At 63.4% G+C, this 57,448-nt stretch carries 50 protein-coding genes and 2 rRNA genes (1 of these 52 cut by a window edge); 27 read left to right on the top strand and 25 right to left on the bottom strand.

Translation table 11 applies throughout. The annotated features are described in order from the left end of the window. Positions 1–320: ribosomal RNA gene (locus tag RM463_RS04225) — 23S ribosomal RNA — on the top strand; the annotation flags it as partial. 83 nt (positions 321–403) lie between these two features. Continuing rightward, positions 404–519 (top strand): 5S ribosomal RNA (gene rrf, locus RM463_RS04230). Between the two features lie 667 nt (positions 520–1,186). Here the strand turns inward: rrf and gdhA are convergent. Continuing rightward, on the bottom strand, positions 1,187–2,539 hold the full coding sequence (gdhA, locus tag RM463_RS04235; protein WP_311429123.1) for an NADP-specific glutamate dehydrogenase: 1,353 nt from the start codon (positions 2,537–2,539) through the stop codon (positions 1,187–1,189). A 346-nt stretch (positions 2,540–2,885) separates the two neighbouring features. Between gdhA and rlmM the strand changes: the two genes are divergently transcribed. Continuing rightward, positions 2,886–3,965: a 23S rRNA (cytidine(2498)-2'-O)-methyltransferase RlmM gene (rlmM, locus tag RM463_RS04240; RefSeq protein WP_311429124.1), complete on the top strand. Its 1,080-nt coding sequence runs from the start codon at positions 2,886–2,888 to the stop codon at positions 3,963–3,965. A 3-nt stretch (positions 3,966–3,968) separates the two neighbouring features. On the opposite strand, the gene RM463_RS04245 is transcribed toward rlmM, so the two are convergent. After that, entirely contained in the window at positions 3,969–4,259 is a 291-nt protein-coding gene (locus RM463_RS04245) for an antibiotic biosynthesis monooxygenase (protein ID WP_132045157.1), read from the bottom strand. Positions 4,260–4,334: 75 nt separating this feature from the next. Between RM463_RS04245 and tusA the strand changes: the two genes are divergently transcribed. Then, complete coding sequence (tusA, locus tag RM463_RS04250) at positions 4,335–4,574, top strand: sulfurtransferase TusA (protein ID WP_132045155.1); 240 nt, start codon at positions 4,335–4,337, stop codon at positions 4,572–4,574. On the opposite strand, the gene RM463_RS04255 is transcribed toward tusA, so the two are convergent. From RM463_RS04255 to RM463_RS04265, 3 genes are all read right to left on the bottom strand, one after another. Next, a complete protein-coding gene (locus tag RM463_RS04255) occupies positions 4,571–5,302 on the bottom strand; it encodes a hypothetical protein (RefSeq protein WP_311429125.1) in 732 nt (243 codons plus the stop codon). The two genes, tusA and RM463_RS04255, sit on opposite strands and share 4 nt — an antisense overlap. Positions 5,303–5,450: 148 nt before the next feature. After that, positions 5,451–6,512, bottom strand: coding sequence for a DUF3080 family protein (locus RM463_RS04260; protein ID WP_311429126.1), 1,062 nt, complete (start codon positions 6,510–6,512; stop codon positions 5,451–5,453). After that, positions 6,484–7,920 carry an MATE family efflux transporter gene (locus RM463_RS04265; RefSeq protein ID WP_311429127.1) on the bottom strand — a complete coding sequence of 479 codons (1,437 nt, stop codon included), beginning with the start codon at positions 7,918–7,920 and terminating at the stop codon, positions 6,484–6,486. Before RM463_RS04265 ends, RM463_RS04260 begins: the two co-directional genes overlap by 29 nt. Positions 7,921–8,043: 123 nt before the next feature. Here RM463_RS04265 and RM463_RS04270 point away from each other — a divergent pair, with 123 nt between their 5' ends. Next, positions 8,044–8,607, top strand: a complete 564-nt coding sequence (locus RM463_RS04270) for an elongation factor P hydroxylase (protein ID WP_311429128.1) — start codon at positions 8,044–8,046, stop codon at positions 8,605–8,607. Between the two features lie 135 nt (positions 8,608–8,742). Continuing rightward, the gene (locus RM463_RS04275; RefSeq protein WP_311429129.1) at positions 8,743–10,908 is read left to right on the top strand and encodes a thiamine pyrophosphate-dependent enzyme; all 2,166 of its coding nucleotides are present in this window, start codon (positions 8,743–8,745) and stop codon (positions 10,906–10,908) included. Positions 10,909–10,917: 9 nt separating this feature from the next. Here the strand turns inward: RM463_RS04275 and RM463_RS04280 are convergent, their stop codons facing one another. Further along, positions 10,918–11,436: a hypothetical protein gene (locus tag RM463_RS04280; RefSeq protein WP_311429130.1), complete on the bottom strand. Its 519-nt coding sequence runs from the start codon at positions 11,434–11,436 to the stop codon at positions 10,918–10,920. After that, positions 11,423–12,325: a TatD family hydrolase gene (locus tag RM463_RS04285; protein ID WP_311429131.1), complete on the bottom strand. Its 903-nt coding sequence runs from the start codon at positions 12,323–12,325 to the stop codon at positions 11,423–11,425. Before RM463_RS04285 ends, RM463_RS04280 begins: the two co-directional genes overlap by 14 nt. Positions 12,326–12,448: 123 nt before the next feature. Here RM463_RS04285 and RM463_RS04290 point away from each other — a divergent pair, with 123 nt between their 5' ends. Further along, positions 12,449–14,395 (top strand): ATP-binding cassette domain-containing protein, encoded by a 1,947-nt coding sequence (locus RM463_RS04290; protein ID WP_311429132.1) that lies wholly within the window; start codon positions 12,449–12,451, stop codon positions 14,393–14,395. A gap of 80 nt (positions 14,396–14,475) precedes the next feature. Here RM463_RS04290 and RM463_RS04295 read toward each other — a convergent pair whose 3' ends face one another. Then, a complete protein-coding gene (locus RM463_RS04295) occupies positions 14,476–14,931 on the bottom strand; it encodes a universal stress protein (protein WP_132045141.1) in 456 nt (151 codons plus the stop codon). Positions 14,932–15,051: 120 nt separating this feature from the next. Between RM463_RS04295 and RM463_RS04300 the strand changes: the two genes are divergently transcribed. Next, positions 15,052–15,573 (top strand): preprotein translocase subunit YajC, encoded by a 522-nt coding sequence (locus RM463_RS04300; RefSeq protein WP_311429133.1) that lies wholly within the window; start codon positions 15,052–15,054, stop codon positions 15,571–15,573. On the opposite strand, the gene slyA is transcribed toward RM463_RS04300, so the two are convergent. After that, positions 15,570–16,022, bottom strand: coding sequence for a transcriptional regulator SlyA (slyA, locus tag RM463_RS04305; RefSeq protein ID WP_195689750.1), 453 nt, complete (start codon positions 16,020–16,022; stop codon positions 15,570–15,572). The genes RM463_RS04300 and slyA overlap by 4 nt on opposite strands. 73 nt (positions 16,023–16,095) lie before the next feature. Next, a complete protein-coding gene (locus RM463_RS04310; RefSeq protein ID WP_311429134.1) occupies positions 16,096–17,364 on the bottom strand; it encodes a DUF5924 family protein in 1,269 nt (422 codons plus the stop codon). A 442-nt stretch (positions 17,365–17,806) separates the two neighbouring features. On the opposite strand from RM463_RS04310, the gene fadB reads away from it, so the two are divergent. The 7 genes from fadB to RM463_RS04345 all read left to right on the top strand — a co-directional run bounded on the left by fadB (position 17,807) and on the right by RM463_RS04345 (position 27,735). Beyond that, a complete protein-coding gene (gene fadB / locus RM463_RS04315; RefSeq protein ID WP_311429135.1) occupies positions 17,807–19,996 on the top strand; it encodes a fatty acid oxidation complex subunit alpha FadB in 2,190 nt (729 codons plus the stop codon). Between the two features lie 29 nt (positions 19,997–20,025). Then, a complete protein-coding gene (fadA, locus tag RM463_RS04320) occupies positions 20,026–21,204 on the top strand; it encodes an acetyl-CoA C-acyltransferase FadA (RefSeq protein ID WP_311429136.1) in 1,179 nt (392 codons plus the stop codon). A 290-nt stretch (positions 21,205–21,494) separates the two neighbouring features. Further along, the gene (peaA, locus tag RM463_RS04325) at positions 21,495–23,060 is read left to right on the top strand and encodes a quinohemoprotein amine dehydrogenase subunit alpha (protein ID WP_311429583.1); all 1,566 of its coding nucleotides are present in this window, start codon (positions 21,495–21,497) and stop codon (positions 23,058–23,060) included. 10 nt (positions 23,061–23,070) lie between these two features. Continuing rightward, entirely contained in the window at positions 23,071–24,492 is a 1,422-nt protein-coding gene (gene peaB / locus RM463_RS04330) for a quinohemoprotein amine dehydrogenase maturation protein (RefSeq protein WP_311429137.1), read from the top strand. Then, entirely contained in the window at positions 24,489–24,842 is a 354-nt protein-coding gene (gene qhpC / locus RM463_RS04335) for a quinohemoprotein amine dehydrogenase subunit gamma (protein WP_195689755.1), read from the top strand. Before peaB ends, qhpC begins: the two co-directional genes overlap by 4 nt. Positions 24,843–24,856: 14 nt before the next feature. Beyond that, positions 24,857–25,942 (top strand): quinohemoprotein amine dehydrogenase subunit beta, encoded by a 1,086-nt coding sequence (gene peaD / locus RM463_RS04340; protein ID WP_229333206.1) that lies wholly within the window; start codon positions 24,857–24,859, stop codon positions 25,940–25,942. Positions 25,943–26,031: 89 nt separating this feature from the next. Next, a complete protein-coding gene (locus RM463_RS04345) occupies positions 26,032–27,735 on the top strand; it encodes an ABC transporter ATP-binding protein (RefSeq protein ID WP_195689757.1) in 1,704 nt (567 codons plus the stop codon). A 592-nt stretch (positions 27,736–28,327) separates the two neighbouring features. Here RM463_RS04345 and RM463_RS04350 read toward each other — a convergent pair. The 3 genes from RM463_RS04350 to RM463_RS04360 all read right to left on the bottom strand — a co-directional run bounded on the left by RM463_RS04350 (position 28,328) and on the right by RM463_RS04360 (position 31,518). Beyond that, complete coding sequence (locus tag RM463_RS04350) at positions 28,328–29,695, bottom strand: FAD-dependent monooxygenase (RefSeq protein ID WP_311429138.1); 1,368 nt, start codon at positions 29,693–29,695, stop codon at positions 28,328–28,330. Further along, entirely contained in the window at positions 29,695–29,832 is a 138-nt protein-coding gene (locus tag RM463_RS04355; protein WP_161422418.1) for a hypothetical protein, read from the bottom strand. Before RM463_RS04355 ends, RM463_RS04350 begins: the two co-directional genes overlap by 1 nt. 201 nt (positions 29,833–30,033) lie before the next feature. After that, positions 30,034–31,518 carry an aldehyde dehydrogenase family protein gene (locus RM463_RS04360; protein ID WP_311429139.1) on the bottom strand — a complete coding sequence of 495 codons (1,485 nt, stop codon included), beginning with the start codon at positions 31,516–31,518 and terminating at the stop codon, positions 30,034–30,036. A 223-nt stretch (positions 31,519–31,741) separates the two neighbouring features. On the opposite strand from RM463_RS04360, the gene RM463_RS04365 reads away from it, so the two are divergent. Further along, a complete protein-coding gene (locus RM463_RS04365) occupies positions 31,742–33,691 on the top strand; it encodes a sigma-54-dependent Fis family transcriptional regulator (RefSeq protein WP_195689761.1) in 1,950 nt (649 codons plus the stop codon). Between the two features lie 308 nt (positions 33,692–33,999). Here RM463_RS04365 and RM463_RS04370 read toward each other — a convergent pair whose 3' ends face one another. Both RM463_RS04370 and RM463_RS04375 read right to left on the bottom strand, forming a co-directional pair. Beyond that, the gene (locus RM463_RS04370; protein WP_311429140.1) at positions 34,000–35,016 is read right to left on the bottom strand and encodes a TAXI family TRAP transporter solute-binding subunit; all 1,017 of its coding nucleotides are present in this window, start codon (positions 35,014–35,016) and stop codon (positions 34,000–34,002) included. Positions 35,017–35,325: 309 nt separating this feature from the next. Next, positions 35,326–35,790: a flavodoxin family protein gene (locus RM463_RS04375; RefSeq protein WP_311429141.1), complete on the bottom strand. Its 465-nt coding sequence runs from the start codon at positions 35,788–35,790 to the stop codon at positions 35,326–35,328. Positions 35,791–35,859: 69 nt separating this feature from the next. Between RM463_RS04375 and RM463_RS04380 the strand changes: the two genes are divergently transcribed. After that, a complete protein-coding gene (locus RM463_RS04380) occupies positions 35,860–36,339 on the top strand; it encodes a YbhB/YbcL family Raf kinase inhibitor-like protein (protein WP_311429142.1) in 480 nt (159 codons plus the stop codon). A 150-nt stretch (positions 36,340–36,489) separates the two neighbouring features. Here RM463_RS04380 and RM463_RS04385 read toward each other — a convergent pair whose 3' ends face one another. Continuing rightward, positions 36,490–37,176, bottom strand: coding sequence for a type 1 glutamine amidotransferase domain-containing protein (locus tag RM463_RS04385; RefSeq protein ID WP_311429143.1), 687 nt, complete (start codon positions 37,174–37,176; stop codon positions 36,490–36,492). 675 nt (positions 37,177–37,851) lie between these two features. Between RM463_RS04385 and RM463_RS04390 the strand changes: the two genes are divergently transcribed. From RM463_RS04390 to RM463_RS04410, 5 genes are all read left to right on the top strand, one after another. Continuing rightward, positions 37,852–38,829, top strand: coding sequence for an AbiJ-NTD4 domain-containing protein (locus RM463_RS04390; protein ID WP_311429144.1), 978 nt, complete (start codon positions 37,852–37,854; stop codon positions 38,827–38,829). Between the two features lie 136 nt (positions 38,830–38,965). After that, positions 38,966–40,039, top strand: coding sequence for an ABC-three component system protein (locus RM463_RS04395; RefSeq protein WP_311429145.1), 1,074 nt, complete (start codon positions 38,966–38,968; stop codon positions 40,037–40,039). After that, a complete protein-coding gene (locus RM463_RS04400) occupies positions 40,039–40,539 on the top strand; it encodes an ABC-three component system middle component 2 (protein WP_311429146.1) in 501 nt (166 codons plus the stop codon). Before RM463_RS04395 ends, RM463_RS04400 begins: the two co-directional genes overlap by 1 nt. Then, a complete protein-coding gene (locus tag RM463_RS04405; RefSeq protein WP_311429147.1) occupies positions 40,536–42,392 on the top strand; it encodes a hypothetical protein in 1,857 nt (618 codons plus the stop codon). The genes RM463_RS04400 and RM463_RS04405 overlap by 4 nt, the downstream gene beginning before the upstream one ends. 100 nt (positions 42,393–42,492) lie before the next feature. Further along, a complete protein-coding gene (locus RM463_RS04410; RefSeq protein ID WP_311429148.1) occupies positions 42,493–43,281 on the top strand; it encodes a DUF2971 domain-containing protein in 789 nt (262 codons plus the stop codon). 715 nt (positions 43,282–43,996) lie between these two features. Here RM463_RS04410 and RM463_RS04415 read toward each other — a convergent pair. Continuing rightward, positions 43,997–46,408 carry a 5'-nucleotidase C-terminal domain-containing protein gene (locus tag RM463_RS04415; protein WP_311429149.1) on the bottom strand — a complete coding sequence of 804 codons (2,412 nt, stop codon included), beginning with the start codon at positions 46,406–46,408 and terminating at the stop codon, positions 43,997–43,999. A gap of 1,509 nt (positions 46,409–47,917) precedes the next feature. Here RM463_RS04415 and RM463_RS04420 point away from each other — a divergent pair. Both RM463_RS04420 and RM463_RS04425 read left to right on the top strand, forming a co-directional pair. Continuing rightward, positions 47,918–48,337, top strand: coding sequence for a GNAT family N-acetyltransferase (locus RM463_RS04420; RefSeq protein WP_409228408.1), 420 nt, complete (start codon positions 47,918–47,920; stop codon positions 48,335–48,337). 102 nt (positions 48,338–48,439) lie between these two features. After that, positions 48,440–48,811 (top strand): DUF393 domain-containing protein, encoded by a 372-nt coding sequence (locus RM463_RS04425; protein ID WP_311429150.1) that lies wholly within the window; start codon positions 48,440–48,442, stop codon positions 48,809–48,811. Between the two features lie 11 nt (positions 48,812–48,822). On the opposite strand, the gene RM463_RS04430 is transcribed toward RM463_RS04425, so the two are convergent. The 6 genes from RM463_RS04430 to RM463_RS04455 form a co-directional block, all read right to left on the bottom strand. Continuing rightward, positions 48,823–49,245, bottom strand: coding sequence for a secondary thiamine-phosphate synthase enzyme YjbQ (locus tag RM463_RS04430; protein WP_311429151.1), 423 nt, complete (start codon positions 49,243–49,245; stop codon positions 48,823–48,825). A 29-nt stretch (positions 49,246–49,274) separates the two neighbouring features. Beyond that, on the bottom strand, positions 49,275–50,117 hold the full coding sequence (locus RM463_RS04435) for a nitrilase-related carbon-nitrogen hydrolase (protein ID WP_311429152.1): 843 nt from the start codon (positions 50,115–50,117) through the stop codon (positions 49,275–49,277). Between the two features lie 114 nt (positions 50,118–50,231). After that, positions 50,232–51,113: a glycine betaine ABC transporter substrate-binding protein gene (locus tag RM463_RS04440; RefSeq protein WP_311429153.1), complete on the bottom strand. Its 882-nt coding sequence runs from the start codon at positions 51,111–51,113 to the stop codon at positions 50,232–50,234. Positions 51,114–51,162: 49 nt separating this feature from the next. Next, on the bottom strand, positions 51,163–51,894 hold the full coding sequence (locus tag RM463_RS04445) for an ABC transporter permease (RefSeq protein ID WP_311429154.1): 732 nt from the start codon (positions 51,892–51,894) through the stop codon (positions 51,163–51,165). Between the two features lie 4 nt (positions 51,895–51,898). Beyond that, positions 51,899–53,062 carry an ABC transporter ATP-binding protein gene (locus RM463_RS04450; protein WP_311429155.1) on the bottom strand — a complete coding sequence of 388 codons (1,164 nt, stop codon included), beginning with the start codon at positions 53,060–53,062 and terminating at the stop codon, positions 51,899–51,901. A gap of 40 nt (positions 53,063–53,102) precedes the next feature. Then, positions 53,103–53,768 carry an ABC transporter permease gene (locus RM463_RS04455; RefSeq protein WP_195689778.1) on the bottom strand — a complete coding sequence of 222 codons (666 nt, stop codon included), beginning with the start codon at positions 53,766–53,768 and terminating at the stop codon, positions 53,103–53,105. 271 nt (positions 53,769–54,039) lie between these two features. Between RM463_RS04455 and RM463_RS04460 the strand changes: the two genes are divergently transcribed. Beyond that, entirely contained in the window at positions 54,040–54,162 is a 123-nt protein-coding gene (locus RM463_RS04460) for a hypothetical protein (protein ID WP_267491323.1), read from the top strand. 4 nt (positions 54,163–54,166) lie between these two features. Then, positions 54,167–55,081, top strand: coding sequence for a ribose-phosphate diphosphokinase (locus tag RM463_RS04465; protein WP_311429156.1), 915 nt, complete (start codon positions 54,167–54,169; stop codon positions 55,079–55,081). 88 nt (positions 55,082–55,169) lie between these two features. On the opposite strand, the gene RM463_RS04470 is transcribed toward RM463_RS04465, so the two are convergent. Together RM463_RS04470 and RM463_RS04475 are read right to left on the bottom strand one after the other, a co-directional pair. Next, positions 55,170–55,418 carry a hypothetical protein gene (locus RM463_RS04470; protein ID WP_195689780.1) on the bottom strand — a complete coding sequence of 83 codons (249 nt, stop codon included), beginning with the start codon at positions 55,416–55,418 and terminating at the stop codon, positions 55,170–55,172. 191 nt (positions 55,419–55,609) lie between these two features. Next, positions 55,610–56,866, bottom strand: coding sequence for a M20/M25/M40 family metallo-hydrolase (locus tag RM463_RS04475; protein ID WP_311429157.1), 1,257 nt, complete (start codon positions 56,864–56,866; stop codon positions 55,610–55,612). A gap of 209 nt (positions 56,867–57,075) precedes the next feature. On the opposite strand from RM463_RS04475, the gene RM463_RS04480 reads away from it, so the two are divergent. Continuing rightward, positions 57,076–57,448, top strand: partial view of a VIT1/CCC1 transporter family protein gene (locus tag RM463_RS04480; protein WP_311429158.1) — the beginning only. The gene runs 386 nt beyond the window's last position; the window shows 373 of its 759 coding nt (coding positions 1–373); it begins with the start codon at positions 57,076–57,078; its stop codon lies off the right edge, out of view.

Raw genomic sequence — 57,448 nt, forward strand, 5'->3', positions numbered from 1 at the left:
TTAGAACGTCGTGAGACAGTTCGGTCCCTATCTGCCGTGGGCGTTGGAGATTTGAGAAGAGCTGCTCCTAGTACGAGAGGACCGGAGTGGACGCACCTCTGGTGTTCCGGTTGTCACGCCAGTGGCATTGCCGGGTAGCTATGTGCGGACAGGATAACCGCTGAAAGCATCTAAGCGGGAAGCCCCCTTCAAGATGAGATCTCCCCGAGGCCTCGAGCCTCCTGAAGGGCCCAGCGAGACCAGCTGGTTGATAGGCCGGATGTGGAAGCGCTGCAAGGCGTTGAGCTAACCGGTACTAATGGCCCGTGAGGCTTGACCATATAACACCCAAGGGGTCTGTGATGACCCACGACGCCGGGTACCTCTTGAAACCTCTCGGCTCAGCATGAATCACCCCTTTTCGCCTGACGACCATAGCGAGCGTGAACCACCTGATCCCATGCCGAACTCAGCAGTGAAACCGCTCCGCGCCGATGGTAGTGTGGGGCCTCCCCATGCGAGAGTAGGTCATCGTCAGGCACTTATTCAGAAACCCCGGCCCATGGTCGGGGTTTCGTCGTTTTAGGGGCCTCCCCATGGAGAGTCCCGGAGTGCCGGCCAAGTCATCGTCAGGCACCTATACCGAGAAAACCCCGGGCATTCAGTTGCTCGGGTTTTTTTCATGGCAGGCCTGCCCCTGCAGCGTCCCGGAATGCCGGCCATTGAGGCGCCGTTCATCGGAGCTCGGCGCCCGGATCAACGGCCGGAATAACTCCAGGAAAAAGCCTCGAGCTCATCATGAGTTCGGGGCTTTTTGCGTTTGCTGCCTGCTTTTTCAGGGAGCTGGGGGTAGGGGAGGGAAGTGATTAGACTTTAGTCGTTAGACAAAGGTATAATCATCTCAAAGGTCACCAACCGTGAGGTTCATGATATGAGCAAGTCGGCAGTAGCTTTCCCTACCATCTGGGACCGTAGCGGCACTTCACGTAGCGTCGTGAAGCCTGCTCTGCGTGGGCTCTGGCATGGAATGATCAAGCTGGCTGAAGCCCAGTTCGCGGCACAGGCTCGCCGTGGGTATCTTCCCTACGTTTAAGGCATCAACGGACGCCGACAAACTCGGCGCTCGGCAAGACACGCAAAAGCCCGGACCAGCAGGTCCGGGCTTTTGCGTGGTGCACTTGCAGGAAGGTACGTGATCAATGCTTGGTCAGACAACGCCCTGGTCGATCATGGCGTCGGCGACCTTGCGGAAGCCGGCGATATTGGCACCCAGCACCAGGTTGGTAGGCTCGCCGAACTCCTCGGCGGTATCGGCGCATTGCCGATGAATATTGGCCATGATCTCCTTGAGCTTCACGTCGACCTTTTCCAGCGGCCACTGTTCCATGCTGTTGTTCTGGGCCATCTCCAGCTGGCTGGTCGCGACGCCGCCCGCATTGGCGGCCTTGCCGGGTCCATAGGCGATCTTCGCCTCGAGAAAGCGATCCACGGCATCGGCGGCGGAGGGCATGTTGGCACCTTCACTGATGCAGTTTACACCGTTGCTGACCAGGACCTCTGCATCGGCGGCGGTAAGCTCGTTCTGTGTTGCGCAGGGGAAGGCGGCGTCGGCCTTGATGCGCCAGACCGCGTGGCCGTCCTCGGGGTACTCACCGACGGGGATATAGGTTGCCTCGGGGTGCTGCTCCAGATAGGTCTCCAGCGAAGCGCGGGTGACCTCCTTGAGCTGCTTGAGCAGGTCGAGGTCGATGCCGCGGGCATCATGCAGCGTGCCGCGTGAGTCGGTGCAGGTCACCGGCTTGGCGCCCAGCTCGTATAGCTTCTCGATGGTGTAGATCGCCACGTTGCCGGCTCCCGAGACCAGGCAGGTCTTGCCTTCCAGGGTCTGACCGCGGGCTTCCAGCATGTTCTGAGCGAAGTAGACCGCGCCGTAGCCGGTGGCTTCCTTGCGGCCGATGGAGCCGCCCCAGTCAAGCCCCTTGCCGGTCAGCACGCCTTCATAACGGCCGGTGAGGCGCTTGTACTGGCCGTAGAGATAGCCGATCTCACGAGCACCGACCCCGATATCACCGGCGGGAACGTCGGTATGGGGCCCGATATGGCGATACAGCTCGGACATGAAGGCCTGGCAGAAACGCATTATCTCGCCATCGGACTTGCCCTTGGGGTCGAAGTCCGAGCCACCCTTGCCACCGCCGATGGGCAGGCCGGTCAGGGCATTCTTGAAGATCTGCTCGAAGCCGAGGAACTTGATGATGCCGGACGTGACGCTGGGGTGGAAGCGCAGCCCGCCCTTGTAGGGCCCCAGGGCCGAATTGAACTGGATGCGATACCCCTTGTTGACCTGGACGCGGCCCTCGTCATCGGTCCAGCAGATGCGGAACATGATTTGACGTTCCGGCTCGACGATACGCTCGATGATGCTGTGGTCATGATAGTGGGGGCTGCGCTTGAAGAGTGGGCGCAGGCACTCCAGTACCTCCTCCGCGGCCTGGTAGAACTCGGTCTGGGCGGGACTGCTCTTGCGGAGATTTTCCAGTGTCTCATGAACGTAGGGCATCGTCGTATCCTGATGGAAGGTGAATGGGCCGGCCGCGGCGGGCCAATCTGAAAGTGTTTTTCACGGTAACGACTATATAGCAATGCACCATTATGCAGCAAATGTATGGGTCATGCGCACTCTGTGTGCGGTGGTGGTGCAGGCTGCTCCCTGGCTGTCGTCATCACCGGTGCTCGGTGCTGGATAGGACTCCAGCGCCCACTGCGCCGCGAGTTGTTCAGGACGAGGGACTGCGGCGGTCGTGCCGGCTTTCCCTGTGCGTGGTGCGGTGCTAAGGTGCCCTGCCGCCGGTGCCCCGGCAGCAGGTTGGGTTCACGAGGCGCTGTAACGGTAAGGAAGAGACGGCATGGAGAAGACGACAACATATCCGGTGGAGCTTCTCTGCTACTGCCGCCCGGGCTTCGAGCACGACCTGGCTGCCGAGCTTTCCGACAAGGCCGCTTCGCTTGGCAGGGCAGGGCAGGCCGACTTTACACGGGACGCGGGCTTCGTGAGGTTCCTGCTCCCCGAGGGAGAGGTCGCCAATGACCTGCATCGTGACCTGCCGCTGGGCGGACTGGTCTTCGCCCGGCAGAGCCTGGTGGCGTTGCCGCCGCTGACGCTGTCGCGGGACGATCGGCTGACACCGATCGTCGATCAGGTGGCGGCCAGCGGCTGGAGTTTCGAGAGCCTCTGGCAGGAGACTCCGGATACCAACGATGGCAAGGCTCTGGCAGGGCTTGCCAAGGCGCTGGAGCGGCCGTTGACCTCGCTTCTGAAAAAGCGCAAGACGCTGCGTCGCAAGGCGGGCGGCAGGCGCCTGCATCTGCTGTGGAGTGCCGGTGACCGGGTCCAGCTGGGGATGAGCTTTCCGGGGAATCGCAGCGAGCTGCCGGGAGGCATCCGTCGTCTGCGTTTTCCCAAGTCGGCGCCCAGTCGCTCCACTCTCAAGCTGGAGGAGGCGTGGCATGAATTTGTGCCGCGGGGAGAGTGGGACGAACGACTCGGCGAGGGCATGCAGGCGGCTGACCTCGGAGCGGCACCGGGCGGCTGGACCTGGCAGCTGGTGCAGCGGGGCATGCATGTCTATGCGATCGACAATGGCCCGATGGACAAGGCGCTGATGGCCACCGGGCAGGTTGAGCACCTGCATGCGGACGGCTTTACCTGGGAGCCTCCGTACCGTCTCGACTGGCTGGTCTGCGATATCGTCGACAAGCCCTCACGGGTGGAGGCGATGGTGGAGCGCTGGCTGGTTCGACGCTGGTGCCGGGAGGCGGTCTTCAACCTCAAGCTGCCGATGAAGCAGCGCTGGCGGGAAGTGGATGCCTGTTTGCGCCGGCTTGCCGAGGCGCTGGAAGCGGCCAGGGTCGAGGCCGAGATTGCCTGCCGTCACCTCTATCACGATCGTGAAGAGGTGACGGTGCATGTTCGACTGAAAGGGTAAGTGTCAGTGCGTGGTGGGTTCGTAGATGCGGATCCGCTCTTCCTCGGTGAGCAGTGGCAGCAGGCGCTGCATCACCTGAGTGCGGGTCTCGCTGGTGTACCACTCCTTCCAGGCACGCAGGTCACGCCACTTGGTGATCATCAGACGCCGGTCGCTGTGCCCCTGCTCCACGAGGCTCTCACCACCCACGAAGCCCTTGGCACCCAGCGACACTCGCATGGCCTCGCGGGCGGCCGCCTCGTACTCTTCCTCGAGGCCGGGCATGATACGGCGTTCGATAATGATCTTGATCATCTTGCAGGCTCCGACTGATTTCTTTAGCACCTAATGCCTTTACAGCGATCTTCAATTGTCACCAGGAGGTTCTCGATGGCGGAGAAACACGACTTTCAGGCCGAGCTCGATACCACCGGGCTCTACTGTCCCGAGCCGATCATGCTGATGCACAACAAGGTCCGCGACATGCAGACCGGCGAGGTGCTCAAGGTGGTCGCCAGCGACCCGGCGACCACCCGCGATGTGCCCAAGTTCTGCCAGTTTCTGGGGCATGAGCTGGTCCATCAGCAGCAGCAGGGAGACAGCTATCTCTACTTTATCCGTTTAGGCTAATCCTGTCCCCTCTGCGCCGCCGGCGTGGCTGGGATGCCCTCCGGCACCACCATCAGGGCCAGCGCCTCCAGGGTCGCCGGGTCCTCCTGGCGAATCCGGTTGGCGATCTGGCGCTGAAAGAAGTAGACCCGGCGATGGCGGCTATGCACGGGATAGAGACAGGCATCGCCGAGCACGATCGGAGTCTGCTCCACATGACACTCATCGGCGAGCAGCGCCTCGACCGTGCCGTCGCTGTAGAGTCGCCAGCCGAATACCTGCTTGAGCTGCCAGGGGGCCTCGCCGTCGTCCATGCACAGGGCGTGGGTGCCCTGCAGTTCGGGTAGCTGTTGGATCAGGGTGACCTGCTCGGTCTCCTCGTAGTCGAAGTAGCTGGCGGCGTGCTCCAGCTCCATCACCTTGTGCTCCGGAGCGCTATCGAACAGCTCCTCGGTCTCGGGGTCCCGGTAGCCTATGAAGCGGCCATGCTCGTCATCGTCCAGGCGTTGGCAGGGTGTCAGTGACTCCATCCACGCCACCAGGCCCACCACTTCACCATCCTCGCGTAGTCCCCAGGCCAGCAGTGGCATGCCATACAGGGTGTCGGGGCTGGCGTCGAGGCGATACACCATCTCGAGTCCATCAAGCTCCGGCGCCAGTCGGACCAGGCGGCGTCTGGCCTGCTGACGCTGGCGCCTGGCATCCAGGTCGATGACCCGGGCAGTGCGGGGTGACATCTGGGTTCCCATGGTGTCCCTCCAGGTGCTGCTTGATCACGGATCCAGGCCGGGCGGCGATCGCCCCGGGCCGGTGCGGAAGCGCTCTGCGTCACTCAGGCACCACCAATAGCATAGACCCGATCATAGGTTAAGCCCTGCATCACGGGGCCGCTAACGGTCATGCCCCGGGGCAGCGTGAGGCGAGAGCCTCGCGCCGCTCAAGGTGGCCCTGCAGGGCCTGATGGAAGCTCGGCAATGGCGCCCTGGAATTTTGCCGTGATAGCCACGCCTGGCGATAGGCCTGCACCGCTTCCGGCGGCGCCTCAAGGCTATCGAAGAGCGGCAGGAGGCGGGTGAGCCACGCCTCGGCGGCACCATCCAGCGTCGTCAGCCAGTCGGCGAGTCGTCGTGCCTCGGGTGTCTGCCGCGGGTCGGCAGAGAAGCCTTCCGGCGGGCAGTGTCCGGGGGTGGCGAGCGCCCGGTCGAGCAGGGTATTGGCTTCCGCGAGGCGCTGTTCGGCGAGCAGCAGGGTGCGCAGCAGCTGTGCCGTGTAGGGGCGGTCGTTGAGCGCCTGCAGGTGTCTCTCGAGTGCCTCGGGGTCGGCCGGTTGCGGAGAGGTTTCCAGCGGCGCGCGACTCAAGGCGTGAAGGTACTCGAGGGCGGTTAGCTGCTCACTCGGAGGCGTCAGGTCATCCGGGGGCAGTGGGGAGCTGACGCGAGAGAAGCTCTGCGCCCACTCCTCGGAACCGAAGAGCCCATTCCAGCTCGCTTGTGGCAGCTGTCGGCGCTTGGTGGCGGTAAGCTGCTCGAGTCTGGCGAGGTCATCCGCGGCCAGCCCTTCGACCACCTCGCTCGACAGGCATGCCGTGAGGCGTTGCCACAGTTCGAGTTCGTACTGCCAGCGCTGGCTGGCGGGGGCCACGAGTCCCAGGGTGCTGTTGCGCTGGGCGACCAGGGTGGTGATATGGCATTCACGCAGGGCAAAGATGTCGAGCAGGCCCTCGCGAGTGTCGGGAACGGGGACACGGCGTTCGCGCAGCCTGGGGAAGGCACCGATATTGCGTGGCTCGGCGTTCTCGGGAGGTGTGAGGTCGAGGCGTTCGGCAAGGGTTCGCTGATAGTCGTGGAGCAGCCGATCGCTGGCATCGTTGGTGTCGCAGCCTGCCAGCACCAGGGTAAGCACGATGGCCACGATGCCACGGCACACAGGGTCAGGGATGAAGCGGGTCGCGTTCGCCATGGGCCACCGCCTTGCTGATTCGTCTCAGTCGCTCACCGAGCAGGATGGCCGCGACGGTGAGCCCTCCGATCAGGCCGATCCAGTAGCCATGGACGCCGAGCGGCGCCACGAGACCGGGAATGCCGCGGGTGCCCAGCCAGTGGCCACCGGCCATGCCCACCAGCCAGTAGGAGGTCAGCGTGATCACCATGATGATACGTGTATCCTTGTAGCCGCGCAGTGCGCCGCCGAGATTGACCTGTAGCGAGTCGGAGAGCTGGTAGACCATGGCCAGCAGGACCAGCGACAGGGCCAGAGAGGCCACTTCCTGATCCTGTGTGTAGAGCCCGATCACCGGTTCGGCGGTGAACCGCAACAGCAGGCCGTTGATCAGGGCCACGGCCAGGCAGAGGATGATGCCATGCCAGGCGACCCGGCGTGCGTAGCCATGGCGCTGCTGCCCCAGCACATTACCGACCCGCACCGTCAGGGCCATGCTCAGCGAGAGCGGCAGCATGAACAGGATGGAGGTGTAGTTGAGAGCCACCTGATGAGCCGCCACGGTGATCTCGCCGAGGCTGGCGATGAACAGGGCGATCAGCGTGAACAGCGTGACCTCGACGAAGATCGCCACACCGATGGGCAGCCCCACGTACAGCAGTTCGCCGATCAGTCGCCAACGCGGAAGGCTGGCCGAGTGCCACAGCGAGACCTTGCCGTAGGCACGCGAGTGGCGCGTATAGAGCCCCATGCAGAGGCACATGGTCCATAGCGAAAGCGCCGTGGCGATTCCGCAGCCCAGGGCGCCAAGCGCCGGCAGCGCCTGAAGCCAGTGCGGCAGCCAGGGCCCCATCAGGGTGGTCAGCCCCTCGCCGCCGTAGATCAGCACGAAGTTGCTTGGCACATTGACGGCCAGCCCCGCCAGGCTGATCCATAGTGAGGGACGGGTATGGTTCATGCCGTCGGAGAAGGCGCGCAGGGCCTGGAAGAGCGCGGCTCCGGGCATTCCGAAGGCCACCGCAAGAAGATAGCTGCGCGAGCGTTCGGCGACTGCCTCGGGCACTTCCATCAGGGTGAAGATCGGGCCCACCGCAAACCACAGCAGCCCGGCGGACAGGGCACCAAGCACCAGCGCCACCCATAGCCCCTGATGCACGTTGGGCGTTATCTCGGCGATACGTTCTCCCCCCAGCAGCTGGGCGACGATGGGGGTGAGCCCCATCAGGGTGCCGGTCATGAACAGCATCAGTGGCAGCCACAGGCTGGAGCCCACCGACACCGCCGCCAGATCGGTGGCGCTCAGTCGGCCGGTCATCATCACATCGGCCACGCTCATGCCGGCCTGAGCCAGCTGGGCGCCACAGATCGGCAGGGCCAGCGCCAGCAGTGGGCGAGTCTCACGGCGAGCGGTTTCGAAAAAGGTGGCCATCGGGCGGCTCAAGACATGCGCTCCATGCAGTCGGGTAGGAGCAGCAATGCTAGCAAGGCCGGGCATTCTTTGCCCGTCTGGCGGGCGGTATACTAGGGCCTCAACCACGATCATGGAGGCCGCGTGACACACCGCCTAGAGGATATCATCGCCCTGTTCGATGGCCTGTTTCAGGAGACCTACCGGACGCGTCTGGTGCGGGGTGGCGATGACCCCCTCTATCTGCCTGCCGACGCCGACTCGCCCTGGCACCGGGTGATCTTCGCCCGCGGCTTCTTTACCAGCGCATTGCACGAGATCAGCCACTGGTGCATCGCCGGGGCGAAGCGCCGCCAGCTCGAGGACTACGGCTACTGGTATCTGCCCGATGGGCGTGATGACGCCCAGCAGCGTGACTTCGAGGCCGTGGAGGTCGGGCCCCAGGCGCTGGAGCTGCTCTTCTCGCGGGCCTGTGGCCTGCGCTTCCATGTCAGCGTCGACAACCTCGATGGCGATGCCGAAGTGGACCGTGAGGCCTTCCACGCCAAGGTCGAGGCGCGTGCGCGACGCTACGAGCGTGAAGGGCTGCCATCGCGGGCAGACGCGTGGCGCCGCACCCTGGCCTCCTTCTATGATCAGGGCCTGCCGCTGTCCGAGGCGGTGGCGGCCGGTCGCGCCAGGCTTGCCGCCTCGCCTCAGCCGGCCTGAATGGCGCACCACTCTCGGCAGGGGCGATGTGAACCCACGGGCAGCATCCTTGTCGGACCCGGGCGGTCGCTCCAACCACCTCGTCTGGAGAGCAGGCTAGGCTAGGGGGAGTCATCAACGCCGCGAGGTGCCGCCGTGTTTCCCGACCCGCTACCCCAGGAGCAGCGCTTTCTCGATGCGCTGGCCCAGGACGACTGGCCCGCCGCCGATCAGTCCCTGACGCCAGGCGCGGTGGGGCTCGCCCCTGACGCGCTGATCGAGCTGTTCGAGTCGCAGCTGATGAGCCGTCATCTGGATCTCCAGGCACGGCGTCTGCAAGCTCGCGGTGAGGCCTTCTACACGATCGGCAGCGCCGGCCACGAGGGTAATGCTGCCGTCGCCCTGGCGCTTCGCCCCACCGATCCCGCCTTTCTCCACTATCGCGATGCGGCCTTCTTTCTTCAGCGGGCCCGCAGGGTGCCGGGGCAGACGCCACTGTGGGACATGCTGCTGAGCTTTTCGGCCTCCGCCGAGGACCCGATCTCCGGTGGCCGCCACAAGGTACTTGGCTCCAGGGCGCTGTGCGTCCCTCCCCAGACCAGCACCATCGCCTCACACCTGCCCAAGGCCATGGGGGCGGCCTACTCTCTGGGGCTGTGGCGACGGCTGGGCGGTGGCGGCGAGTGGCCTAGCGACAGCGTGGTGCTGTGCAGCTTCGGCGACGCCTCCTTCAACCACTCGACTGCCCAGGGTGCCTTCAACGCCGCCGCCTGGTCCGCCTTCCAGGCTGTGCCGATGCCGCTGATCTGGCTATGCGAGGACAACGGCATCGGTATTTCCACGCCCACGCCGAAGGGTTGGGTGGCGGCCTGCATGGCCGCACGCCCGGGGGTCCACTATCTGGCCTGCGACGGCCTCGATCTGCTCGATACCTGGCGTGTGGCCCGCGAGGCGGCACGCATCGCTCGCAGCCGACGCCAGCCAGTGTTTCTGCACATGCGCTGTGTGCGTCTGTTCGGCCATGCCGGCTCCGATGCCCAGCAGGCCTATCTGCCAGCGTCGCGCATCGAGGCCGATGAAGCCCGCGACCCGCTGCTGATCGGCGCCGGGCTGCTGCGCCGTCACGCGGGACTCGACCGGGAGGCGGTCGCCGGTCTCTATCATCGGGTGCGCGAGCGGGTGGCGCGACTGGCCGAGGAGGCGGTGTGTCGCCCGCGCCTGGAGCAGGCATCGCAGGTGATGGCCAGCATCGTGCCACCGCCGCGGCCCGGACGCGCTCAGCCTTGGCGTGGCGAGGTCAGCACGACACCCGACACCCTGGCTCGACGGCTCAATCAGGCGCTCGACCGGCTGATGACCCGCTATCCCCATCTGGTGCTGGCCGGCGAGGATATCGGCCGCAAGGGGGGCGTCTACGGGGTGACCCAGAAGCTGCAGGCGCGCTTCGGAGGGCATCGGGTGATCGATACCCTGCTCGATGAGCAGAGCATACTCGGGCTGGGCATCGGCATGGGGCAGAGCGGCCTGGTACCGATCCTGGAGATCCAGTTCCTGGCCTACCTGCACAACGCCGAGGATCAGCTACGCGGCGAGGCGGCCACCCTGAGCTTCTTCTCCAGCGGCCAGTACACCAATCCCATGGTGGTGCGTATCGCCGGGCTGGGTTACCAGAAGGGTTTCGGCGGCCACTTCCACAACGACAACGCCATCGCCGTGCTGCGTGATATCCCCGGCCTCTTGGTGGCCTGCTCCGCCAACGGCGCCGATGCCGTGGGGCTGCTTCAGGAGGCGGTGCGCCTGGCCGACGAGGAGCAGCGGGTGGTGATCATGATCGAACCGATCGCTCTCTATCACCGCCGCGATCTGCTGGAGGAGGGGGATGGCGGCTGGTGCTTTCCCGACCCGGGAGCGGAGCACCGCCTGGCGCCCGGGGAGCTCGGCCGCTGGGGTGACGGTAACGAGCTTGCCATCGTTACCTACGGCAACGGCGTCCATCTTTCCCGTCAGGCTGCCGCGCGGCTTCAGGCCGAGGGCATCGCCCTGCGCATCATCGATCTCCGCTGGCTCACCGCCATCGATCACGACGCCCTCTTCGCGACGGTGGCAGACTGCGCGCGGGTGTTGATCGTCGACGAGTGTCGCCGTTCCGGGTCGGTGAGCGAGGAGCTAGTGACCGCCCTGGTCGAGCGCGGGCTGCCCGGCGAGCGTCTGGCACGCCTCACCGCCGAGGACAGCTTCATTCCGCTGGCACGGGCCGCCACCATCACCCTGCCTTCGGTTGAAGGCATCGTGGAGCATGCACGGGCGCTGCTGGCGCGATAGCTGGGCGCGTCAGCCAGCGTCGCCGCCGTTGAGGCGTTGATGCAGGTGCAGCATCACCTCCACCTCATGCTCGGGGCGCAGCGGCTCCAGGCCCAGTTCGCCAAACAGCTCGCCCCGGGCACGCGACCAGTCGCCGGGGTCGAGGTCATCATACAGGCTGTCGGCGGGGGCCAGCTCGACGAAGGGGTCGAGGCCATAGGTGTCGAAGAGCTGCGAAAGGGCCGCCTCATCGTCGCCGACGCCGGCGGTGTAGAGGGTGGCATTGAAATGATCCCCCTCCAGCTCGCGGATCACGTCCAGCGGGCTGACCCCCATGCTGCCGAGTTCCTCGAGGCTGTAGCCACCGAGTGATACCAGCTCGGCCTCCAGCCACTCATCATCGGGCTGGATCAGGGTGTGCTTGATACGGCCGTCGGCCAGCGTCCAGGCGATTGCCAGCGGCAGGCCGCCCGCATCGCCGGTCTCCACGGCGATAAAGCCGGGGATCGAGTTGTCTGTGCCATTGGGTGGCATGTCAGGAGTCCTCATGTGTCGTGTCGTCGCGGCCTGTCTCGCCGGCGGCGTCCGCGGTCAGCCGGAAGAAGCGCCGGGCGGTAGCGGTGGTGGCGGTTGCCAGCTCGGCTTCGGATTCGCCACGCCAGTGGGCAATCTCACGCAGGATCCAGGGCAGCAGGGCCGGTTCGTGACGTCTTCCCTTGAGTTTGGCAGGTAAGTTGCGTGGCAGCAGGTAGGGACAGTCGGTCTCGAGCATCAGCCGCGCCGCAGGAACCTCCGTGACCAGCTCCCGAAGATGGTGGCCGCGGCGCTCGTCGCATAGCCAGCCGGTCAGGCCGATATGCAGATCCAGGTCGAGATAGCCGAACAGCGTCGCGCGGTCGGCGGTAAAGCAGTGCACCACGGCATCGGTGATCTCGTCTCGCCAGGCATGCAGGATCTCGCGCATGCGCTGGCCGGCATCGCGCTCGTGAAGAAATAGCGGCTTGCCGTTCTCCGCCGCCAGCTCCAGCTGAGCCTCGAGGGCCCGCTCCTGTTCGGCGGGCGTGGAGAAGTTGCGATTGAAGTCGAGGCCGCACTCACCCACCGCCACCACCTCGGTCTGGCGATGCAGCTCGCCCATGGCGGTCGCGAGGTCGTCGTCCCAGCGGCTGGCGTCGTGGGGATGCACCCCGGCGGTGGCATGCAGCGCCAGGCCCTTGCCGGCGTGCTGGCGCGCCATGGCGATGGCCTGTTCGGCATGTTCGCGGTCGGTACCGGTAAGAATCAGCGTGGTGACGTTGGCCGCCTGTGCACGGCGCAGCACGGCCGGGAGGTCCCGGGCAAAGCTGTCATGGGTGAGGTTGGCACCGATATCCACCAGGGGCGCAGGCGCGGTGAAGCGCAGCGCCTCGGGCAGGAAGTCGTCGAAGGTGTCGGACACGCCTTGGCTCCTGTGCTTGAGGGTCGGCAAAGGCCACTATTCTACCCGTCGGCTGGATGCTGCGGCCACGTCGGGGCGCGCTTGCGTTACACTGGGCGCCCTGTCGATCGAGGAGGACCCCGCGTGACCCTGCTACGTCTGGAACAGCTGCAACTGGCCTATGGTACCCATGTGCTTCTCGATGGCGCCGACCTGGTGCTGGAGAAGGGCGAGCGCCTGGCCCTGGTGGGGCGCAACGGCACCGGCAAGTCGACGCTGCTGCGCCTGGTGGCCGGCGAGATCCTGCCCGATGGCGGCAGCATCTGGCGTGCTCCCGGGCTCAAGATCGGTGTGCTGGCCCAGGAACTTCCCGAGGCCACCGGCCAGACGATCTTCGATATGGTGGCCGGTGGGCTGCCCGAGGCCGGCGAGCTGCTCTCCGAATACCACCATCTGATTCACGAGGAGGAGCCGGACATGCGCCGCATGTCCGAGCTGCAGACGCGGCTGGAGGCCATCGATGGCTGGTCCTTCCACCAGCGCATCGATGTGGTGCTGACTCGCCTCGGCCTTCCCGGCGAGGCCGAGATGGCGTCGCTCTCCGGTGGCTGGCGTCGCCGTGTGGCGCTGGCAAGAGCGCTGGTGGCGGAGCCTGACCTGTTGCTGCTCGATGAGCCCACCAACCACCTCGATCTCGACACCATCGCCTGGCTGGAAGAGCAGCTGCTGGACTTCAGGGGGGCCGTGCTGTTTATCACCCACGACCGCGCCTTCCTGTCGAAGCTGGCCACCTCGATCCTGGAGCTGGATCGCGGCCGCCTGGGGCGCTACCCCGGGGAGTACGCCGCCTATCAGGCGCAGAAGAACCACGAGCTGGAAGTGGAGGCTCGAGAGAACGCCGAGTTCGACAAGAAGCTCGCCCAGGAGGAGGCCTGGATTCGCCAGGGGATCAAGGCGCGCCGCACCCGCAATGAGGGGCGGGTCAGGGCACTGGAGCAGCTGCGCCGGGAGCGTAGCGAGCGTCGCGATCGCCAGGGCAAGGCCTCACTCTCCGTCGACAGCGGCGAGCGCAGCGGCAAGCGGGTGGTGAGCCTCGAGAACGTCAGCCAGCACTTCGCCGACGAGACGGTGATCCGCGACCTCTCCCTCGAGGTGCAGCGTGGCGATCGTATCGGCTTTATCGGCCGCAATGGCGCCGGCAAGACGACACTGCTCAAGATCCTGCTCGGCGAGCTGGAGCCGAGCGAAGGCAAGGTGCAGTTCGGTACCAAGCTGCAGGTGGCCTACTTCGACCAGCTGCGCGCCGGACTGGAGCCGGAGAAGACGGTCTACGACAACGTGGCCCAGGGCAGCGACCGCATCTCCGTGGGCGGGCGCGACCGCCATGTGATGAGCTACCTGCAGGACTTCCTGTTCACGCCGGAGCGAGTGCGCCAGCCGGTCAAGGCGCTCTCCGGTGGTGAGTCCAATCGCCTGCTGCTGGCCAAGCTGTTCACCCAGCCGGCCAACGTGCTGGTGCTGGACGAACCGACCAACGACCTGGATGTGGAAACCCTGGAGCTGCTCGAGGAGCTGCTGCTCAGCTTCGATGGCACCCTGTTGCTGGTCTCCCACGATCGCGCCTTCATGGACAACGTCGTCACCAGCGTGCTGGCCTTCGAGGGCGAGGGGCGGGTGCGTGAGTATGTGGGTGGCTACAGCGACTGGGTGCGTCAGGGGGGCAGCCTGCCGCCGGCCCCCTGGGAAGGGGCGGCTCGCCAGCATGCCGAGCCGGTGGCGGAGGCGCCCGCGGCGGAGCCGGAGAGGAAGGCCTCCTCCACGGGCGAGTCGTCGGCGAGCGCCACCGCGAAGAAACCGGTCAAGCTCTCCTACAAGCTGCAGCGTGAACTCGATGGGCTGCCGGCGGAGATCGAGCGGCTGGAGGGAGAGGTCGCCGAGTTCGAGACCCGGGTGGGCGACCCGGCCTTCTATCAGCAGGAGGCCAGCAAGGTGACCGCCACCCTTGAGGCTCTCGCGGCGCGTCAGGCCGAGCTCGATGCGGCCATGGAGCGCTGGATGGAACTGGAGGCGATGGCCGCCGGAGAGGCATGAACCATGAACGCAGAGGCGTGAGCGAGGAGCCATGAAAAAGGCGCCCCGGAGGGCGCCTTGTCAGGAAGGAGGCGAGGGGATTATTCCGCGCTCTCCTCTCCCTTCTTGCCGACGCGCACGGCGAGGACGTCGCACTGGGCCCCGTGGAGCACGCCGGTAGAGGTCGAGCCCAGCAGCAGGGCGAAGCCATGGCGGCCATGGGACCCGACCACGATCAGGTCGACATCATTCTCCTCGGCGAAGCGGTGGATCTCGGTGTCGGGCATGCCCACCAGCACGTGCTGATCCTCCTTGGCCACATGGCTGTCGGCGATCTCGGCCAGCCGCTGCTTGGCATGCTCATCGAGCTGGTCCTGGATGCTGGTCAGGTCCATGGGGATATCGCCGCCATAGGCGAAGCCGAGCGGCTCGAGGGTGTGCATGATCGAGAGCCGGGCATGGTTGCGGTCGGCAATCTGATGCGCACGCTCAAGCACCCTGTGGGAATCCTTGGTCAGGTCGACGGCGACCAGGACGTGACGATATTCGTTGCTCATGGGACGTCTCCTCGACGGGTGTCTCTCGGTGAATCGTATGCCTTCACTCTAGGCCGGCAGGCGCGGCAAGACAACGATCTATATCAACCATTTCGCATTAACTCGAGGGGAGAGGCGCCAATGATCTGGCTGATTATCCTGCTGACCATGATGCTGGTGATATCACCGGTGATATGGCTCAAGCCCAATCCACGCCAGAAGCGGGTGGGCTCACTGCGCAATGCTGCCATGCAGGCGGGCCTCAAGGTAACCCTGCGGGTGCCGCCCCTGCATGGCGAAAGGACCCCGATGCCGGCCTATCGCTGGCCCTACCCACCACGGCAGCCGGGGCCGGACTTCATGCTGGTGCGGGACTCGCACGCGGCCGAGGCGCTCAAGCCCTTCGCGCATGACTGGCGCTGGCGCAAGGAGCCGCTGCGCCCCCTGCCCGAGGCGTTGGAGGCCAGGCTCAAGCGACTGCTTGAGCGGCTGCCGCAGGACGCCCTGGTCGTGGAGTCCGGGGCCGACGCCCTGACCCTGTGGTGGCAGGAATCCCAGGGCTTTGCGCGCTTCTCGACCTATCTGGAGGACTTCGAGGCCCTGCGAGACGGCCTGGCGGGCCGACCCGATGATCGGCAAGTGTCGGGGCCGCCCGCGTTCTAGTCTTCTGCCGTGGCCTCGCCACGCGATTGCAGGGCCAGGCCGTTGTCCTCGATGCGTGACAGCAGCTCGGCCAGAGTGGCGATGTCGTCCTGGTCGAGGCCGGCAAACATCTCGTTGCGAGCCTCGCGTACCACATCGTCGATGCGCTCGAGCAGTGGGGTGGCGGCTGGGGTAAGAAACACGCGCTTGGTGCGACGGTCCTGCTCACAGGGGCGACGCTCCACCAGGCCCTGGTCGGAGAGTTGGTCCAGGGTGCGTACCAGAGAGGGGGCCTCCACGCCGATGGCGCGGGCCAGGTCGCACTGGGGCTGGCCGTCGCCGAGCCGCCACAGATGATAGAGGGTAACCCAGCGAGTCTGGGTCAGCCCCAGGGGCGCGAGACGCTCATCGATGACCGCGCGCCATAAGCGAGGCAACCGGCTGAGCTGGAACCCGATATTCTCATGCATGGGCAAAGGGCCTTCGGTTCAGGAAGTATTCTCGAATTGTCGGAACCCCCTGCGTGGATTGCAAGCGGGCTTATCATTCGCTTTTCCACTCACTGTTTGGTGCCGGGTTTCCTGCCCCCACGGCGTTACCCTCCTTCTCGGTGTTCCGGTCAGGGCTATGCGGTGTGGGATTGGCCTCCTGTGGGGGCGTCTCCTCGGCGATGGGCTCGCCACCGCCTGGGACCGGGGGCTGCCAGGAAAGCCCCGGCAGGCCCGCCGGTCGACGCAGGCGACCATCGGCCAGGGTCGCGCTCTGCCCGTCGGCGACCCGGAAGCGGATCACCCCGATGCGTTGACCGCCCTCGGTCATCACATCGATGCGCCACTGCCCCGCGGTCACCTCGGGGAAGTTCTGCTTATGGCTCCAGGCCCGATACCCCGCCTTGCGTCCCCCTTCGATCACCAGCGGTATGCGGTCGACCTCTTCGCCCTCGTGGCGCCATACATGACGAATCTCCTCCCGCAGCCCACGCGGGGCGCGGATGGCCGTAAAGGCGAACAGCCCCTGGCCGCTCAGCGCCTCGGGGGTGAGGCGAAGTTCACCCTCCGGTGAGCGGGCGGCCGCATCGAAGCCAGGCGAGAGCGCCGTGGCGGTGATCCACAGGCTGGCCGGCGGTACCCAGATCCGGCCCAGCCAGGCGGCGCCGGCCAGGGGCAGCAGCAGGGTGAGCGCCATCAGCCAGCGTCGACCGCTCTGGTTGGCGGTGAGATGCAGCAGGCTCGGCAGGCTGAACAGCAGCATGGCGGCAATCGCCAGCAGCAGGCTCTGGTAGGTGGTCAGATGGAGCAGGGTGGGCAGGGTGACCAGTACCACCACAAAGACGCACTGGGCGTGGAAAGCGAAGTAGAGCCAGCGTAATCGCTCGGCGACCCGGTAGTAGAGCGGGTCGATAATCGAGAACAGCGCCATGGCGATCACCAGCAGGGTGAACAGGGCCTGGCCGCTGCTCCATACCGTGGTCGCCAGCAGAAAGGGCAGGCAGAAGAAGAGTGTCTCCTGGTGGATCATCTGGGCGATGAACTGGGTCGCCCCCTGGGCCAGGGTAGGGTAGCCGCGGCGTGCCAGCAGGCGGCCGATCACGCTTTCGGAAAGCAGCAGCAGCCAGGCGGCGAGCATCCCCAGCGCCAGCAGCGCACCGAGCCACGGCTGGCGCTCTGCCAGGAAGAAGCTGCCGAGCCCCGCGGCAAAAGCGATGGGCGGCCATAGCCAGCTCCAGGGCCGCAGTCGTCTCACCAGCCCTTCGGCGCGGGCCTGCAGGCGAGTGATGCGGCTGGCGGATGGCGTATCGTGTGGGGTGAGCATGGGCGTCTCGGCTGGACTGACGACTCGGTAAGCCCGCTATCCTAGCAGCATTGCTGGCTGGCCTGGCTGCCATACTTCTGAGTCAGCGGGCAGGGCTATCGCAGTTGCCACCAGCCTGATAGCGCAAGGCGCCGGGGACAGGGTGGAGAGGGGGTCCGAGGACCAGGGGTGAGGAGCACTGCTCCGAACGGGCTGGCCAGGGATGGCCAGCACCGGACCTGTAAGCGGAGCGGGACGTGAGAGCGCTGCAGGGCCGAGGTAGCCTACAAGGAAGTACTGGTAGCGCCCCCTCGTAGACTTGTCGCCAGATCAGCCCCGGGATACCGAGCTGCCAATTATCTGGGAAAGCCCTGAGTCACCGGGGAAGAGACTTGACGTGTGCGCCAGGCTGAACCAAGCTGTGGACATTCAAACGTCCGTATGAAATCGGGAGGTTCGCGGAATGATCTATCAGGGTAATGCCATCGGGGTGGTACGCGGCGATGATGATATCGCCACGCTGACCTTCGATCTCGAGGATGAGTCGGTCAACAAGCTCTCCAGTGCGGTGGTCACCGAGCTGGAGGAGGCGGTAAAGGCGCTGCAGGGCGAGACCGGCCTGGCGGGCCTGCTGCTCACCAGTGCCAAGGAGGCCTTTATCGTCGGCGCCGATATCACCGAGTTCCAGGCCATGTTCGGCAAGGGCGGTGACTTCCTGGAGTCGATGCTGATGCGGGTCCACGGCATCTTCAACGCCATCGAGGATCTTCCCTTTCCTACCGTCACCGCCATCAATGGCCTGGCGCTGGGCGGCGGCTGCGAGGTGCTGCTGACCACCGACTTCCGGGTGATGAGTGAATCCGCCCAGATCGGCCTGCCCGAGACCAAGCTTGGCATCCTCCCGGGGTGGGGCGGCTGCGTACGCCTGCCGCGCCTGATCGGTGCCGACAATGCCATCGAATGGATCGCCGGCGGGACCCAGAACCGGGCCGACGCCGCCCTGAAGATGGGGGCCGTGGATGCCGTGGTGCCGGCCGAGCAGCTGGAGGCCGCCGCCCGCGATATCCTGGCCCGCGCCATTGCCGGGGAGCTTGACTACCGTGCCCGCCGTGCGGAGAAACAGCAGCCCCTCAAGCTCGGCCCCATCGAACAGATGATGGCCTTCGAGACCGCCAAGGGGTACGTGGCCGGCAAGGCGGGCCCGCACTATCCGGCGCCGGTCGAGGCGATCAAGGTGATCCAGAAGGGCGCCGGTGAGGAGCGCGGCCGGGCTCAGGCCATCGAGGCCAAGGCCTTCGCCAAGCTGGCGATGACCGATGTGGCCTTCAACCTGGTCGGCCTGTTCATGAACGACCAGGTCGTCAAGAAGAAGGGCGGTCGCTACGAGAAGTCGGCGCGTCCGGTGAAGCAGGCCGCGGTGCTGGGTGCCGGCATCATGGGCGGTGGCATCGCCTACCAGAGTGCCTCCAAGGGCACGCCCATCCTGATGAAGGATATCAAGGACGACGCCATCGAGCTGGGGCTCAAGGAGGCCCGCAAGCTGTTCGCTAAGCAGGTAGAGCGTGGCAAGCTCTCCACCGAGAAGATGGCCCAGAGGCTCAGCAACATTCGCCCGACCCTCTCCTACGGTGACTTCGGGCACGTCGATCTGGTGGTCGAGGCGGTGGTCGAGAACCCCAAGGTCAAGGATGCGGTCCTTACCGAGGTAGAGGGTGAGGTCGGCGAGGAGACCATCCTCGCCTCCAACACCTCCACGATCTCCATCGACCGTCTGGCGGCCAATCTCAAGCGTCCCGAGAACTTCTGCGGCATGCACTTCTTCAACCCGGTGCATCGCATGCCGCTGGTCGAGGTGATTCGCGGCGAGAAGACCAGTGACGCCGCGGTGGCGGCGACCGTGGCCTATGCCCGCGCCATGGGCAAGACGCCGATCGTGGTCAATGACTGCCCGGGCTTTCTGGTCAACCGGGTGCTCTTCCCCTACTTCGGCGGCTTCAGCCTGCTGATGGAACAGGGCGCCGACTTCGCCCGGGTCGACAAGGTGATGGAGAAGTTCGGCTGGCCCATGGGGCCCGCCTACCTCCTCGATGTGGTGGGCATGGACACCGCGGTGCATGCCGGCGAGGTCATGGCCAAGGGCTTCCCCGAGCGCATGGGCAGCCTGGGAGGCGAGGGCGAAAGCAGCGCCATTCAGCTGATGTACGAGAACGATCGCCTGGGGCAGAAGAACGCCAAGGGGTTCTACGCCTACGAGGAGGATCGCAAGGGCAAGCCGAAGAAGGTGCGCGACGAGGCGGCCATCGAGCTGGTCAAGGGGGTGGTCAAGGAGAGTCGCGAATTCAGCGACGACGACATCATCGCCCGGATGATGGTGCCGCTCTGCCTGGAGGCCGTGCGCTGCCTGGAGGATAACATCGTCGGCAGCCCGGCCGAGGCCGATATGGCGCTGATCTACGGTATCGGCTTTCCGCCCTTCCGCGGTGGCGCGCTGCGCTATATCGATGCCATGGGAGTGGAGGCCTTCGTCGCACAGGCCGACGAACTGGCCGGGGAGCTGGGCGCCCTCTATGCCCCCACCGACAAGCTGCGCGAGATGGCGGCTGCCGGCGAGCGCTTCTACGACACTCAGGTCCAGGCCCCGGACCAGGCCTGACCCCACCACCCCTACAGGAGTCGCAAGAGATGAGTTTGAATCCGAGAGATATCGTGGTGGTCGACTGTGTGCGTACCGCCATGGCCAAGGCCAAGAACGGCGCCTTCCGTCACGTGCGGGCCGAGAACCTGTCCGCCGCCGTCATGCAGTCGCTGTTCGATCGCAATCCGGGCCTCGATCCGGCCGAAGTGGATGACGTGATCTGGGGGTGCGTCAACCAGACCCTGGAACAGGCCATGAACATCGCTCGCAATGCGGCGATCATGACCGGCATTCCGCGCACCGTACCGGCCCAGACGGTCAACCGCCTGTGTGGCTCCTCGATGAGCGCGCTGCATATCGCCGCGGCCAATATCAAGGCCGGCATGGGGGACTTCTATGTGATCGGGGGCGTGGAGCACATGGAGCATGTGCCCATGACCCACGGCGTCGACGTCAATCCGGCGGCCAGCAAGCATGCCGCCAAGGCGGCGATGATGATGGGCCTTACCGCCGAGCTGCTGGGCAAGATGCACGGCATCTCTCGGGAGGAGCAGGACGCCTTCGGCGTACGCTCCCACCAGCGTGCCCAGGCCGCCCTGGAGAAAGGTGGATTCGACAACGAGATCATCGGCGTGGAGGGGCACGATGCCAACGGCTTCCGCGCCATGATCAAGCAGGATGAAGTGATCCGTGCCGATGCCAGCCTGGAGAAGATGGCCGAACTCAAGCCGGCCTTCGACCCGCGCGGCGGCACCGTGACCGCGGGTACCTCCTCGGCGCTCTCGGTGGGTGCCTCGGGCATGGCGGTGATGAGCTACGAGCGGGCCCAGGCGCTGGGTCTCGAGCCCATCGCCCGGGTGCTCTCCACCGGCGTGGCCGGCTGCGATGCCTCCATCATGGGCTATGCTCCTGTGCCGGCCTCCAAGCAGGCGCTCAAGGCCGCCGGCCTCGGTGTCGATGATCTCGACAGCGTGGAGCTCAACGAGGCCTTCGCCGCCCAGGCGTTGCCGGTGCTCAAGGACCTGGGCCTGCGCGATGTCATGGACGAGAAGGTCAACCTGCATGGCGGCGCCATCGCCCTGGGGCATCCGCTGGGCTGCTCCGGTGCGCGTATCTGCACCACCCTGCTCAACGTGATGCGCGAGCGCGATACCACCCTGGGTCTGGCCACCATGTGTATCGGCATGGGGCAGGGCGTGGCGACGGTGTTCGAACGCCTTAAGTAACTACCGGCTCGATGCAGAAAACAGCGGCGGCGCCCCGAGGGCGCCGCCGCTTTGTTTATAGGTTGGCACTGTCCCAATGCGCCACACTCTGTGGCAGGCTGAAACATCGTCGGCCAGTCCCAGGGAGATGGAAGAGACTTGTGACGGAACATGCTCTTTTTAATTAACTGATTTTAAAGTAGAAGTTTATTAATGGCCTGACTCTTTCATGATCTTCTCAGGAGGAGTCGATTCGTCTCCCCCCCTCGATAACTTGGCGACAATAATAAACAGGAGAGACTGCCTTGATGATGCTATCCCCAGCGCAAGGCCTAAGTGTTTTGGCCCTGACGCTTACCCCTCTTGCTGCTGCTACTGCGGTAGCCTCCGATCAGTCACTGATTGACCAATATTGCTCAGGCTGTCATCAGGCCAGCGACGAGTCAGGCTCCTGGAGTCGAATCAGTCAGCAGCGTAAGACGCCCGAGGGTTGGGACATGACGGTGGCGCGGATGCAGGTCATGCATGGGCTTGAACTGCCGAACGATGCACGTCGCGATATTGTTAAGTACCTGGCCGACACTCGGGGGCTAGCCCCAGAGGAGAGTGAAGCGCAGCGTGCCCTGATCGAGCGGCGCCTCAACCGCATCGAGTCATTTGACCACCCCATTTATCAGGAGATGTGTGCACGATGTCATACGGGAGGCCGCGCTCAACTACAGCGGCGCTCCCAAGGCGAGTGGGAGCATCTGGTTAACTTTCACATAGGCCAGTTTCAGACCACGGAATACCAGTCCATGGCACGAGATCGTGACTGGTTTGGCGTCGCTTTGGACGAGATCGTCCCCTGGCTGGCGGAAACTCAGGGGCTGACGAGCGAAGCCTGGGAGGCTTGGCAGCAGGCCGAGCCCCATGAACCGGAGGGTGAGTGGCAGCTCTGGGGTCACTGGCCCGGCGAGGGCGACTTCTACGCTGATGTCAGTGTGGTCCCTGCTGAAGGCGAGGATGCCTACAGGGTTGCACTGGATGGTGCCTTCACCGATGGGCGAAGACTCGACGGTGACGGTCAGGCGGTCGTCTATACCGGTTATGAATGGCGCGCTCGCCTGACCCTTAACGGCCGCGACTTCAAGCAGGTGCTGGACCTTTCCCGGGAGCATCCTGGTGGGCGCATCTTTGACGATCTTGATGATGCCCTGGGCATGCAGGTCACCATGCTGCCTCAGGAGGCCCAGGCGGCCAATCTGGTTGCTAGCCTGCCCGCCTCACTCAAGGCAGGCGAGCGTCGTCGCCTGGTGTTATTGGGCCATGGGCTGGACAAGGGCGAGATCGGCCTGGGTGAGCATGTAACCCTGCGAAGGGTGGTGGAGCGCAGCGCGCATCGCCTGGTGGTGGACGTCGAGGCCGGTAGCCAGCTCCCCACCGGCTGGTTGCCGGTGACGGTAGGTGAGAGCAGCGCCGACGCGCTCTTGGCCGGCTATCGGCAGGTTGACCGCTTGGAGGTGAGTCCTGCGCTTGGGGTGGCGCGTATCGGCAACGACAAGACGCCGCCAGTCAGTGGTGTGTTTACCGCCGCCGGTTATACCCAGATGGGTGATGAGACGCTCCCCTTGGGACAAGTGCCCGTGCGCTGGGATGTCGCGCCCTGGGACGACATCGCTGAGCGTGACGAAGATGTGAAGTTCGCCGGCGTGATGGATGCGGCGACTGGCGTCTTCAGTCCCGCTGGTGCGGGTCCCAATCCCCAGCGCCAGTACAACGCCAATAGTGTGGGCAACCTACGCGTGACCGCAGCGGTGGAGGGCCAGCCTGAGATTCAGGACGAGGCGCAGCTGATCGTTACCGTGCAGCGCTGGAACAACCCACCGCTTCGTTAAGGAGAGCACCATGGGAATCTTGCAAGCGATACCCCAGAACCTGCATCGCGTGGAAGTGGAAGGCGAGCCGCTCTGGTTCCATATCCCCACCACCAGTCTTTTCGCCCCGGACGACCTCAGCGAGGAGCTACTGGCGCTGGCCAGTCGTGGCGAAGGGTTGGACAGCCAGGCTCTACCCCATCACCTGAAGGCTCTGGGTGGTGATATCGAGGCGCGACTGGAGCAGCTCAAGTCGCTGAAGCTTATCACCGATGGGGTCGTTCAGGCCTACAATCCCACGGTCGAGGTGGAGCAATTCCCCCTCTCCACCGTGGTGCTTAACGTCAATACCGGCTGCAACCTGAGCTGCAGCTACTGCTACAAGGAAGATCTGGACAATCCTCGGGATGGCAAGAAGATGGACCTGGCCACTGCACAGGCGTCCATCGAAATGGTGCTGCGTGAGGCCCCACAGCGGGATCGTTATAACATCGTCTTCTTCGGCGGCGAACCACTCAGCAACATGCCACTAATCCGCCAGGTGGTCGAGTGGGCCGAGGCACGGATCCATGGGCTTGGCAAGACAGTGGACTTCACCTTGACCACCAATGCCACCTTGCTATCCGAGGAAAAGATCGCCTTCTTCGACGCGCACCGTTTCGGCCTGACGGTGAGCATGGATGGCCCCAAGGCGATTCATGACAAGAACCGCATCGCCGTCAATGGGCAGGGAACCTATGACCTGGTGGCCAAGCGTATCGCGCCATTGCTGGCCAATTACCGCTCGCGGCCAGTGGGGGCCCGGGTCACTCTGACTCGTGGGGTGACCGATGTGATCGGTATCCATGACCATCTGGTCAACGAGCTGGGGTTCGCCGAGGCGGGGTTTGCGCCGGTCACCTCCGGGGACATGGCCGCCTACAACCTTACCAGCGAAGAGCTCAAGACGGTCTTTGACGGCATGGTAGAACTCGGCGAGCGTGCCGTGTCGGCTGCCATCGACGGGCGCGATATCGGCTTCGGCAACTTCAACCAGTTGCTTACCGACCTCTGGGAGGGGCGCAGCAAGGCAGTACCCTGTGGCGCTGGCCTTGGGCTGGTCTCGGTGGATCACCAGGGGGATGTCCACCTCTGCCACCGCTTTACCGGCTCTGACATGCCAACCTTCGGAAATGTCGATGACGGCCTCGATCATTCGGGGCTCAAGCAGTTTATCGAGGCGCGGTCCGACCGCAGCGAGCGAGGCTGTGCTGATTGCCGGATTCGCAACCTCTGTTCCGGTGGCTGTTACCACGAGAGCTACGCCCGCTATGGTGATCCCATGACACCCACCTACCATTACTGTGACCTAATGCGCGACTGGGTCGATTTCGGCATCCAGGCCTATGCCCGCATCTTGCGACATAACCCCGACTTTCTGGACGGCCCCCTGGCCGGGAGGCAGAGCGCATGACCCATAACAAGAAACGTTTCAGTGAGCTGGGGCTGGCCCCGCTCAACCGGAAGGCCCGCGAGATGGAACGAGCCTCGAGTCCCGAAGCCCTGGAAGAGGTTCAGGCCATGCAGACCATCGCCGGCTGTACCTCCAGCTTCGACCCAGGCTGGGAGGTAGATCCCTTCGGCGGTGTCGCCTCGCTGTGCCAGCCCATGGAGGCGGATCTCTACGGCTGTGCCGACCCCTGCTGGTGGCCTGCCCAGGTGCCGGACACCATGAATACCTACCCCGATTGGGGTGAAGGGGCAGAGCGGGCCGAGGATGACTGGCGCAAGCTCGACAGTGTCTACCCGGGGGGGGAGAAGTGATGAAGAGCCCAGTGATGAAGCGACTCAATCTGACCTTGGCGGGCCTTCTGGCGCTCTCGGCACAGCCGCTGCTGGCCGACGATGTCCAGAACGACGCCACGCGCGAGTATCTGGTCACCATGGCGCATCCAAACCAGCTCTATGTGATCGACCCCGAGGCCCGTGAGGTCGTTCGCACCTGCGACGTGAAGGGCGACTTCGGTCCCGGCACCCTGCAGCTCTCCCCGGACGAGCGTACCGCCTATGTGCTGCATCACCGCTGGGAAGAGGCGGTTGGCATTGATCTCACCAGCTGTGAGGAGGTGTTTCGCGCCAGCGGTTCAAGCGATAGCATCCGCGCCAAGTCTATTGCCTCGCTGGCGGTGAGCCCCGACGGCAGCCGTCTCTACAGCGTCTGGGACCGGGTGAGATTGGGCCTCGACCATTACGAGGTGCTGGAGCCGCAGTTGGCGGTCTACGATACCGCGTCGGGCCTGGATGCCGAGCCGATCGCCACCTTCCCGGCACCGCGCCAGGTGACCACCATGGCCGCAGCCGAGGATGGCTACCTGTATCTAGCCGGAGCCGATATCTATCGGGTGGATCCGGAGAACGGCGACACTGAAATTGCCATCGCCAACCGAAACTGGGATCGACCCGACTTTAGCCCGCCCGACTCGCTGGCCATATGGAGCATGGGTGAGGTCACCGACGAGTTCCTGCGTGCCTATACGGTGGCGGAGCATCCCGGTGAGGAGAACGAGGCCTGGCACTGGGGCATCAGCCGTGTGGACTTGACCACCGGAGAGACCGAAAACAAGGAGGTTGCTCCCTTCGAGTTCATCATCTTCTCCATGGTCTCGGATCCTCGCGAGCAGGATGTCTTCTACGGTGTCTATACCCAGCTCAGCAAGCTCGACTCACGCACAAGGGAGATCGTCAAAGTGATCGACCTGGATCATACCTACTACAGCATCAACACTTCCTATGATGGTTCACGGATCTATCTAGGTGGCGCCTCCAGTGATATCGCCATCTACGATGACGACTTCAATGACCTGGGGCGTATTGAGCTGCCCGGCGATATGAGCACCGCGACCCTCAAGGTGGCACGCTTCTAGCTTGCCGTTGCGCGAGCCTACTGGCCGGCGCTTGCCAGAGCGACCGGCCCTTTCTACTGGGGCCAGCGCCTTGAATGAAGAGAGTGTCGATGCGTGAGACTGACGCTGCCCGCGATGAGAGGGCACTGTCCTGGAGCTGGCTCTATCGTCCCCTCAAGGCGAGGCGCCTGGCGCTCGCCCGACTGCTGGGGTTGAGCCTGTCGGCGACGCTGATGGCATTGTTGCCGCCGTTGCTGACTCAGCGACTGATCGACCAGGGCTTGATGCAAGGTGATTTCGCCACCGTCGCCACTTACGTGGGTGCCCTGGTAGCGGTGGGGCTCTCTGCCATGGCGCTGCAGGGGCTGACCCGGCTGCAGCACGTGGCGCTCTCCGCTCGACTGCTGTTGTCACTGCGCCGTGCCTTGCTGCGCCATCTACTGCGCCTGGCACCTGCTCGCTGGCAGGCTCGGGGTCGGGGAGATCTGATGAGCCGTCTCGACGGCGACCTCACCATCCTTCAAGGATTCGCCCTGGATAGCCTGCTGGGCGGCCTCTCCAACCTGCTGGGGCTGGTCGGGGCGCTGGCCATGATTGGCCTGTTCAGCCCTGCCTTGATGGCGCTGGTGGCGGTGTTGGTGCCGATCCAGTGGTTCTGGCTGCGCGCTTGGCGCCCAGCGCTGACACGCCGTCAGGAGGCCCTGAGGGCGCAGAGCGGGGATATCTCCGGCTTCTGGCAGGATACCCTGGCACATGGCCCCTGGTTCCAGGGCCAGGCATTGGAGGCTGCACGGCTCAACCGCTTACAGGGGCTTGGCCACGAGCAGCTGCGGCGCCTCTTGGCGGTGCGTCGGGTGGGGTTTCTCAGCGACATGGGGCCCCAGTTGATCCTCGCCCTGGCCCGGGCTGGGGTACTGCTGCTGGGCGGTTATCTGGTGATCCAGGGACGCTTGCAGCTCGGTGAGCTGGTGGCCTTGTTGGCCTATCTGGGCATGGTGATGGCGCCCATCGGCGGTCTGCTCGGTCTCTATGGAGGCTGGCAGCGGGCTCGAGTCAGCGCTTCACGCCTCGCCGAGCTCTTTGCCGAGCCCGCCATGAGCGACCCTTACCAGGGCCAGAGTCCAAACGGCCCGGGGGCATTGCGTCTCGAGGGCGTGCGTTTTCGACATCCGGGGCAGGATACCTGGCTGCTGGACGGGGTCAGCCTTGGTCTCGAGCCGGGACAGAAAGTCCTGATCGAGGGGCCCTCAGGGGCCGGCAAGAGCAGCCTGATACGCATGCTGCTGGGGCTGGAGGCGCGTGAGGCTGGAGTCATCCGGGTCGATGGCGTGCCGCTCGAAGCCCTTTCCCGTCGTCAGTGGCTCAAGCAGGTGGCGTGGGTTGAGCAGTATCCAAGCCTGCTGCGCGGCAGCCTGGCCAGCAATCTGCGTGCCCTGGAACCTCATGCCACGGATGAGGCACTCTGCGAGTCGCTGAGACGGGTCGGCCTGGGTGAGTGGTTGGCCAGCTTGCCGAATGGGCTCGAGACCGAGCTGGGTGATCTGGGCGGCAAGGTCTCCGGCGGCCAGAGGGCACGCCTGGCCTTGGCACGGGCGCTGCTCAAGCGTCCCCGCCTGGTCCTGCTCGACGAGCCTACCGCGGCGCTCGACCCGGCAGCGGCGAGGGCCTTCGACCTCCTGCTCGATGACGTCCTGGGCGACACGACCCGGTTGATCATCAGCCACCAGGGGGAGCGGTTCGGCCACCTCGATGCCCGTTACCGACTGGAGCGGGGGCGCCTGGCCCCCGTGGAGGAGGCGGCATCATGTCGCTAACGCCGACCCTGGGAGTGATTGACAGTGGTGTTCCCCCAGGCGTGTGCCTGGCACGCTTTCACTCACCGAATGGTACGGAGGCCGGGGACCGGCTGGGCCATGGGCGTGCCATCTTCGCCACCTTGGGCCACTATCTGGCGCTATCGCGGCTGGATATCGCGCTTTACAAGCTTTTCGAGAGACGCTTAACCGCCGATGCCGCGAGTCTGGCGGCGGCCTTCGAATGGCATCTCGAGGAGCCTCCGGCTTGGTTGTTGTGTAGTTTGGGATTGGCCCGCCCCGAGGCGCGGCTGCAAACGGCGGTGGCACGCCTCCAGGCAGCCGGCACTCGTATCGTAGCCGCCAGTCCACGCTTCGGGAAAGCGGTTTATCCGGCTGCCTGGCCCGGACCCATCGCAGTCAGCGGGTTGGCGGGATTACCACCGGGTAAACCGCAGAAGGGAGGCGACGGGCGATGGTATGCCTGTGTCTGGGCGGCTCGAGAACCTCGGGGGGCGAGCGGCGTCTTGCAGCCCTGGCAGGTGGGGCCACCGACACTAAGGGCGCCATCACCACTGGGCGGTGCCAGCTTCGCGGCGGCCCACGCCCTGGGTTACTGGCTGGCCGAGTCGGTGACGGCACTGGCGGGAGATGTAGGAGACCTGACAGGGAGAGCCGGCCAGTCGGAGTGATCGGCCCACCAGCGGATGATGGCCGGGGCGGCGGCGCCCGCTTCGGTCAGCAGTGTCTCCACCCGACGGGTATCCTCTACTTTCATCGCCTCGACCAGCGGCGCCAGGGGAACCCCCGCAACAGCCCGAATGCCTAGGGGCTGATCAGGGGTGAAGACCAGGGCTTGTTCGCTCAGGCGGGTGCCGACAATGGCGAGCCCTCGTCGCACGCGTACCCGCGACCAGGGCTCCGGCATATGCAGTGGCAGTAGGTCGGGCCATTGGCAGCGTTCCACCCAGTAGGGCGCCGGTTCGGCGGTTACCGAGTCCCATGAGGCGGCCTGACGATAGAAGTCGCGACCGGCCCGGGCGAAACGAAAGTACTGGGCGTCCTGGCGACGCTGGTGAAAGCGCTCCAGGGTCGCGATGGGCCGGCCCTTGAGCAGGCTATTGAGCACCGGCGCGAGGCCATGAGCCGAAGAGAGGGCATTGAAGATGCCCTGGCCGGAGAGTGGGTCGATGGCCATGGCGGCATCCCCCAGGCGCCATAGGCGCTTCTCCCGGACCCGGGTGCGCCCCAGCAGGCTGGGGCGCTGATAGTGATGCTGGATGGAGCTGTCGCCCCAGAGCTCGGCCAGCTCGGGCTGGGCGGCCAGCCAGGCGTCTGGTTCCCGACGCGCCCGGCGTAGCGTCTCCTCCGGCAGGGCCAGCTGCAGGTACTGCTGTCCGGCGAGTCGCGACCACCAGGCCCAGCCGCCGCCGGTGAGCGACAGGGCGGCGCTTGCCGGCGAGGGTTGGGTGGCATCGCCGCGCAGGATCCAGGCCGGGGTGGCCCAGGGCGCACCATCGCGTAACTGGCGCCGTGCCGCCGCCCGCCCCCTTGCATCCACGCCCCAGGGGGCGCTGAGGATGCGGCCATCCGCCAGGGTCAGCTGCGCCCGATCGCCGTCACTCGCCAGGGCCGTGATTCGTGCTTCGATCACCGGAATACCGGCTTCGCGCAGGTCCGCCAGCAGGGCGGCATCGAAGACCGGGCGTGGCAACAGCCACTCGGCATTGGGGGCACGCGCCTCGCCGCCCCACATGACCCGTCGTGGCAGGGGACCCACGGCGCAAGCGGCGGCCCGTGTCAGCCCCAGGCCGTGCAAGGCCTGAAGACTGCGTCGGCTGATACCTTCGATGGCGCGATAGTCGCGGATGCGGCCTGCTACCGTCACCCGCCGGCCGGCGCGATGTAGCAACATGGCCAGGGCCGCCCCGGCGGGGCCGCTGCCGGCGATCAGCACCTCACCGGCTGTTTTATCAAGCATCAAAAGAAGCCCCCTACCAGTAACTGGGCATAGAAGGAGGTCTCGTCGCTGAGCAGCCACTCCGTATAGAAGTTGAGCTCGCCCCCGCCCATGTTGGGACGGTCGGTGGTATCCAGGCTATCAAAGTCGTAGCCCATAGTCCGAGCAGCGCCTGGAGGTCGATGTCCAGGGTGGAGTGGCCGAGATCGGGTATCTCGTAGGCTTGTGCCGGCAGGTCAGCGGCCAGCAGCATGTTGCCCAGCGTCATCGTAGGACACTGGAAGTTATTTTTATTGTGCATTGCGGGTATCTTTTGTGGTTCGAAGGAGCCCCGGCAAGGTGCCGGGGCCTGAGTCCTGTCAGACTATCATGACGACCGACTTCTGCTCGGTGTAATGCTCGATCAAGGAGTCGCTGAGCTCGCGACCGATCCCCGACTGCTTGAAGCCGCCGAAGGGCATGCTGGCGTCCAATAGGTTATGACCGTTGACCCAGACGCTGCCGGCCTCGATCTCCGGGATCAGGCGATTGACCGCGGCGAGATCGTTGGACCAGATGCTGGCGGCCAGGCCGTAGGGGGAGTCGTTGGCCATCGATACCAGGTCGTCGAGCTCGCGGAAGGACTGTACTACCACCACTGGGCCGAAGATCTCCTCTTGCACGCAGCGGCTCTCCTGAGCCAGACCGGTGATCACCGTGGGCTCGACGAAGTAACCGTTCTCTCTGCCCTTGCCGCCGCCGGTAACGATGGTGCCGCCGTCGCTGCGGGCCTGGTCGATGTAGTCCAGTACTCGGTGCTGCTGCTTGGCAGAGACCAGTGGCCCCAGTGTGCTGGTGGCTTCCCAGCCTGGTGCCAGGGTCAGACCCCGGGCCTGGTCGGCGAGCTTGGCGACGAAGGCGTCGTGGATCGTTTCGTGCACGTAAATGCGGGAGCCGGCGGTGCAGACCTGGCCCTGGTTGAAGAAGATCGCCTGAGCGGCGCCTGTGGCGGCGGCCTCGATATCGGCATCGGCCAATACCATCACCGGCGACTTGCCGCCCAGCTCCAGGGTGGTGCGGGTCATGTTCTCCATGGCGGCGTGGCCGATCAGCTTGCCCACCGGAGTCGAGCCGGTGAAGGCCACCTTGTTGATGCCTGGATGGCCGGCCAGGGCCGCTCCGGCGGTGTGCCCCAGGCCGGTGACCACGTTGAGGGTGCCGGCGGGCAGGCCCACCTGCTCGGCCAGTTCAGCCAGCAGCAGGGCGCTGAGGGGGGTGTCCTCGGCGGGCTTGAGCACAATGCTGCAGCCCGCGGCGAGTGCCGGGGCCACCTTCCATACCGCCATCAGCAGTGGGAAGTTCCATGGGATGATGGCTCCCACCACGCCGATCGGCTCGCGGCGGGTATAGGCGACGATCTGCTTATCGTCGGGCACGAAGGGCATGGAGGGGGTCATGCTGCGCCCCTCGATTTTGGTGGCCCAGCCGGCGGTATAGCGGATGAAGTCGATGGCCAGAGTCACGTCCATATGCCGCGAGAAGGTCACCGGCTTACCGTTGTCCAGAGTTTCGAGCAGTGCAAAGTCATCGGCGCGGGCCTCCAGGGCGTCGGCGAGATCCAGCAGCAGCTTTTCGCGCAGGGAAGGGCGCGATCGGCGCCAGCTGAGGAAGGCCTCCCGGGCGGCAGTGATCGCGTCGTCGATATCCGCGGCGTCCCCCGCCGGTACACGACTGATCACCTCCGCGGTGGCGGGGTTGTAGACATCCAGGGTATTGCCGCTCGCGGCGGGTCGCCAGCGGCCCCCAATGAAAAGGTCGTGACTCTTATCCAGCCAGGATTGAATGGTGGGGGAAGGCTGCGTCATGGTTGTGCTCCTGTGGGGCTGATTTATGATTGTTGGCAGACCTGACTAGACAGCATGGGCCTGCTGCTTGGTATAGCAAGTACTATGCCAGCGTTCTGTAACGTAATAATCACAATGAAAACAGTGGGTAGAGGTGCCTCGCGGAGGGTTGGCCGCAGATGATGCGTCGCCGGACACGACGGCTGTCGCATCTTGGGACACCTCGCCCCATGGGGAGACACCTATGTTGACCAAGGCCGCCCTGCGAACTACCGAGGTGATGCGCCAGGCCCATGCCCGGCTACGTCGAGGACAACTGCCGGTGGATCTGCTCGATGCCAGCATCGGTCGCTCCTGGCAGCGCTGCCTGGATCACGGCCTCTCTCCCGGTAGTGTGCCGGAGTTGCTCAGACTCAGTGGTAGCGAACTGCGGGACCGGCGTGACTCACATCGTCGACTGATCACCCTGGCTGAACCCCTGCTCAAGCGGGTTGCCGAGGATCTGCGCGGCTGCCAGCTGTTGCTGGCTGGCCCCGATGCCACCGTGCTCAAGAGCTACGGGAAACGTTTCGTGCTTGACGAACGGCTACACATCGCTCCCGGCATTATTCTGGATGAGCGTTGGTTTGGGACCAATGCACCAGCCCTGGCGGTGATCGAGCGCGCGCCGGTGCTGGTCAAATCCAGCGAGCATTTGATGTTCCCCGAGAATCCGGTTTCTTGTGTGGCGGCACCGCTGCTTGATGTGAGTGGCGACTGCCTGGGGTTGATCGACTTGACCTTCGATGCCGACCATCCTCGTCCAGAGATCTTCCTGCGGCGGGTGCAGCAACTCACTGGTGCCCTGGAGCAGCAGTTGTTTCGTGATCACTACCAGCAGCGCTGGGTGCTTCAGGTGCATGCATCCCTTACCGAGTTGGATGGGGTGGCGTGCGGCCTGGTGGCGATCAACAAGGCCGGCCTGATCCTGGCAGTCGATCCTCAGGCGGCCCAGTGGCTGGGGCGTGATGCTGCGGGCCTGATTGGTGGTCATATCGAGTCGCTCTTGGGTCGTTCCTGGACGGAGCTTCGTCGCCAGTGTGAGACGAACTCGGCGTTGTTGGGGCTGGAGCTGACCGGCGGACAGTTGGTGGGGCGCCTCAATCCGCCTGAGGCCTGGCGGCCGGCGACCCTGGATGGCGAGGTGGGGGGTGGCTTCGGCAACCGTATGCCGATCAAGTCGTCACGGCCCCGTCGGCCGGTGCTGGAGTCGTTGGTGGCCAGCTGGCCGCAGATCTTGGCCCGGGAAGCGCGCAGGGCGTCCCGGGCCCTGGCCGCGGGGCTGCCGGTCCTGCTGCAGGGCGATACCGGCACCGGCAAGGAGCAGCTGGCCCGAGCCTTGCACACCAGTATCGACGAAAAAGCTCCGTTCGTGGCGCTGAACTGCGCGGCCCTGCCGGAGAGCTTGATCGAGGCGGAGCTGTTCGGCTACGGCGAGGGTGCCTTTACCGGCGCCCGCAAGGGGGGCTATGACGGGCGCCTGGTGCAGGCCAACGGCGGGACCCTGTTGCTCGATGAGATCGGTGATATGCCGCTGGCGCTGCAGGCACGCCTGCTTCGGGTACTTCAGGAGCGGGTGGTGACGCCACTGGGTGATCATCGCGAGGTACCCATCGAGTGTCGGGTGATCGCCGCCAGCCATCGCGATCTGGAGGCTCGGGTCGAGGTTGGCGACTTCCGCGAGGATCTCTTCTATCGCCTGGCCGGTGTGGTGGTCGAGCTGCCAGCGCTGAACCAGCAACAGCCGCTGACGGAAACGATTCGCCATCGCTGGGAGGTGCTCTGTCGCGGTCACGGTCGTGACCTGCCCCTGGCGGAGTCGCTCTGCGAGCGGTTGGCCGCCTATGACTGGCCCGGCAACTGGCGCGAGCTCGAGCACTGCCTGGAAGCGGCCTTGGTCGGCGCCGAACCGGAGCTTGATGCCCTGACACTGGATGCGCTGTCGCCGCGCTGGCAGCGCAAGTTGACAGGAGGGGCCCCTTCAGAGGCATTGGCCATGAGGTCATCGGGGACAGCAGGCGGTCCCCAGGAACTTCGAGAATTACAGCAGGCACATATGCAGCGCACCCTGGAGGCTTGTGACGGCAACTATACCGCCGCCGCTCGAGCCCTGGGGGTCAGCCGTTCGACGCTCTATCGGCGCCTGGGACGCTGAGCCATTGGTCGATACTCTCGAGGTTCTCCGTTGAGGCCTCGGGTGCGGCGGTGATGAACATGAGTGTGCATAGGCGCAGCCGGTACTCAAGGAGGAGTGGCTATCCAATGTCACGGTTGAGAAGATTATCCTTATGGTAAGAATATTGGAACGCCTGAAGTAAGCACCGGCTCGATGCAGAAAACAGCGGCGGCGCCCCGAGGGCGCCGCCGCTTTGTTTTGGTGGCCACTGGCATCAGATTGCCACTTTCAACGGATTGTCACTTTCAACGGATTGCCACTCGCTCGACTCCCTCCCGCCGCCGGTATCAGTTCGCCATGCTCGCCAAGGCTGCGCCGCGACGAATCTCGTGGCGTACGGGGAGCAGGGCCTCGTCATGGACCCAGCCCCGCTCACGATAGTAGCGCAAGGCGCCATCATGGAGAGGGGCGCTTAGGCCCTCCTCGATCATCACCTGGGGCGTCAGCACCCCCAGGGCGGGGTGGGTTGCCTTGAAACGGGTGAACGCGCCGAACACCTCGGACACCAGCCGGTAGACCTGGTCGGCGTCGACATCGGCGCGGGTGACCAGCGTTGCCTTGACGCCGAAGGTGTGAACCTCCGGCTGGTCGGGCCCATAGAGGCCAGCGGGAATCGTGGCGTAGCTGAAATAGTGGTAGGCGTTGACCAGCAGGTCGATGGTGTTGCCGCTGACATCGACGATCTCGGCGTTACAGAGACGAATGGCCTGAGCGACCGAGGAGTTGGGGTGCCCCACCGTATAGACCATGGCCTCGATATTGCCATGGCAGAGCTCCATGGATTGCTGATCGGCGGGCAGGTCGTGAACCTGGCGGAAGGTGCTGCGGCTCCACCCCCGGGCATCCATCAGCCTGAGCATGGTGCTGCGCTGCCCGGAGCCCGGGTTGCCGATATTGACGGAGCGCCGCTGCAGATCCTCGAAGCTCGCGATGTCGGCATCGCGACGGACGACCAGGGTGAACGGCTCGCTGTGCAGCGAGAATACCGAACGCAGGGCCGTATCGGCGCCGGCCTGGCGGAAGCCCTCGATGCCCTGGGTGGCATACTGATGCAGGTCCGACTGGGCGAGAGCGAATGCCAGCTCGCCACGGCGCAGGGCGCGCAGATTGGCGCTGGAACCATCGCTGGGTTGTGCGCGACAGGGCGTGCTGAGGGTTCGACACAGGGCGCGTCCGACCACGTGGTAGACCCCGGCCGGACTGGCGGTGGCGATGGTCAGGGGCGTCTCGGTATCGGCAGGCAGTGAAGCGTGCAGTAGCAGGCTGGCGATGCCAACGGTCAGCCGTTTGGCGATGCTGTTCATGACTCACCTCGTAGCAGTGAGTCGGCCAGAGGCACACCAGAACCAGTGAGGTGGCGGGGCAATGCCTGTCAGGAGAGGTGTCGCCCGGTATCTGGTCGACAGGCTGTATTGTTATCTCGATGGTTATCTCGACGGTTATCTCGATTGTTCTCCTGGTGTGGCTATCCTGGAGTCGTTGTCTTGGTGTTGTGGTATCGGCCAGGTTGGCCAGGCAGGGCCCGGTCATTTCTCGATCATCAGGCCGCCTTTCAGGTATAGCAGGACCGGTGAGGCAGGCTGGGGCATTCAACGTAATTCTATCGAATAAGGTTATAGCACCCCCGCCTCGAGTCCTGCGGCCATGGCCATGGCGAGCTCCTCCACTTGGTCGGTGAAGGACTCCTGCCATTCGCCGCGCAGGATCAGCGGTTCCTGCGCCCAGCGCCAGCGCAGGCCGGTGGTGATGCTCTCCACGGCGCGGCGCGTGCCGGTGCCGTCATGACCGGCGCGGACATAGAGGGCACAGGGCAGCCCCTGGGTCTGTTCGAGGACCTCGTAATAGCTTCTGTCGAAGAAGTCCTTGAGGGCACCGCTCATATAGCCCAGGTTCTCGGTGGTGCCGAGCAGGATGGCATCACAGTGACGCACGTCCTCGGGACCCGCCTCGAGGGGTGGCTTGATGATCACCTCCACGCCTTCGATCTCGGGGTGACGGGCGCCCTGCTCGGCGGCTTCGCGAAGCCTATGGGTGTTGGGTGAGGGGGCATGGGCAACGATCAGCAGACGCTTGGGCATGTTGACAGCTCCTCGTTTGTTTCCCAGGCTACGTTGACGTTCGTCTGTCTTCAATCAGGAGGATTACCGATGGCATTCGCCCTGTCGACCCTGCGTCTCTCCAGTCCCGCCTTCGAGGACGGAGGCGCCATTCCAGCCAAGCATACGGGGGAGGGTGATGATCTCTCGCCGGCGCTGGCCTGGCAGGATGCCCCCGAAGGCACCAAGGGTTTCGCGCTGATCTGCCACGATCCGGATGCCCCCCTGGTGCAGAACGGTACCTACGGCTTCGTGCACTGGGTGCTCTACAACATTCCCGCGTCCACCACCAGCCTGGAGGAAGCGACCAGCGTCGGGACGCGTGGCAAGAACGACTTCGGCAAGCTGGGCTATGGTGGCCCCATGCCGCCGGAGGGGCATGATACCCATCGCTACTACTTCTGGGTGATGGCGCTGGACAAGCCCACCGACGACCTGCCCGAAGGGATCTCCCTGCGGGACCTGCTGCTCAAGATCGAGCCGCATCTGCTCGGCATGAACCGCCTGGTGGGCACCTACCGGCGCGGCTGATCCCGACCCTGCAAGTGGTCCGACCCTGCCAGCAGCCTGGCCCTGCAGTAGCTGGCCCTGGAGTAGCTGGCCCTGGAGTAGAGAGACGAGCGCCCCGGCATCATATGATGCCGGGGCGCTCTGCCATGGGGCCTGGAGAAAAGGCGAGGGTTATTCGCTTAGTGCCTCGAGCAGTACCTTGGCGACGGGCTCCGAGGAGGGCGGATTCTGGCCGGTAATCAGGCGACCGTCGCGGCAGGTGTAGGGCGCGAAGTCGTCCGCCTTGGAGTAGTCCGCTCCGACGGCCTTGAGGGCCTCTTCCACCAGCTGCGGTACCACCTCGGTCAGACCCACGGCCTCCTCTTCACCGTTGGTGAAGCCGGTGACGCGGCGTCCACGGACGAGTGGCTCGCCCTCGGTGTCGCGCGCATGAAGCAGGACGATGGGGGCGTGGCACACCGTCGCCACCGGCTTCTGCTGGGCCCAGAAGGTCTCGATCAGGCGGATGGAGTCGGGGTTGTCCACCAGATCCCAGAGCGGACCGTGACCACCGGGGTAGAAGATGGCGTCGAAGTCGTCGGCGCTAACCTCGGACAGGCGCCGAGTAGTAGCCAGCTGCTGCTGGGCCTCGGGGTCCTGCTTGAAGCGCCGCGTGGCGTCGGTCTGGCTCTCCTCGGCATCGCTCTTGGGGTCCAGCGGCGGCTGGCCACCGGCGGGCGAGGCCAGCACCACCTCGGCACCGGCGTCGAGGCAGGCGTAGTAGGGCGCCGCCAGCTCCTCCAGCCAGAAGCCGGTCGGCTCGCCGGTGTCGCCCAGGCGGTCGTGAGAGGTAAGGACCATCAGGATGCGTTGGCTCATGAGAATCTCCGTGTCAGTGGTGCTGCATGTCTGGAGTGTGTGGCCAGTGTGACGCAATAGGTGGTCACAGGGGAATTGAAGTTTGTCTATGGCCGGCATGCAGGCTCTCCATTGCCGTCGGCGATGTGCTCGATGACATGGCGCGGCTGTCAGCATCGCCTTCACGTCCCCAACGCAGGCTTACCTTCCTGCCTATGCTGTACCCCAGCTCGTCAAACACGACAGCTCCGTGATAAACGTATCTTACACGTAAGATATTGCTTACATTTGCGCCGAAAATTATCGGTCACCCAAGAAATAGTAGAGAATTACACCTATCATGGAGCCCATATTCGGCCATGCAAAAGGCCGAACGGGATGCCAGAGACAGCCCTCGTGATTGATATGCGGAACCCGCCCGGTTCACTCCAACGATTTTCGAAGGAGGGCCGCTCGCGGAGCGATGAGGTTATTGTGTTCGGCACTAGGGAGCATCGCCATAGTGGTCGTAGGAGCCCGGTTTATCGGGCGATTGGCCGCTTTCGACCCAAAGCGGCCGTGGCGGCATGCTCGTTCATTGGGGGTATGTGGTATGCACGAAGATCGGTGTTATATAGCCAAGCTGTACTTAATTTTCAGTTTTTTCAATAAGATAATAGGCGGCTGACTGTGCGGCATAACTATTATTGAGCGCGCGTGCACGTTCAAGTGGAATGTCAAGCACGCGATATAATACCTTTTCTGCGTCATAGGCAACGTATGTCGGAATATTTCAGCGATAGGGAACGGGGGCCTCAGCCACGCACTGAGGAAACGATTTCTCCCGCAGTTTGGGGCGGAGTTGTAGGGCTAATCAATTCTTTGGTTTCTACAGGAGCTTTGGGGGCAAAGTATCCCGAGCTATGTCCAGATGGTCAGGGGCCAATTGGAACCGATGAAAAAAGCTTGCAACTGTCCTTGTTCGCTGAGATTCCCGGTTTGGCTTGGCCCTTGGAGACAACAGGCTCGGAGTCCGATGGCTTCCTTGTACGGCGTGAGCCATATGCTCCTGACACATTGCTGATACTCGATCTGGTTGAATTCGTTCACGATCGCGTGGCAAAACCGATCCAGGGAACATTTCATTCCTTCTTCAATCATCATCATCTGACCTTCGATGAGTCCGCTGGACAGTTCGAGTTTAGGAGAAACATCAATCGACTGTTCGCGAGGAATGGCCTTGCGTACGAACTGGGAGAGGATGGTCGAGTTACACGTTTGGCTCCTACTGCGCTAAGGGAGACCCTGGCAGTTGCTGCATTCCGCACAGGGGACGCCACCTTGGACGGAATGCTCGAAGAATGCCGTGTCAAATTTATTAATCCAGCACCCACTGTACGTCGAGAGGCAGTCGAGCGACTTTGGGATTGTTGGGAGCGGCTGAAATCACTGGACGATCCACAGAACAAGCGGAAATCAGTTGGCACATTGCTAGATCAAGTGACTACAGAATCAGCGTTTCGTCAGGTTCTAGAAGATGAGGCAAGGGCCTTGACTGATATTGGCAACTCATTCCACATACGGCACTCGGAGGTCACACAATCTATGGTTGTGGCTCCGAAGCAGGTTGATTACCTGTTTCATCGTCTTTTCGCTCTAATTAGCCTATTGCTTAATGCGCGTGGTGAGAAATGACGCCGAACAAATCGCTGCAGCGGACATTTGACCCGCTACATGCTTTTGCTATCGCAAAATCAGGCGTCGCCTCAAATGCCGCTGAGCACAGGCGTTGGGCAGCCGGGCGTAGGCAGAGCGAGAGAGGACTCCGACCATGAGCCTTTTCAAGGCAGCGACGCAGCCGCTGAAGGAGCCCACAGTAGACACCGTGGCGCCAACGCCCGCGAGCAGCACGATTGTGCCCGCCATCGACCTCCTGCGCGTCTTCTCCCCAGGCCAGTGGGAGGACTTTGCTCTGGAGTGGGCCCACAGCCTGAAGAGCCGGTACCAACGCGTTGAGCACTGCGGCGGAGCGGGCGACCTCGGTCGCGACGTTGTGGCATTCGTCTCCGACGACGAGTGGCACAACTACCAGTGCAAGCACTATAAGGACCCGCTGCAACCGAACCAGGTCGTCCTCGAGCTGGGGAAGCTCTGCTACTACGTTCACGAGAAGGCGTTTTCGGCCCCAACCGAGTACTACTTCGTGGCTCCCCAAGGGGCAGGGAACAGTCTGTCGCTGCTCTTCAAGAAGCCCGAGGAACTCCGCGCGCGGCTCATCAAGGACTGGGCGACAAAGTGCGAGGAGCACATCACCTCCACGAAGAAGGTCCCGCTGACCGGCGAGCTCTTGGACTTCGTCGAGGGCTTCGACTTCAGCATCGTCAGCTACGTCCCGCCGATGGATCTCATCGAGCAACATGCGCTGACGCGCTGGCATGCCGCTCGATTTCCAGGGGGCCTACCGCCTCGGCCGCCAGCCGAAGTCCCGCACATCGACGAGGAGAAGTTCGAGAGCCCATATATCGGTCGACTCCTAGAGGCTTACTCCGATCACACCGGCGTGGCCCTGAGTGTCGCGGACTTGGCCGCACGCGAGCCTCTCCATCGGCATTTGATGCGGAGTCGCGAGCGATTCTTTCATGCTGAATCACTCCGCAACTTCTCCCGCGACATCCTTCCACCTGGGCAGTTCGAAGATCTTCAGGAGGAGTTCTTCGATGCAGTCATCGACACCGTGGAGGACATCACCCACGCCGATGGGTTACAGCGGGTGAAGGCCGCGACAGGTGTCGCGCAGCAGCTTGACCCGACGAACAACGCTCTGCGACAGGTACTCGGGGTCAAAGACAAGGCTGGCATCTGCCACCAGCTCGCCGACAACGCTCGACTCAAGTGGGTTCCGTGATGGGTGCGCCGGACGCGACAACATCGTGGGTGTTCAACTCGCCAGTCGAGCTTGGGCTGCGCTCGCTGTGCGTCCTCGTCGAGCTCGACCCTCACCGCCACGACCTTCAGCGGCTCGTTCTGCTCGACTATCTGCTGGTCCACTCGGCCGACGTGGATGGAGGTCCCGAGAGCCTCCATCCTGCTGTGCCACAACGCGGAGCTGAGGTTCTCGTGCGACGTGCCGTGCTGGAACCTGGCCTTGCCCTGTACGCCAGGCGTGGTCTTGTCTCAGTGACGATGGACGCGAACGGTTTCAGCTACGGCGCAACGGATCGGGGCGGCTGCTTCCTGGACACGCTGCGCAGCAAGTATGTCGAAGCCTTGCGGAGCCGCGCGAGCTGGATCGCGGCGAGTTTCGGGGAGTTGGAGACCAGCGAGATCACCCGATACGTCAGTACCGAGCTCGATCGGTGGGGTGGGCAGTTCGCCGAGTATGGTGGATTGGGGAGGACACCATGATGAACGGTAGCGCTCGACGCGGGTTCGAGCTTCGGGAGCTTCGTCTCTGTGGCCCGGGTCAGGTGCCCGGAAGTCTCGTCTTCGCGTCGGGGCTCAACGTCATCGAGGGCTCGTCGGACACGGGAAAGTCGTACGCGCTGAGTTGTATCGACTTCGTGATGGGCTCTGGCACGCCTCCCGAAGAGATTCCGCAAGCGCGACTGTACGATGTCGCCTATCTCTGCATCCAAGCGGCGGGCGGCCAGCTCTACACTCTGAAGCGTGCGCTCGTTGGCGGGAAGATCGGAGTCTTTCGTGGGCGGATTGATGATGCTCTCGGAGCCGATGACGAGTGGGAGGTACTGGGCGAGACCACCAACGCCAAGGAGTCTGTCTCCGGCTTCTTGCTTGGCCTGTGTGGCCTTGATGACAGGCGAGTCCGCAAGAATGACAGCGGGACGACTCAGGAGGCCAGCTTCAGGGTCCTATCCAAGGCCCTGCTCGTCGATGAAGAGCGGATCATCGCGAAACGCTCCCCCCTCTACGGTTCCCAGAACACCGGCAATACCGCCGCCGCAAGCACAATCCGGATGTTGCTGACGGGCATCGATGACTCCGGCATCGTGCAGCCAGAAGACCCGAAGACGTCCGCGGGCCGGTTGGCCGGACGGAAGGAGGCGATTGAGGGTCTGCTTGAGCGTGATCAAGCCGCGCTTGACGAGCTCCTCGAGAACATGGATGTGACGCCCGAGCTGGTGTCCGAACTTGAAGCCAAGCTGCGTGAGCTGGGCGAGCTGTCGAGCACGGCTTTGGCCGATCTTCGCGCCGCTGAGTCGAAGCGAGGAAAGCTCGTGAACCAGCAACGAGAGAAACGCGGACGGTTGGATGAGCTCGACGGGATGCTCGCACGTGCTTCGTTGCTCGACGCGCACTACGAGTCTGATCTGCTTCGGCTCGAGTCCATGGGAGAGTCTTCCTATCTCTTGCAGATGTACGGCGACAAGTCGTGCGACTATTGTGGCGCTGAACCAGAACATCAGCGGCATGCTGATGCGCAAGCACCCGAGTCCACGCTCCGGGCCGCTCAGGCGGAAGCGGCGAAGGTCCAGCGCCTCCGAGCGGAACTTCGCATTGCAGCGGACCAGCTGTCCACCGAGCAGCGTGTCTTTGCGGCGAGCCTGGGGGAGATCGATGCAGCGATCCAGGAGATATCCGAAGAGATTGAGGTAGCCCTCGCACCGAAAGTCCGAGCCACGGCCAACGAACTCCGAGCGATCCAGGGCAGCTATGGAGCGTTCGTCAGGGTGGAGCAACTGCGCGACCAGATCGACTCGCTCAAGAGCCAAATGCTCGACCTGGATGCCACGCCCGACAAGGGGGAGAAGTTGGAGTTCATCAAGCTCACAGCGAACACCATGTCCGACGTGTGCTCGCGCATCAGGGCGCTCCTCATCGCATGGAGGGTGGCTGACGACATTACCGTGGCATTCGACGAGAAGAGCGCTGATCTCGTTGTGAATGGCCGGAAGCGAACGAGTCATGGCAAGGGCGTGCGTGCGGTCATGTGCGCTGGCTACGTGATCGGACTGATGCAAGAGGCACTCGGGGCGAACACGGGGCACCCTGGCTTCGTCGTCCTGGATACCCCGTTGAACCCGTACAAGGAGGCCGACGCCGACGACGATGGTGAGGTCGCCACCTCGGTGAAGGATGCCTTCTATCGGAACCTCTGTTCGTCGAGCGCGCTTGGCCAGGTGGTCGTCTTTGAGAACGTGGCTCCTCCTGCCGATGTGCAAGCGTCCTGCAACCACGTCCACTTTTCGAGGAGCTCTTCGGGACGGTACGGCTTCTTGCCGGTTTCCATGCGGCCGTAGTGCTTCAGCTGCGCGTAAGTCGGAGTGAACGCGAACCTATTGCCTACGAAGATCCGAGAGACGCTGCCCAACTTTGACATTAGCTGTATTGAGGAATGCCATGATCCTTTACAAGTACATGAGCGCGGAGGTGGCGAGGAAGGTTTTGCATGGCAATTCAATTGCCTTTGCAATTGCCAGCGAGTTTAATGACCCTTTTGAAACTATCGCCGGATATCCAGTCCATCCATCAAACCCGATCGGAGAGCTATTCGATGGCATTCGTTCTTGGGGATCGCGTCATGTATGGACGGAAAACAGTGGTGTGCTGAGCCTAACTCGAACCGCGAAAAATCCGCTGATGTGGTCGCATTATGCAAATGAGCATCACGGTGCGGTAATCGGGTTTGATGCTCAGTTGGCAGGCTTTACCGACGAAGAGACCTGCCTCATTCCCGCCCAACATGGAAGCATTATTTACACGCAAACGCGCCCATCTACCCCCCTGACAGCTACTCCCAAAGGTGACCCCGTGAACGTCGGCCACACTCACCACTATCCCGTTGGTCATCACGAGAAATTGAGTAGGCTCTTCTTGCATAAGTCCATGTGTTGGGCCTATGAGGAAGAGGTGCGAGTTGTGAAATGCATCGCCGATAGGGATGAGGCTGGAGCCAACGCCAGCGGACATTTTGAAGTGGTTGAAGCTAACGGACGTCGGTTGTATTGCTATCGCTTGCCAGCAGGAAGCATCAAAGAAATTTGCCTTGGGTTGAGGCACGAGGCGTTATCTTCCCACCAGGCATTTTCGGATTACTCTGCAACCGCAGAGCAGGTGCAGCCTGGAGTTAAGATCTTGACTTGTCGCATGGCAGATAAATCTTGGGATATTGAAGTTGGCATTCCGTAGCAAATAAGAAGCTAACAACACGTTGCAGCGGACATCTGACCCGTTACCCATTTTTGCTAGCGTAAAAAGGAGCGTCGCCTCAAATGCCGCTGAGCTCAGGTGTCATATGAGGATTCTCAGAAAGTCCGCTTCTGGCCGGACCCCGAATTTTAGGCTATTCTGATGGATCTGTTTTGGCAGCTGGCGACCCAAAGGCGACATACGCAGTCCAATGATGCGGTTGTTTGAAGTCGTGTTACTTCTTCAGCATCAACGGCCAAGGTTAGCCGCTGCCTCACCAGCCAGCGCCGCTCTGGTCTTCATGCTGGATGCACAACTACGCTGCGTCCAGCCAGACGTCATGAACCCGAGTACCGTCTGGCCCGCTGGCTACATGGGTTCACCGCGCTGGTCGGTTGTTGACCTCAACGGTCCGGCTGGCTGAGCTCTTCGGACTCTGCATTACCCGATAAAATTAAAGAGATATGCCAAAACCGCATGTATCTACAGCACCAGAAACCTGCAATCTTTCTCCTGACCGAAGTTATGCGGATTTCAATATGGCAATCATAAGTGGCTCTATAGTGGCAATCAGTGGCATGGCCGCCATCTCCCTCTTGGGCAGCAATCCTTTCTCATCCTCATTTTCAGCCAGCCTCAAGCCAAGCACGAATATTTCCTCAACATGAATGCGATTGTATAGCTGGACGATTATCGTGATCACTCATGGGCGTCTTTAACGTTTTTCAATATCCTGTCGGTGTTTCTTGCATTTGAATGCCCATATCCAGCCAGCGAATGCTGCAAAATAATCTTGATAATATCGCTTATTCTTGTGTCTGACCTCACTTTCTGAAATCAACCGATACATCTTTTGAGTGTTGGATGGTAGCCAAGGAAAGGTCTTAGGGTCTCCATTCGCAATCGGTTTTTCCATGAACTCAAACAGATTGCCCATACTAGAAAACACGATGTCATATGGTTTCTCTGGCCGTATTGCGTTGAGATAGATTATTGGAGACTCCAGAATTACCACAAGGCGATCATGCGTTTGGTCATGCTCGGGCAACGCGCTGATTAGCTGATCCATCAGGGACACGAAATTGTCGATCCATTGTCCCTCATCATCCTTTCCGGAGGATGCACGGATGCGCACGGATTCGCTGTAGCTTACACGCGACGCTTCGGCCCGGACCAGATCTATAATGCTATGCGACGACAGAATCGGAGGTATCTCCTTGCGCAGCATTAAGAGAAGAGAATGGAATCCGTCCTGATCACTTGCCAGCAGGTAGCTCGGGATCGCCACACGCAGATGATCGACTGACTGTCTGCGCCCCCCTTCGAGGCCACGGCTAACCTGCAGGAAACCTCCGGTTCCGGGGGAGCTGCTTGCATGTCCGATCAGTTTCTTGATCTCTTTGTTCGAAAGTTCGACTACTGCGATGGACTTGATGCCATCGTTATCGACATCATCATAGAGAAAGGTTTCGCGAAGATCCGAGACCTTCAGGCGGACATCGAATTCCTGATCAGAACGGAACATGCCAGCGTGAATCAGTGCCAAATCCACCTCCGCGCCTATCTCGACCGCATCGGCGACGAAGTTTCCAAAATTTGTGCTCGTTGTTCTCAGCTCCTTGTCTAGGCAGTTGAAGGTCTTCTCCCTGCGCTTCACTGTAGAAACATCGATAACGATCTGGTTGACGTCTTTTCCCATCCTATGCTTTTCCACCGCAAGCCAGTGATCGATGCGCTTTTGTGCTTTAGGACACGGCTCGATGCCGGCGAGCGAAGCGCCGGGCAAGATCCAAAAGGTGCTGACGTCCTCACTCGACACATCTTGCTGCCTGCTAGGCAAGAGCTCCGCGCGGCCAGAGCGGAATTGATCCGCAACATGACGCCGGGCAGTGTCATGTAGCATCGAGGCGCCATCCTCACAATATATCCAGTATTCCTCGGCCAGTCGCTTTATCTGCTTTCGATACGCTTCGATGAAGTCATTACGAGTGCACAACGCGGCCCGTTTATTATAGTATTGTGTTGCTTCACCAATCACGCTAGGGATTTTTTCTAGAACCTTCATCTTATGTTGATTTTGTTTCTCGCGTTCTTCCTGTATGATTTTCTTATTAAGCTTTTCAGATTCTTTGTGATTTTTTCCAGCCGCAATCAGCTCCTCAATGGTGATAGAAGTATCATCTTCTTCCTTCAATAGGCGCATCTCCTCTTCTCGAGATGGATATTTTCTTGGCGGGTCGCCCCATGACATTGGTGGTGCGGCGGCGAGGGACTTGGTAATCAGGACCACAGTCAAGGTGGCACAGTTGGAGCGGTTCTTGGAGAGGCTCACATAGGAGCCGGGTTCTTGCCAGGCGATATGATGGTCGTGGCCGCCAAGCACATAGGCGAAGCCGTGCTGATTCCACTCTTTATGCAGGAAGCTCTGAAGCTTTTTGTCCTCCTCCCTTTCGAGATGGCTGAGGATGGCCAGGAAACGGATCCGGGGATCGCGCTTGATCTTTCCCAATGCACTCTTGAGGGGTCCTTCGATGTCGTTTTCGGCGCAAAAGCCATGCTTTCTGGCGACATTGATCGTATCGCTACCGGCAAGACCGAGGATGGCAATGAAAGGGTCCGCCTTCGGCCAAAGGGCGATCTTGCTTATGCGGCGGCTCCGCCGGTACGGCCTCAAATTCGTGACGATCGTCTGAAAACGGGCGCATCGCGAGGAAATGGCCGACATCAGGACCTCCGCGCTGTCCGCAGCGTCGAGATCGAACTCGTGATTGCCTAAGGTGGCGAAGTCAATGCCACAATGACCCATCAGTTCGATCATTTGTCGGCCGCGGGTGCTACACCTCTTACTCAGATAAGAGGGCGACAGATAGTCGCCACTGTGCACCACAAGGGTGCGGTCCTCGGTCTCATAGCGCTTGACCGTCTTGCGGATTCTGTGGACCAGGGAAGCAACCCTAGCGAGCCCAGGAAGCAGCTTGTCCTCAAGCCCCTTCTCTTGGATGAGGTAGGTGTCATTCATATGGACGATGACTGCGGCGAGATCTCCGGAGTGTCCGAGCGCATGTATCGCTTTGAACAGACTGTCGACGGAACCATTGGCGTTCCCGGTCATCGTTTCGTCCCTCATGTTGGTATCGTTCACAAACTGCGGGCTCAGAATGCGGTTGACTCAATTGTCCGGCAAGACCAGCCTTGAGCCATTCCGGCGCGGCGGTTTGCACTCGAACGCAGGGTTGGAAGGCGCGAAACGCCAGCCTTCGCCTTGGCGATCAGCTGTCGGAGAGGCTGGTCGGCTAGTAGACGATACAAGAACCGGCATAACGCTACGGCACTGGGGGGAATAACAATATTCACGATGATTTCATTCTCTTTACTGGCGACTTGTTCAGGTGCTATTGGTGTGACGTCTATCAACATAATTTCCTGGGTAGGCTGAGTAAGCTCCATAGTGACACTCTCCAAAGATCACAGGGAAATCTTCAAACTGATACGACTCGTCAGGAGGGATGAATACACCTGTCGCCATGGGAGTCGCCGTACCCTTGAGCCACAGGTCGGCATCCAACAGAGCGAAACAGTGATCCCCCGTCTGCTTCTTCTAGCTAATGCCCGGTCGCTTCTGAACGACGACGGCCTGATTTCCTTACTGATTAAACCTAGATGATATTCTGTGGTGGTCAAGCGACATGTCACCGCCACCGACAGCTTCTGGTCGGATTGAGAACTTTAGGCTATAGCATTTGATAGTTTGTGCAGTTGACGACCCAAAGCGGCTATGCAAACAAAGGCAGCAGGCACGCTCATCGGTGTTGCCGGGAGAGCGAATGAGATATTTTGCTACTGATGATGGCGATGTGATGTTTCATCACAACTTCAAATCTGTAAAGGAATTCTTCAGTCACCCAACTATGATGCGAGGATTGGTTCCTAGTTTGAATGGTGTCGTATCCAGATAGGAAGTTACTCATGCAGATCGAGAGAAGGAGGCAGTTTTTGAGGAGGTTAGAAAGGCTCATTATCCTCATATCCCCAGTCGAATGGGAGCCCTTTACCTTTTTTCAGAACTCGATACTTCGGCCAAAACCAATGAGAGATGGTGGAGTGAAAACGTTCACTCCATGAAGCAATTGTTTAAACTGGCTCTTCGTCGTTTACCGCTGATTCCAAGTGGTTAGATTGTACCGCAGCTGAATTTGATGAAACCGCCCATAGCTATTTCTTAGGAATGCGCACAGATGATTCATGCCTCGAGGTGATCGTTATGGGTGCCATAGAGGTTTCGGAGACTCCGGTCAATACATAACCAGCCATTCCAGTTCGTTACGGCCCTGACGGACCTCCACCGGATAACCTTTTCTCCACCTCGCTGCGCAAAGGCCGCTGCTGAGTATTGGCGTTATCTCAGCGCTTTCTGAATGACTGCTTATGGCCGATAGCAGCCATATCGGCCACCACGATGAAGACTTGGCCAATCACTTCCCATAGGCTGACCTGATCATCGTCGACCCAAAGAGGTAACCAGGCCCTGCAGTTCGTAGAGTTCAAGGCGCACCAATCGTCGGAGATTCAGGCGCTGTTTGCTCGCACTTTTTCCGCTGCCGAGGGACCGGCGGAGGGTGAGCAGGTTGCGGGCCTGGTGCGCAAGCTGATGGCCGATAGTGCCCCCGAGGATGTCCTGGGCTTCATGGCCATGGAGCAGGGCGGGATCGTGGCCGGCATCTTCTTCTCGCGGCTCACGTTCGATTCCCCGATCACGGCCTTCCTGCTGTCACCGGTGGCCGTGCACCCCGATCACCAGGGCAGGGGCATCGGGCAGCGCCTGATCCGCTATGGCCTTGCGCGGCTGAAGGCGAGAGGCGCGACGCGAATCTTTACCTATGGGGATCCGGCCTTCTATTCGCGGGTCGGCTTCATGCCCGCGCCCCTGGAGACGGCGCCCTTCAGGCTGTCCCAGCCCGAAGGTTGGCTCGACCAGGCGCTGGATGGAGGCGAGGTAACGGCCTCGGCGGGTGCACCTCGCTGCGTCGCGGCGTTCGACGACCCCGCTTACTGGTAAGGTATGTGGTAAGGAGTGCCATGCTGCGGACTTCGCGCGTTCGATGAGGCCCTGGGGCCGAGTGAGCCGCGGCGGCGTGCCAGTTCATAAAGGAGAATGTCGATGTCCGAGCTTCCACTGCTCAAGGTCTACTACGATGCCATCTGCCCGCGCTGCCGCAAGGATCGCGCCCGCTACGAGCAGTGGGCGGGGGAGGCCGGCGACCGGGTGGTGTGGTGCGATGTGACCGAGCATCAGCAGATGCTCCGCGACAAGGGCGTCGATCCCCAGGCGGCGCTGCTCTCGCTGCATGTGGAGGAGGAGGGCGGGGACATCGTGGAGGGGATCGACGCCTATATGCTGCTGATGCGGCGGGTGCCGCGCCTCAGGCCGCTGGCCTGGCTGATCGGCCTGCCGGGGCTCAAGCCGTTGCTGCGTCGCCTCTACGATGCCTGGGTCAGGCGGCGCCTGGCGAAGCAGGGGCGCCTGCCCTGAGCCCGCTGGCGTCACGCCTCGCCGTTGAGGGTGACGATCAGGCGTCGTGGTCCGCCGTGGTCGCGGTGCTCGCCGAGCCAGATGCCCTGCCAGGTGCCCAGCGCCAGGCGACCGTCGCGCACCGCCAGGGTCAGCTGGGTCCCCAGCAGGCTGGCGATGACGTGGGCCGGCATATCGTCCGGCCCCTCAAGGGTGTGGCGGAAGTAGGGCAGGTCACCCGGGACCAGCCGGCGCAGGAAGGCATCCATATCGTGGCGCACATCGGGGTCGGCATTCTCGTTGAGGGTCAGCGAGGCCGAGGTGTGCTGCAGCTGCAGGTGCAGCAACCCCGCCCGGCAGTGGGCCAGCTCCGGCACGGCCTCGATGATGCGCTCCGTGATTAGATGGAACCCCCGCGCCAGGGCGGGAAGACGGATCTCCTGCTGATGCCACATGGTCTCGTGCTCCTTGTTGTCAGCTGTTGTCAGCGATAGCCCGCCATCAGCTCGCGGATCAGCGGGGTATCGGCATCGCGATGGGTGGGCAGCTCGAAGCGGGCATGCGCGATGGCGGTGCGCGACAGCTCGGCGGTGATCAGCATCTCGCGCTCCTCCGCCTCGGCGAGCAGCTCGCCGCGGGGGCCGAGGATGCGTGAGCCGCCCCAGAAGTGGCTCTGCCCCTCGGGGCCGTAGCGGTTGGCCATGATGACCGGGGTGCCGTAGGTCATGGCGTAGAATTGTACATTGAGCACCCAGTTCTGCTCGTTGGAGAAATCATCGCTGACCACGCCCGAGGCCGAGTTGATCGGTGCACAGAGCACCGTGGGGCGGGGCAGCAGCGCGGCATGCACCAGTGCCGGGTTCCACAGGTCGGCGCAGATCAGCTGGGTCGCCGACCAGCCGGGGCGCACCTGCGTCTGGGTCAGCTCGTTGCCGTGGGTGAACCACTTGCCCTCCTCGAGGCCACCATAGGTGGGCAGGTTGAGCTTGCGGTGCACCGCGGTGATCTCACCCTCCTGAAGGATGGCCAGGGCGTTGTAGTATTCGCCGGGACTCGCCTCCTCGACGAAGCCAACCACCGTCTGCATCTCGCCACAGGCCTGGGCCAGCTCGCCTAGGCGTGGGTCCACCAGCGGCATGGCCACCTGCATCACGCGGCTGCCCAGTCCGTAGCCGGTCAACGAGAGCTCGGGGAAGACCAGCAGCTCGACACCCCTCTCACGGGCCTCGTGGACGGTGGCTAGGTGTTGTTCTAGATTGGCATCCACATCGCCGAGAGTGGCATTGATCTGGGCGGCGCCGACGCGAAGCCTGTCCTGGTAGTGCATCTCTTTCCCCTTGAAAAGAGGGAGGGCCGCCCGCGGGCGGCCCTCCTTGGTGTAAAAGCCGCTGTGGAAACAGCGGTGGAAATAGCCGGCATTATGCCAGCCATGCCGTAGAGGTCACAGCAGCTCGTTCTCCTCGAGGAAGGAGTGGGCCACGTCCTCGATGGTCTCGCGCTCGACGTCGACCCGGGCGTTGAGCTCCGCCATGGTCGCGTCGTCCAGCAGTGAGGAGAGCGCGTTCATCTGCGACTCGAGCTCGGGAAGCTCGTCGAGGGTCTCCTGGCGCACCACCGGCGTCAGGGCGTAGGCGGGGAAGAAGCCCTGGTCGTCCTCGAGCACTCGGAAGTCGAAGGCGGGAATGCGCCCATCGGTGGCGAACACCAGGCCCACGTCGACCTCGCCGTCGCGCAGCGCCGGGTAGACCAGGCCGGAGTCCATGCGCTTGACGTCGGCGCGGGAGACGCGGAAGTCATAGGCCTGCTGGAGCGGGCGCCAGCCATCCTCGCGGGCGTAGAACTCGGCGTTCAGGGCGAAGGTCAGCGACTCACCATCGTTGATCGCCTGGGCCAGCTTGGAGAGGGTGTCGATACCGGTCTCCTCGACGCTCTCCGCGCGCATCGCCAGGGCATAGGTGTTGTTGGCCTCGGAGGGTTCGAGCCACACCAGGCCCTTCTCGGCGTCGAGCTCCTTGACCCGCTGGTAGCTCTCCTCCGGCGAGAGGCTCTCCGTCACGTCGTTGTAGTTGATCAGCGAGGTGCCGGTGTACTCCCAGTAGAGGTCGATCTGGCCGTTCTCCTGAGCCTGGCGCAGCACGGCGGAGCCCATGCCGGCGCGAGTGTCGACATCGTAGCCCAGGCCCTCCAGGTACTGGGTGGTCATGCTGGAGAGGATCTGCTGCTCGGTGAAGTTCTTGCCCCCGACGGTGATCTCGGCGGCGCCGGCGGTGGTCATGGCACCGGCCAGGGCCAGGCCGGTCAGGGTGGTCATCAAGCGTTTCATGGCTATTTCTCCTCGTGTGGCTGTATAGGGTCTAGCACGGTTTGAACGGTCAGGCGCGCGACGGGTTGACCCCGCGCGGCACCACCAGGAAGGCGACGGTGGCGATCAGAGCGTCCACCACGATCGCCAGCAGCGCCGTGGGGATGGCGCCGGAGAGCATCATCACCGGATCGTAGAGGTCGATGCCGGTGAAGATCAGCTCGCCCAGCCCCCCGGCGCCGATCAGAAAGGCCAGCGGCACGGTACCCACGTTGATGGTCAGGGCGGTGCGCATGCCGGCGAAGATCACGTAGAGGGCGTTGGGCAGCTCGACCTTGAGCAGCCGCTGGGTCGCCGACATGCCGATGCCGGCGGCGGCCTCCATCAGCGCCGGGTTGACCCCCGTGAGGCCGGCATAGGTGTTGCGCGTGATGGGCAGCAGGGTAGCCACGAAGAGCCCGAACACCGCCGGCACCGTGCCGATGCCCAGGAAGCTCATGGAGAGCGCCAGCACGGCGAGGGTCGGGATGGTGGTGCCGACGTTGAGCACCTGCATCAGCGATTCGGCCCAGCGTGCCATGGCGGGGCGCGAGAGCAGAATGCCCAGCGGGATCGCCACGCCGATGGCCAGCCCACCCGAGACGGCCGTCAGCCATAGATGCTGCGCTGCCAGAAACTGCACGTCGGGCAGGTACCAGAGGAACTCATCGATCACCCCGCTCGACTGGGCCCAGATGCCGGCCAGGAAGACGGCGACCAGCAGGAGCGCCTGCAGGGCCCCACGAAGGCTCTGTATCGGCATCGGCTTACTCCTTGCTCGTGGTCTCGGTGCTTGCCTGGGGCGAACGCTCGGCGGTCCGGAAGCGGGCACCCAGATGGTGCGTCATGGCGCGCTGGGTGATCTGACCGCAGACGCGCCCCTCGTCGTCAACGCAGGGCAGCCAGGTGGCGTCCTTGGCGAACATCAGCGAGGCGACCTTGCGCAGATCATCGTCGAGGGTCACCGTGGCCGGCACGTTCTGGAAGTGATCGCGACAGTAGCCCTTGGTGGTGCGGGTCTTGGCCCGGGTGATCAGGCCCACCGGCTGGCGCTGGTCGTTCACCATCAGGATGGCATTCTGGTAACCGAAGTCGTCGATGCGGGCCAGCGCCGTCTCCAGGGTGTCGCCTGGCTTCACCGTGGCGATCTCGTCGGAGACCACCTCGCGGACCCTGACCAGGTTGAGGCGCTTGAGCGCGCGGTCCTCGCCCAGGAAGGACTCGACGAAGGCGTTCCGGGGAGCCGCCAGCAGGTCGTCCGGCTCGGAGTGCTGGACCAGGCTGCCCTCGCGAAACACCGCGATGCGATCCCCCATCTTGATCGCCTCGTCGATGTCGTGGCTGACGAACATGATGGTCTTCTTGAGCTCCTGCTGCATCTTGAGGAACTCATCCTGGATCACCGTGCGGTTGATGGGGTCGATGGCGCCGAAGGGCTCATCCATCAGCATCACCGGCGGGTCGGCGGCCAGCGCCCGGGCCACGCCGATACGCTGCTGCTGCCCCCCGGAGAGCTCGCTCGGGTAGCGCTTGAGAAAGGCGTCGGGCTCCATGGCGATCATCGCCATCAGCTCGCGGGCCCGCTCGCGGTATCTGGCCTTGTCCCAGCCGAGCAGCTTGGGCACCACCGTGATGTTCTCCTCGATGGTCATGTTGGGGAACAGGCCGATCTGCTGAATCACGTAGCCGATGTTGCGGCGCAGGCTCTGGGTGTCCATGCCGGTGGTGTCCTCGCCGTCGATGAACACCCTGCCGGAGGTGGGCCGGATGATCCGGTTGATCATCTTCAGCGTGGTCGTCTTGCCGCACCCGGAGGGGCCGAGCAGGATGCAGATCTCGCCCCGGGGGACCTCCATGCTGATGTGATCGGCGGCGACCACGGCACCCTTGGGGGTATCGAAGACCTTGGTCAGGTTATCGAGTTTGATCATGGGGTTTCCTTGTCAGAGGCCGGGTAAGAGGCTCGCTGGGTCAGGCCAGCTCGGCGGCCCGCTCCATGCCCTTGGGCGTCAGGCGCTTCTGCACGAAGAGTAGGGTGTAGTCGACGATGATCGCCAGCAGGCTCACCGCCACGGCGCCGACAATCAGCTGGCGCGGGTCGGACTGCGAGATGCCGCGGCTGATGAAGGTGCCGAGGCCGCCGGCACCGATATAGGCGGCGATCGCCATGACCCCGATATTGAGGACCACGGCGGTGCGCACGCCGGCCATGATCACCGGCACCGCCAGCGGGATCTCCACCATGCGCAGGCGCTGGTTGGGGCTCATGCCGATGCCGCGGGCGGCTTCACGCAGCGCCGGGTTGACGTTGTTGATGGCGGTGTAGGTGTTGCGGATGATCGGCAGCTGGGAGTAGAGCAGCACCGCGATCACCGCGGGCACATAGCCGATGCCGTGGCCGATCAGCGACAGCACCGGAATCATGATCCCGAACAGGGCAATCGAGGGGATGGTGACGATGATCGAGGCGAGGTAGAGCACCAGCCGTGCCACCCGTTCGTTCTTGGTGATGGCGATGCCGATGGGCACGCCGGTGAGGGTGGCGAGGCCCACTGCCACACCCACCAGGGAGATGTGCTCCAGGGTGCGCGCGAGCAGCAGGTCCAGGTTGTCCAGGGCGTACTGAATCAGCTCCAAGGCGACTCTCCTTTGATGATGGCGTCACACCGCGGTCGAGGCGACCTCCCGGGACGCGACGAGGCCATCGCGACGGGATGAGTGCAGACAGAAACGGCGACGGCGTGCCTCACTTGCCGAGCGAAAGCTTATCAAACCTCACGTTCCATTTTGCGGGTGATGACCGGTGAGGCGTACTGGTCAGCATAGACATCACCGATATCGGCGCCTTCGCCACAAGCCGTGCTCGCCTCGTGCGTCGTCAAGACGCCTTATCGAAACGGCTGCTAGGATGAATACCGTCTATGCCGCCCATCGCAACGAACTCTCGCTGGCCCATCAGTCCAGCGAGCGCGATAGCGGCATCACCCTGGGAGAGCGTGACGAGCTGCCCCAACTGAACGTGGAGATGTGACCCCGTGAGCCGAGATCACCGAGCCGTACTGCTCCACTTCGCCGACGAAGCCGCCGCGGCGCGCCGCCTGGCCGCTGCCTCCGGTTTGCAGGCGCTGGCCGTCGACCGTCACCGCTTCCCCGATGACGAGCTCAAGCTGACCCTGCCCTTTACCGAGAAGGGCGCCTTTCCCGAGACACTGGTGATCTACCGCAGCCTGGACAGGCCCAATGACAAGCTGGTGGAGCTGTTGCTGCTGGCGCGGCACGCCCGCCGGCAGGGCGTGGGACGCCTGCTGTTGGTGGCGCCCTATCTCGCCTATATGCGCCAGGATATCGCCTTCCATCCCGGCGAGATCGTCAGCCAGACCCTGGTGGGGGGCTTTCTGGCGGAGCTGTTTGATGGGGTGATCACGGTGGACCCTCACCTGCATCGTATCGAGCGGCTGGAGCAGGCGATCCCCCTCGAGCAGGCGCTGGCCCTATCCGGCGCCCCGCGTCTGGCCGAGCTGGTCGCCGAAAGGCGCCCCGGAGCGCTGCTGCTGGGGCCCGACGAGGAGGCGGGTCAGTGGGTGGCCAGGGCGGCCGAGGTCATCGGCGGTGATCATGGCGTGTGTCGCAAGGTGCGACACGGTGACCGCGAGGTGTCGATTCAACTGCCCGACATTCCAGTGGCGGGACGCGAGGTGGTGCTGATGGATGACGTGGCCAGCTCAGGGCATACGGTGGCCCGTGCTGCCGAGGCGCTGCTGGCGGCCGGCGCGGACTCGGTGGATGTGGCCCTGACCCATGCCCTGTTCGCCGAGGATGCCCTGGCGGTTATCCGTGCGGCCGGGGTGGGGCAGGTGTGGAGCACCGACTGCATCGCTCACCCGAGCAATGCCATCGACATGGCGCCGGTGCTGGCCGAGGCTCTGGCCCGGCTGCTGGAACGGAGGTAGCGGGGGCGTCAACGCAAGCGCCGCCCCTCGGGGCGGCGCGGATAACAAGCCTGGGCGTTGCTCTGTAGCGTTCCAGGCGTGTCGCGTATCAGGCGTAGGCCTGACGCGGCGCGAAGGCCTGCAGGCTTTCCAGGCTCATGACCTTCCAGCCGGTGTCGGGCTGGTCGGTGCGGAAGCCGATATCGTAACCCTGGTCGGTCAGGCGGGATTGCCAGAACTCCTGGGTGGCCAGCTCCTCGGCGTCGTCGGCGCTGGCCGCATGGAAGATGCCGCCACCGAGATGCTGCTCCTGACCGCGGGGATGAATGGCAAAGACATCGACGAGAAAGGGGTGCATGTCGCTCTCACTGAACTGGTGACTGTGAGGCCATCATAGCCCTTGCCTGTCGGGAATGAGAGCGAATCCCGATTCCGTTGCATCACCCCCCATGTCGCTGGTGCATCATTCCTCGGCGGCATGGTCGATGCCACACACGATAGCGCCCCGAATGCCAGGCATTAGGGGCGTCGCGGGCCCTCTCTCCGTGATCAGCCCTCCTGGTTTTCCTGCGTATTCCCGGGCTTGTCACCGCCACGGTGGGTAAGCGGGCTGGCCGTGTCGAGGCGCGGGTGGTTGTCGAGAAACTCGCGGTGCGGATCGGGCAGGGCATCCAGCGCCTGGAGGCTGCGGGTGATGGCATGAATCGCCGCCGTCACATCCCGGGTATTGCCGGTCTCGGAGATGGTATGCATGTTGCGAATCGGGAAGCCGATCGAGGTGGCCGCGCAGTCCACCGCGGCGAGCACGCCGGCCATGCCATCGGTGCCGGTGTCGACGCCGACGATATCGCGCTGCATGGGGATGGCGTGTTCCCGGGCGGTGCTTTCGATGATGCGATTGAGCTGTTCGCTGGCGATGGAGCCCACCGACATGGTGAAGCCCTTGCCCATCTCCAGTGGCTGCATGCGGCGGTCGCCGATGCCGGGGGCGGCCACATAGTCGTGGTTGACGTCCACGGCGATGATGGCATCGGGCTCGAGCTCGCCGGCGAGCACCCGGCTGCCGAAGCGGCCGATCTCCTCATAGCTGGCGATGGCGAACATTACCCTGACCTTCTCGGTGCCTCCCGCCTCGGCGATCAGGCGTGCCACCTCGGCGGTGACGAAGCAGCCCAGGCCGTTGTCGAGGTAGGCGCCGTAGAAGGTGTCCGGGCTGAAGCCGTGACGGATGGGGCGCTCCAGCAGGATGGCATCGCCGGGGCGCACGCCCAGGTTCTCCACCTGCTGCTTCTTGTTGTCGCCATGGATCTGCAGATCGAGGTAGAGCTGCTCCTTCTTGATGCCCTTGTCGCCACTGCGCTGGGCGGGATCGGAGAAGTGAATGGCGCCCAGCGCCTCCACGGTGCCACCCTGGATACGCCGGTAGCTGCCCGGAGCCTCGGGGTCCTCGCTGAACAGGGTCACCTCGTGGCCGACCAGCACATTGGGCAGGAAGGAGTCACTGTTGATCCAGATCTTGCCATCCTCGCCGATGGAGCGAACCTGCATGCGGATCTTGTCGGCGTGCCCAATGATCATCACCTTGAACAGATCGTCGCGACCGGGGTGGGTATCCAGCACCACGCTGGCGTGCCCCTTGAACTGGTGCAGCTGCCAGCCTTCGGGAGCGAAGCCCTCGAAATGGGGCTTGAGCACGCCGTAGGTCATGGCTCCTTCGAGTCCCACCGGGCTCGGGGCGGCGAGAATCTCGCGCATCAGCTCGAATTGCTCGTCGGGCATGGGGGCGGTCCAGGGGGTAGAGCTCATTCGTTGCGTCTCCTTGTGTGCCGGACGACACGGCCGAAGCCCGCGGAGTTCGGGGCTTCACCATGCAGGCCAGGCGTGCCGGCAGTGGCTACCTTGTGGATGTACCCCCGAGTTTATCATGGAGCCAGCCAGGCCCTGCAGGGGCCGAGGGAAGTCACTGGCCCTCTCAGGCGGGGGGCGATGCCATCAACCGCTGGGAAGGAGTCCGCATGCAAGGGCACAAGCGTAGCGATCTGGAGGCGGAGCACCATCCGGAGGCCATTCGCCGCCGGCTGCAGGGGGGCAATGCCGGGCAGAGCCTGCCCGACGCCATCCTGGGTGGCATCGACGGCTGTGTGACGACCTTCGCCGTGGTGTCCGGTGCCTTCGGGGCCGGCTTCTCGGCCACCGTGGCCCTGGTGCTGGGGTTTGCCAACCTGCTGGCCGATGGCTTCAGCATGGCGATCAGCAACTATGAGGCGATCAAGGCCCAGCGTGAGCATGTCGACGGAGTGCGCCGCGATGAGCACCATCATATCGATGTGATTCCCGAGGGGGAGCGCGAGGAGATCCGTCAGATATTCATCGCCAAGGGATTCGCCG

The sequence above is a fragment of the Halomonas sp. LES1 genome (genome assembly GCF_031846005.1).
GTDB lineage: Bacteria > Pseudomonadota > Gammaproteobacteria > Pseudomonadales > Halomonadaceae > Halomonas.

Coding starts and splice junctions, on each gene's coding strand:
- qhpC (WP_195689755.1), top strand. CDS start 24,489: ATGACCCATAACAAGAAACGTTTCAGTGAGCTGGGGCTGGCCCCGCTC.
- RM463_RS04400 (WP_311429146.1), top strand. CDS start 40,039: ATGGGTGCGCCGGACGCGACAACATCGTGGGTGTTCAACTCGCCAGTC.
- peaD (WP_229333206.1), top strand. CDS start 24,857: ATGAAGCGACTCAATCTGACCTTGGCGGGCCTTCTGGCGCTCTCGGCA.
- RM463_RS04415 (WP_311429149.1), bottom strand. CDS start 46,408: ATGAGGGACGAAACGATGACCGGGAACGCCAATGGTTCCGTCGACAGT.
- RM463_RS04395 (WP_311429145.1), top strand. CDS start 38,966: ATGAGCCTTTTCAAGGCAGCGACGCAGCCGCTGAAGGAGCCCACAGTA.
- RM463_RS04475 (WP_311429157.1), bottom strand. CDS start 56,866: ATGAGCTCTACCCCCTGGACCGCCCCCATGCCCGACGAGCAATTCGAG.
- RM463_RS04405 (WP_311429147.1), top strand. CDS start 40,536: ATGATGAACGGTAGCGCTCGACGCGGGTTCGAGCTTCGGGAGCTTCGT.
- RM463_RS04385 (WP_311429143.1), bottom strand. CDS start 37,176: ATGAGCCAACGCATCCTGATGGTCCTTACCTCTCACGACCGCCTGGGC.
- fadB (WP_311429135.1), top strand. CDS start 17,807: ATGATCTATCAGGGTAATGCCATCGGGGTGGTACGCGGCGATGATGAT.
- RM463_RS04355 (WP_161422418.1), bottom strand. CDS start 29,832: ATGGGCTACGACTTTGATAGCCTGGATACCACCGACCGTCCCAACATG.
- RM463_RS04255 (WP_311429125.1), bottom strand. CDS start 5,302: ATGGGAACCCAGATGTCACCCCGCACTGCCCGGGTCATCGACCTGGAT.
- RM463_RS04375 (WP_311429141.1), bottom strand. CDS start 35,790: ATGCCCAAGCGTCTGCTGATCGTTGCCCATGCCCCCTCACCCAACACC.
- RM463_RS04260 (WP_311429126.1), bottom strand. CDS start 6,512: ATGGCGAACGCGACCCGCTTCATCCCTGACCCTGTGTGCCGTGGCATC.
- RM463_RS04360 (WP_311429139.1), bottom strand. CDS start 31,518: ATGACGCAGCCTTCCCCCACCATTCAATCCTGGCTGGATAAGAGTCAC.
- tusA (WP_132045155.1), top strand. CDS start 4,335: ATGGCGGAGAAACACGACTTTCAGGCCGAGCTCGATACCACCGGGCTC.
- RM463_RS04365 (WP_195689761.1), top strand. CDS start 31,742: ATGTTGACCAAGGCCGCCCTGCGAACTACCGAGGTGATGCGCCAGGCC.
- RM463_RS04345 (WP_195689757.1), top strand. CDS start 26,032: ATGCGTGAGACTGACGCTGCCCGCGATGAGAGGGCACTGTCCTGGAGC.
- RM463_RS04435 (WP_311429152.1), bottom strand. CDS start 50,117: ATGCACTACCAGGACAGGCTTCGCGTCGGCGCCGCCCAGATCAATGCC.
- rlmM (WP_311429124.1), top strand. CDS start 2,886: ATGGAGAAGACGACAACATATCCGGTGGAGCTTCTCTGCTACTGCCGC.
- RM463_RS04310 (WP_311429134.1), bottom strand. CDS start 17,364: ATGCTCACCCCACACGATACGCCATCCGCCAGCCGCATCACTCGCCTG.
- fadA (WP_311429136.1), top strand. CDS start 20,026: ATGAGTTTGAATCCGAGAGATATCGTGGTGGTCGACTGTGTGCGTACC.
- RM463_RS04300 (WP_311429133.1), top strand. CDS start 15,052: ATGATCTGGCTGATTATCCTGCTGACCATGATGCTGGTGATATCACCG.
- peaA (WP_311429583.1), top strand. CDS start 21,495: ATGCTATCCCCAGCGCAAGGCCTAAGTGTTTTGGCCCTGACGCTTACC.
- RM463_RS04350 (WP_311429138.1), bottom strand. CDS start 29,695: ATGCTTGATAAAACAGCCGGTGAGGTGCTGATCGCCGGCAGCGGCCCC.
- RM463_RS04265 (WP_311429127.1), bottom strand. CDS start 7,920: ATGGCCACCTTTTTCGAAACCGCTCGCCGTGAGACTCGCCCACTGCTG.
- RM463_RS04470 (WP_195689780.1), bottom strand. CDS start 55,418: ATGCACCCCTTTCTCGTCGATGTCTTTGCCATTCATCCCCGCGGTCAG.
- RM463_RS04445 (WP_311429154.1), bottom strand. CDS start 51,894: ATGCCGATACAGAGCCTTCGTGGGGCCCTGCAGGCGCTCCTGCTGGTC.
- gdhA (WP_311429123.1), bottom strand. CDS start 2,539: ATGCCCTACGTTCATGAGACACTGGAAAATCTCCGCAAGAGCAGTCCC.
- RM463_RS04370 (WP_311429140.1), bottom strand. CDS start 35,016: ATGAACAGCATCGCCAAACGGCTGACCGTTGGCATCGCCAGCCTGCTA.
- RM463_RS04410 (WP_311429148.1), top strand. CDS start 42,493: ATGATCCTTTACAAGTACATGAGCGCGGAGGTGGCGAGGAAGGTTTTG.
- RM463_RS04425 (WP_311429150.1), top strand. CDS start 48,440: ATGTCCGAGCTTCCACTGCTCAAGGTCTACTACGATGCCATCTGCCCG.
- RM463_RS04430 (WP_311429151.1), bottom strand. CDS start 49,245: ATGTGGCATCAGCAGGAGATCCGTCTTCCCGCCCTGGCGCGGGGGTTC.
- RM463_RS04460 (WP_267491323.1), top strand. CDS start 54,040: ATGAATACCGTCTATGCCGCCCATCGCAACGAACTCTCGCTGGCCCAT.
- RM463_RS04245 (WP_132045157.1), bottom strand. CDS start 4,259: ATGATCAAGATCATTATCGAACGCCGTATCATGCCCGGCCTCGAGGAA.
- RM463_RS04280 (WP_311429130.1), bottom strand. CDS start 11,436: ATGAGGACTCCTGACATGCCACCCAATGGCACAGACAACTCGATCCCC.
- peaB (WP_311429137.1), top strand. CDS start 23,071: ATGGGAATCTTGCAAGCGATACCCCAGAACCTGCATCGCGTGGAAGTG.
- RM463_RS04450 (WP_311429155.1), bottom strand. CDS start 53,062: ATGATCAAACTCGATAACCTGACCAAGGTCTTCGATACCCCCAAGGGT.
- RM463_RS04440 (WP_311429153.1), bottom strand. CDS start 51,113: ATGAAACGCTTGATGACCACCCTGACCGGCCTGGCCCTGGCCGGTGCC.
- RM463_RS04295 (WP_132045141.1), bottom strand. CDS start 14,931: ATGAGCAACGAATATCGTCACGTCCTGGTCGCCGTCGACCTGACCAAG.
- RM463_RS04380 (WP_311429142.1), top strand. CDS start 35,860: ATGGCATTCGCCCTGTCGACCCTGCGTCTCTCCAGTCCCGCCTTCGAG.
- slyA (WP_195689750.1), bottom strand. CDS start 16,022: ATGCATGAGAATATCGGGTTCCAGCTCAGCCGGTTGCCTCGCTTATGG.